Source organism: Burkholderia sp. AU39826 (genome assembly GCF_020419965.1).
Classification (GTDB): Bacteria; Pseudomonadota; Gammaproteobacteria; order Burkholderiales; family Burkholderiaceae; genus Burkholderia; species Burkholderia semiarida.
The window spans coordinates 284,183-341,853 of sequence record NZ_JAIZQG010000003.1; the positions used below are offsets into that span (position 1 = coordinate 284,183).

The window sequence follows — 57,671 nt, forward strand, 5'->3', positions numbered from 1 at the left end:
CCTGAGCTTCGCGGTGAATGCGAAGGGCGTGTTCTTCGGGATGAAGCACCAGATCCGCCAGATGCTCGCGCAGCGCGAAGGCGTGATCCTGAACGTCGCGTCGATGGCCGGCCTCGGTGGCGCGCCGAAGCTGGCCGCGTATGCGGCGTCGAAACATGCGGTGGTCGGGCTCACGAAGACGGCCGCGCTCGAATACGCGCGCCACGGCATCCGCGTGAACGCGGTGTGCCCGTTCTACAGCACGACGCCGATGGTCACCGACAGCGATATCGGCGAGCGCCACGATTTCCTCGCGCAGGGCTCGCCGATGAAGCGGCTCGGCCGGCCCGACGAAATCGTCGCGACGATGCTGACGCTGTGCGCGAAGGAAAACACTTATCTGACCGGGCAGGCCGTCGCCGTCGACGGCGGCGTCTCGGCCTTCTGAACCGGACGAACGGAAACACGCAATCTCGAGGAGTCGATCATGGACTTTGGCTACACCCCGAAAGTGGAAGTGCTGCGCGAACGCGTGCGGGCATTCATGGACGCGCACATCGTGCCGCGCATCCGTCAGTGGAACGACGAAGTGCATGCGGGCCAGTATCCCGTGTCGTTCATGGAGGAACTGAAGGAACGCGCGAAAGCGGAAGGGTTGTGGAACCTCTTCCTGCCGCATTTGAAGGACGACGAGCCCGGCACGGGCCTGACGAACCTTGAATACGCGCCGCTCGCCGAGATCATGGGGCGCGTGAGCTGGGCGTCGGAAGTGTTCAACTGCAACGCGCCGGATACCGGCAACATGGAGCTGCTGCACATGTTCGCGACGCCCGAGCAACGCGAACAGTGGCTGCTGCCGCTGCTGCGCGGGGAAATCCGTTCGGCGTTCGCGATGACGGAGCCCGACGTCGCGTCGTCGGATGCGACCAACATCACGACGCGCATCGAGCGCGTGGGCGACGAATACGTGATCAACGGCCGCAAGTGGTTCATCACGAACGCCGCGCATCCAAACTGCAAGATCTTCATCGTGATGGGCAAGACCGATCCCGACGCGGAATCGCACCAGCAGCAGAGCATGATCCTCGTGCCGCGCGACACGCCGGGCGTGACGGTCGTGCGCAACATCACGGTGGTCAATCACTACGCGCCCGAGGGGCACTGCGAGATCACGTTCGACAACGTCCGCGTGCCGGCGCGCAACCTGCTCGGCGAGGAAGGCAGCGGCTTCGCGCTCGCGCAGGCGCGCCTCGGGCCGGGCCGCATTCACCACTGCATGCGTTCGATCGGCGCGGCCGAGCTGGCGCTGGAGCTGATGGTCGACCGCGCGCAGTCGCGCGTCGCGTTCGGCAAGCCGCTGAACCGGCACGGCACCGTCGGCGAATGGATCGCGCGCTCGCGCATCGAGATCGACCAGGCGCGCCTGCTGGTGCTGAAGGCCGCGTGGATGATCGACAAGGTCGGCGCGAAGGCGGCGCGCAAGGAAATCTCGATGATCAAGGCGCTCGTGCCGACCGTCTACACGGACGTGTGCGACCGCGCGATGCAGGTATTCGGCGCGGCGGGCCTGAGCCCCGATACGCCGCTTGCCGACCTGTGGACCTGGGGCCGCGCGCTGCGCTTCGCCGACGGCCCGGACGAGGTGCACCTGCAGGCGATCGCGCGGATGGAGATCAAGGACGGCGAACCCGGTGCGACCGCGCCGTACCTGACGCCGCCGCCGCGCGGGTGAGCGGCGCGCCGCGCGGGCCGGCGACGTGGGCGAAAGGGAGGCGCACACCGTATTAATATGCCGGCAAGGAGATTCGGCGATGCGTCTTTCGAAGATTGATCTGAACCTGTTCGTCGTATTCGAGGCGATCTACAACAAGCGCAACCTGACGCGCGCGGCCGAGGTGCTGAACCTCACGCAGCCGGCCGTCAGCAACGCGCTGGCGCGACTGCGCAAGACGCTGAACGATCCGCTGTTCGTCAGCACGCCGGCCGGGATGATGCCGACGCCGATGGCCGAGAACATCGTCGGCCGCGTGCGCGAGGCGCTGCAACTGCTCGATTCGAGCGCGCACGAAGGCGACGTGTTCGATCCGGCTACTTCGGCGCGCGTGTTCCGGCTCAGCATGAGCGACCTGACCGAAGCGCTGCTGCTGCCGGCGCTCGGCGAACTGCTGCAGGCGCATGCGCCCGGCATGCACGTGCGCAGCTATACGCTGGACCGCCGCGAAGTCGCGACCGCGCTCGCGAACGGCTCCGTCGACATCGCGATCGACGCGCCGCTGATCGGCGATCCGCATCTGCACCAGGCGCTGCTCGTGCAGGACCGCTACGCGTGCATGATCCGCGACGATCATCCGTTCAAGGGCGACACGCTGACCATGGACGACTACCTGTCGATGGGACACATCCACGTGTCGAGCCGCCGCAAGGGCAGCGGGCACGTCGACGCGGAGCTGACGCGGCTCGGGCTGCGCCGCAACATCCAGATGCGCGTGCAGCACTACATGGTCGCGCCGCTGATCGCGATGCGCGGCGATCTCGCGTTGACCGCGCCGTTGCGGCTCTTGCAACGCTATCCGGCGCGGATTCTCGAGCTGCCGTTCGAGATGCCGGGGCTCGACTACTTCTGCTACTGGCATCGCAGCGCCGATCAGGATCAGGGGAGCCGGTGGCTGCGCGAGCAGTTGATGACGCTGATGGGCGGGATGGGCGATGGGCGGTGACGCGTGGCGCGTGCGTGTCGCGCGTTCGCCGATACCTCAGTGCCGCTCAATACGAATCGTCGTCGAAGCGCGACGATGCCGGCCGGCGCTTCATGTCCTTCAACCAGTCCCGGACCTGTTCCGGATCCTCGAACTCGCGCAGCGCGACGCTCAGGTCCTGGTTGCTCCGCTGCATGCCGGCAATGTCGCGCGCGAGCATGCGCAGCACGGTATCGGGCGCGACCTTGGTGGACGACGCGATGCCGTAGGTCCGCCGGAAGTCGTTCTCGACGTGCACGATCTCCTGGTCGAGCTCGCGCAGTTGTTCCTCGAGGATACCGTTGTAGCGCGTGAGTCGCGCTTCGCCGAGGCCGTCGATCGCGCGCCGGTCGATCTGTTCGATCTCCAGCTGCAGCTCGAGCAGTTGCAGCAGGTTGCCCTTCTCGTACGCGCGGTTGACCCGCTGCATCAGCACGGTCTTGCGTTGCTGCTCCTGCGGATCGGTTTCGCGATCGGGATGCAGCGCGCTCGCGAGCTTGCGATAGATCTCGCGGATCGACTTGCTCGACTCGGCCCGCTCGGCTTCGATCCGGGCCTGCGCGGCCGATTGCTTCGGTGCTTTCTTGCGCTTCGCGCGCTGGGCCTCGCGGGCCGCGTGAGCGGCCATGTCGCGCTCGAACTGCGCGTCGAGTTCGGCCTGCATGCGTTCCGCGAGTTCGTCGGGCGACAGCGCGTCGAGATCGTCCAGCGATTGCGGTTCGGCTTCCCGTGCCGGTTTCGCCGGCTCGGGATCGGCCGCGGCGGCGCCGACGTTTCCGGACGCGGCATGCCGGTTATAGATGATCTTCAGCGCCGGGTCGTCGCTCACGTTCAGCAAATCATTCGCCATGTCGGCGATCAACTCGGACAGCATGCGCTGCTCGGCCTTGCTCAGGCCCTTCTGCAGAAACGCGTCGTCGAACAGATGAATCAGCCGGGTGCGCAGCGCCGTCGCTTCCTGTTCGAGCGGCAACAGCCCGTCGACGAACTTCTTCTGGAATGCCGGCATCACGGCTTCCCACGCGCCGAGCCGCTCGCGCCGTTTTTCGATCTGCTTGACGAGCGTATTGAACGTGTTCTGGGCTTTCGACAGGCTGGCTGTCTCGTGGCCGGGCGCGATGGCGACCGCGGCGCCGCGACGTGCGGTCATGATGATGTCCTCCGGCCGCGGCGGGACGCGCGGCAGGCCGGTATTTTAGCCGGATGCCTGCGGGGCGGCGCGCAATGGGCACTTCCCGGCGGGCCGCCGCGGCGTTCTCGTGTTCGGGCCGGATCGTGGGCCGTCAATCGCCGAACAACTGCCCCTGCCCGGAGATCACGCGTTCGAAATCGTCGCGCAGGAACGGCAGGATCGCATCGGCGACGGGCTGAAGCTGGCGGCTCAGGTAGAACGCATAGTCGATCGGCGAGCGCATCGTCTCGAGCGGCTCGGGGCCGGCCGTCGTCATCACGTAGCTGATCCAGCCGCCGCGCTGATACTGCAGCGGCCGGCCCTGCGCATGATTGAACTCGTCGGCGATGCGCGCCGCGCGCACGTGCGGCGGCACGTTGCGCTCGTATTCGCGCAGCGGCCGGCGCACGCGCTTGCGGTAGACGAGCTGGTCGTCGAATTCGCCGGCCAGCGTGCGCCGCACGTAGTCGCGAATGAAATCCTGATACGGCTCGCGCCTGAACACGCGCCGGTACAGCTCGCGCTGGAATTGCTGCGCAAGCGGCGTCCAGTCGGTGCGCACCGTTTCGAGCCCCTTGAACACGAGATCCTCGCCGCCGCCGGCGGTCGCCGCGAGCCCCGCATAGCGCTTCTTGCTGCCTTCTTCCGCGCCGCGCACGGTGGGCATCAGGAAGCGGCGGTAATGCCGCTCGTATTGCAGTTCCAGCGCGCTGTCGAGCCCGAACTGCTCGCGCAGGTGGGTATGCCACCAGCGATTCACGTGCTCGACCAGCGCGCGGCCCTTGGCGCCGGCTTCGTCGTCATCGTGCGCGCGGCCGAGCCACACGAACGTCGAATCGGTATCGCCGTAAATCACTTCGTATCCCTGAGATTCGATCAGTTTGCGCGTGCGATGCATGATCTCGTGGCCGCGCATCGTGATCGACGACGCGAGCCGCGGGTCGAAGAAGCGGCAACCCGTCGAGCCGAGTACGCCGTAAAACGAATTCATGATGATCTTCAGCGCCTGCGACAGCGGCGCGTTGCGCTGCCGCTTCGCGTCGTCGCGCCCTTCCCACACGCGGCGCACGATGTCGGGCAGGCAGTGCGCGGTGCGCGAGAAACGCGCCCCGAGAAAACCGGGCACCGATGCGTCGTCGCCGGGATGCGCGAGCCCTTCGATCAGGCCGACGGGATCGATCAGGAACGTGCGGATGATCGACGGATAGAGGCTCTTGTAGTCGAGCACGAGCACCGAGTCGTACAGCCCGGGCCGCGAATCCATCACGAAGCCGCCGGGGCTGTTTTGCCCCGTCACGTCGCCGAGGTTCGGCGCGACATAGCCGAGCCGGTGCATGCGCGGCAGGTACAGGTGCGTGAACGCCGCGACCGAGCCGCCGGTGCGATCGGCAGCCAGCCCCGTGACGCTCGCGCGTTCCAGCGCGAAGGACAGCAGGTCGGCCTTGTCGAAGATGCGCGTGACGAGCTCGCAATCCTTCAGGTTGTAGCGCGCGAGCGCGGGCTTGTCGTGATCGAAGCGGCGCTGGATCTCGTCCATCCGCTGGTACGGGTTGTCGATCGACTTGCCTTCGCCGAGCAGCGCCTGCGACACGTATTCGAGGCTGAACGACGGGAAGGTCCACGTCGCGGATTTCAGCATGTCGATGCCGTCGAGGATCAGCCGGCCGGCCGCGCCCGCGAAGAAGTGGTCGGGCTGCTGGCCGTGCGCGCGCCAGTCGAGCACGCTGCCGCCGCGCCCGAGCTTCAGCGGGATGCCGTACTGCTCGGAATGGGCATGCAGGATGCGCAGGTCGAACTGCACGAGGTTCCAGCCGATCACCGCATCGGGATCGTGCTCGTCGAACCAGTCGTTCAGCCGCGCAAGCATCGCGGGCCGGCTGTCGCAGTAGTCGAGGTCGAAGTCGAGGGGGCCTGCGTCGCTGCTTGCATCGCCGTTCGGCGGGCCGAGCATGTAGACCTGGCGCTGCCCGCAGCCTTCGAGCGCGATCGAGTACAGCTCGCCGTGGATGCTGGTCTCGATGTCGAGCGACACGCAGCGCAGCGTGGGGCGGTAACCGGTCGCGGGCTTCAGCTCGCCGCCGGTCAGCGTGCCGTCGCGGCCGGGCTGGCCGCGAAACGCCACGCACGCGGTGATGAAGCGCTCCATCGCGTAGCGGTCGGGCGGCTGCACGTCGGCTTCGTACACATCGACGCCGGCGGCGGCCAGACGCTTCTGGAGCCCCGACAGATGGCGGTAGCGCTTGCAATAGAGGCCGACGACCGGGCGCTGCCGGAAATCGCGCAGCGCGAGCGGACGCAGCTCGGCGTCGCGCTCGCCGGCCAGCGTGCGCTCGGCGAGCGCCTGCTGCTCGGCCGGGATGAACGCGACGGCTTCCTGCGGGCGCAACCGCACGCGGCGCGGGCCGTGTCCGGTTGCCAGCCAGAACTCGATCTCGATGCCGGATGCGGTGTCCCGCCAATGGCGGGTAAGGATGAAGCCCTGCTCGAACGCCGTCAAAACGCTTGTCCGTCGTGGATGCCCAGGCGGCGGATTTTAGCGCTTGGGCGGCGGATATGCAGACGTCACCGCGGACAAAAAAGGGGCGGAGCGACGTCGAATTATTGACTGATGTGTCCATAACGCCTATTCTGCCGCCATGGTGAGACCACGTGAATTCGATCGGGACGAGGCGCTGGAGCGCGCGCTGCGCGTGTTCTGGGAAAAGGGCTACGCCGCGACGTCCACTGACGACCTGCTGTGCGCAATGCAAATCGGCAGGCAGAGCCTCTATAACGCGTTCGGCGACAAGCGCAAGCTGTACGTCGAAGCGCTTGAACGCTATCAGTCGGAGAGCGTGTCGGGCCACATCGCGCGCCTGACGGCGCCGGCATCCGCGCTCGCGGGCATCGAGGCGTTGCTGCTCGGCGTGATCGCCGTCAACCCGGCCGAACGTGTGCTCGGTTGCATGGGGGTCAATGCGATCTGCGAATTCGGCGCGGCCGATCCCGAACTGGTCGGCTTGCGTGAGAAGGCCGGTGCGATGCTGCATCGGCAGGTCGTCGCCCGCATCCGTGAAGGGCAGGATGCGGGCGAGATCGCCCCTGCGCTCGATGCGCGCGAGGCCGCGAACTTTGTCCTGACGACGATGTACGGGATCCAGCTCGGTGCGCGCGCCGGCGCGAAGCCGCAGGCGTTGCGCGCCACCGCCGGCTTTGCGGCCGACCGGCTCAGGGCGCACTGATATCGATGCAGGCAGGGCAACGCGCCGGCATGAGAGCCGGCGCTTTTTTGTGGGAAGTTATTGACTGATCAGTCCATTAAGGAGCGAAGCATGACAGGCAATTCCGAGGGTATGCACAAGGCGGCGATCGTGTTTGGCGGCTCGCGTGGGATCGGCGCGGCCATCGCGCGGCGGCTTGCGGCCGACGGCGCGAATGTCGCGTTCACCTATGTCTCGGCGCCGGAGCGCGCGCACGAGACCGCGGCCGCGATCGAGGCGCGCGGGCGAGCCGCGCTGGCGATCCGTGCCGACAGCGCGGATGCGGACGCAATCCGGCAGGCCGTCGCACAAGCAGTCGAACGTTTCGGGCGGCTCGACGTCGTCGTGGTCAACGCGGGCATCCTGAAGCTGGGAGACGTGGCCGACGTGAGCGTCGACGATCTCGACCGGATGCTCGCGGTCAACGTGAGAGGCGTATTCCTGGCCATCCAGGCCGGCGCTGCGCATCTCGCGCGCGGCGGCCGCATCGTCACGATCGGCAGCAATACGGCCGTGCGCAGCGGACATCCGGGTTCGAGCGTCTATTCGATGACGAAGGCCGCGGTGGCCGTGATGGTCAAGGGCATCGCCGTCGATCTCGCACCGCGCGGCATTACGGTCAACAACGTGCAGCCGGGGCCTGTCGAGACCGACATGACGGCCGATCATCTCGACCAGATCCGTCCGTTGATTCCGCTGCAGCGTGCCGGCAGCGGGGACGAGATCGCATCGCTGGTGGCGTGGCTCGCCGGTGCGGAATCGGGCTACATGACGGGTTCGAGCCTGACGATCGACGGCGGGATGGCGCTGTAGCTCGAAGAAGCACGCGAAACCGTTGCGCGACGCGCCGTTCGGTGCGCATTGAATTGGCCGGTTCGAGCGCGAACCGGCCGCGCTCAAACATGCCCCTCATGCTCGATCGCCCCGCCATTCCCGACTGGCGCCGCGACCCTCACCGGCACGCCTGCCGCCCGCGCCGCCCGCCTCGCCCACATCGCCGTCAGAATCGGCACGAGAATCGCCGTCACGAGGCATGCGGTCGCGACGATCGCCGTCGCCGCCGGCACCATCGGCTTGAACTTCGGAATCATCTCGCCGATGATCGCCGGGTTCGCGACCGCGGCGCCGGCCGTCGACGACGCGGCCAGCCCGGCCGTCCCGTTACCGCCGCCGATCACCTTGTCCGCCAGCATCAACGGTACACCCGTCACGACGATCACCGCGAGCCCGAGCGCGATGCCCGGCAGCCCGCTCTTCGCGATCACGTTCAGGTCGATGCCGTTGCCGAGCGCGAAACCGAAAAACGGGATCAGCGGATGCACGCAGCGCCCGAACAATTCGCGCAACGCCACATCGAGGTTGCCGAGCGTGAAGCCGATCAGGAACGGCAGCACCGCGCCGACGAAGAGCCGCGTCTCGAACACCGCGACCCCCGCCGCGCCGAGAATCAGCATGCTGACGAGCGGCCCCGATTCGATCGACATCAGCACGAACGCACCAGCCTCTTCCTTGCTGCCGTACTGCTGCATCACGGCCGCGTAGAGGCCGCCGTTGGTCATGTCCATCGAGGTCGTGATCGCGAGCAGCGACAGGCCCGCGAACAGCCCGGTGCGGATGCCGTCGTCGGGGATGAACCGCGCGGCGATCACCGTCGCGAGCCACGCGACCACGATCTTCGTCGCGAGCAGCGTGCCCGATTTGCGCAGCACGACGCCCGCTGCGCGCAGGTTGATCGTCGCGCCCATGCAGAAGAACCATACGGCGAGGATCGGCACCGTGCCGGCGATCAGGCCGTTGGTGAACGAGCCGAAGTACTTGCCGGCGTTCGGCGCGAACGTATGCACGCACGCGCCGAGCAGCATCGGGACCAGCATGAGCCCGCCCGGAATGCGGTCGATAGCCTGTTTCAGCTTCACGTCTCCTCCGTGGACGTCGATGCGTCCCGTTGTCGAATGATGTCTGTTGACTGACTATAGGACATGTTTCGGCATGGTGGTCCGTTTTTGTGAATGTCGACGGCGGTCGTATCATCCGGAAGCGACGACGGTCGCGCGGGATCGAGCGTGTGCCGGCCGCGAACCGGCAAACCGAAAAAACGAGACGGCGCAAAGAACGAATGAAACAGATGAAAATGACGATGCGCATGGGCATCGCGATGCTGGTGCTCGGCGCGGGCCTGGGCGCGAACGGCGCGCACGCAACGAGCACGGTGGACTGCGGGAAGCTCGATGCGGCCACGAGCGGCCCGGACGACAACTTCCGGCCACCGGCGTCCGGCACGGTCGTCGGTACGGGGCGCGCGTATTTCCATTCGGCGCCCGACGCGCGGTGCGTCACGAAGCGGACTTTCATCGTCCCCGGCGATTCGGTGACGGTCTACAAGTCGTACGGGCGCTGGTACGACATCATGTACGTGAACGGCAAGACCGGCGACGACTTCGAAGGATGGGTCGAGCAGGACCGTGTGCGCCTCGGCGGTCAGTACGGCGCGCAGTAGCCGCCGGCCGCGGCGGCGCTACGCGGTCGCCCATGCGAAATCGCGCTCGAGGTTTTCGGCGCGCAGCGGCCGCTGATACAGGTACCCCTGCGCGTACTGGATCCCGACCGCATGCAGCGCGCGATGTTGGGCCTCGGTCTCCACGCCTTCCGCGATGATCTTCAGGCCGTAGTGATGCGCGACGGCCGCGATTCCCTCGATCAGCCTCGCGCTGCCGCCGTCCAGTTGCGACACGAACTGTCGATCGATCTTCACGTAGTCGAACGGAAAGCGCGACAGCATGTCGAGATTGCTGTGATGCGTGCCGAAATCGTCGATCGCGAACTTCGCGCCTTTCGACCGCAGCGCCTGGAAGATCTCGGTGGTGCGCGCGTTCTTCTCGAGCAGGATGCGCTCGGTGACTTCGAGCACCAGCGTGAAGCCGGGCGGCAGCGCGCGAATCGCGTCCTCGACGACGGCCACGAACCGCGCGCGCTCGAGATCCTGCGGCGCGACGTTCACGGCGATGCGCAGCGGCGCGGCTGGCGTCAGCGCGGTCAGTTCGGATACGGCCGTGCGCAGCACGAATTCGGTGATCTTCGGCAACATGGGGCTCGATTCCACCTGCGGGATGAACGCGGCGGGGCTGATGGCCCCCCACTTCGGATGCTGCCAGCGCAACAGCGCCTCGACGCCGACCGTCCTGCGCGTCTGCACGTCGACGATCGGCTGGTACACCACATGGAACTCGTTGCGCCTGAGTGCGTGGCGCACGGCTTTCAGCAGCAGCCGCCGCGGCGCCATCGCGAGCAGGTAGGCGGCCATCACGAGGCTGTCGGCCAGCAGCACGATCGTCGCGCAGATCAGCCGGTAGTGGCGCTGGACCTGTGACGCGTAGCGCGCCGATGCGACGACCGACACCGTGAACGGCCAGCGCCGCGAGGCCATCGTGCTGCCGCCTGCGGGGCCTGCATCCGTTTCCGGCGCGAACGCACCGTGCTGATCGAGACGCCCCGAGCCCGCGATCGACAGCGTGGCCGTTTCCGCTTCGTTGCCGGCGCCGCGCGCGAGCGCGTCGGCCACGTAGTCGCCTTCGATCAGGTACAGGACGCCCGCGCCGCGCGCGGTGGCGCGGAACGCGGACAGCACCGGAACGCCATGCTGGAACGGCGTCTGACGCAGCAGCGTGACGATCGTCGATCCCGGTTCGGATTCGCGCGCGTACGCGGCGAGCGGCAGGTCGATCGAGCCGAGCGCCGACGAGCATGTGACGCGACCGTCGCTCACCAGTGCGACGGCACGCAGATAGCGCAGGCGAGTGCTCACTTCGGCAAGTGACCGGAACACCGTCGCGCACGGCCGTCCGACGAGCGCGGTCAACTCGTCCGCGTGTCGGAGGCGCACGCCGTCCAGAATGCGATCCACGGAAGCCACGATGTCGTTTGCCACGACACGCTCGTGCGCGGTGACGGCATCGCGCGCATAGCGGTCGGCCAGCATGATCGCCAGCACCGGCACGAGCACGCAGATGATCACGGCGGCGAAAAAGACGCCACGCGGCCACGCGCCGCTGCGCTGGAAAAGGGGCTTCGAGCCGGGCGTGAGCGCCCACAGTCGTGCGATTGCCTTTGGTGTTGTACGCATGGCGTGGCAAGTCGAACTGGTCGATGCGCGAACGGCGCGCATGCCGCATGCCTGATGCCGGTCATGCGGCTCGCGCGCCGGTTTCGGGACGCCGATCGACTCGGCCGTCGCGACGGCATCGGCTGAGCCTGTCGCGATCGGCCCTTCATCTGGCAGCATTCCTCAATAACATGCGCGCATCAAGCATGTATATCGACGCAGCGTACCGAAAAAAGCCCCGGCCGCACAGTGTGCGCGGCCGGGACCAAAGACACCGTCTCTTGGCACGAGGATGGTGCGCGGCCAGTATAAGGGGCGGCGCGCCATTACGAAATGTTATTGTCTAAAAATTGGCGCGGTTTTGTGATTGTGTCTCAAAAAGAAACATTTCAACGTGGCGCCGTGGCCGGCACCCTGCTGCCCGAGCGTCAAACCGGAGCGTTGTGATGGAAGAAAATGCCGCACCCACGGTCGTCGTGACCGATGGCGCCGCCGTGGCGGACGGCGGTTCGCTGTGGATCCGGATTTCTGTGGACGGAGAGCCCCGCGACTATTCGCTCGATCGCGCACTCGCGTCGCGCGGTACGCCGAGCTACGACAGCATCCGCGGCGCGCACGGCGTGCTGTCGAACGACGAACGACGCGAATTGCGGCGGTTGCTGGCGCGCATCGCCGACCCAGCGATGTGGCGCGGCATCGTCGGCACGTTCATCGAGGTGCTGGAGCGGCCCGACGAGCCATGAACGAGGCGGGGCCGGCCGGGATTCAGAAATCGTTGCGCATCTTGTGGAGCAGGCCGCTCGGCGACTGATGCGTGTCAACGGCGGTGAGAACGTCGGTCAGGAACCACGGCAGGTTCAGCTGCGTGTCGGAATCGCCGACGCAGACGCGGATCGGCGGCGCGCTGGAGGGGGAATGGGCGCCTTGCGCGGCATCCCGCGACGGCACGCAATTCTTCGCGTATGCGTGAGCCGCAACCGGAGCCGGCGCGACGGCTCCGGAGGGCGTACCGGCGATGGCCGGCGCGCTGATGGCGGTAAACAGGGTCAGGGCAGCGGCAAGGGCGACGCGTTTCATGGGGATTCTCCGGCGATGCTCGTTCGACCGTGCGAGCCGATGCGAGTTCGTCCCGACAGGATCGCTCAGCCTCCCGCGCCGGCCGCCGGCTGCGTCCCGCGTGGACGTCATTCCACGCAGGTATATTGTCGCCGTGCATCGACCGGCAGGCGATATCGCGCGGCTTCGTTTGCACGTTACCGTGCGTGTGCACTGCCGGCCATCTGGATCGCGCAGCCCGCGGTGAAGCATCCACAGCAAATCCAAGAACCAGAGAACATTCCGAGCCCGCCCATGCCCACGAGCGATACCGAAGTCGTTTTTCAAATAACCGCGGATGATCTCGTCCACGCATATCGTCTGAATCTTTGGCGCAGGTACAACGGGAAAGCCCTGCTCAAGTCGTTTGCGACTCTTGCGATCGTGTACGTCGTGCTGCTGGTCGGCGGTGTCCGGGTAGCAAGCGGACATTTTCCGGAATGGCGCCATGTCTGGATGGCCGCGGGAATCGCGGCTGTCGTGGCGATCGGCGTGCCCGTTCTGAATCACCTGATCATGCCGCGCGCAGGCCGCAAGATTTACGATCAGCAAAGGGCGCTTCATCAGCGTTACACGGTCATTTTCGAAGGCGACCGCTTCGTTGTCGAAACGCCGACTTCGCGCGACGAAATTCGCTATGCGGATCTCATTCACTGGAGCGAGGATCGTCAGATGATCCTGCTTTATCAGTCGTCGGTGATGTTCCGCGTGGTACCGAAGCGCGTGCTGGACGATGGACAACTGGCATTCCTGCACCAGGCGCTGCTTCAGAACGGCGTGCGCAAGGTCTAGCGGGACGCGGCGTGTGTAGCGAAGTCCGGACGGTCCGCGCCGTCCGGGTTTCAACGTGCGGTTCCGGCCCGAAGTCCCCGCGCATCACGTCACTGATAGCCGTAACACTGCTTCAGCCCCGCGTAGTCGTAGAAGTGGCTGCCCGGCGCGATCTTCGCGCCGTCGCACGCGGCCTGGAAATCCGTCTCGCGCTCGTTGTACAGCATCTTCACGATGAGCCGCGACCCGTTGCGATAGACGTCCCACTGCATGTTCGCGGCCATCGGCGATACCTGATCGCCGCGCCACGGGTTGTTCGCATACGTGTACGTCTGCGACTGAGGCGTCGGCACGAACACGTTCTTCAGGTTCATGATCGACGCGAACGGAATCACGACCTCCGCATGCGTGAAGCGCAGCTTCGCGGCGTGCGTCAGGTCGCCGCGCGCGATCGCGTCGACCTCGGCGAAGAAATCGTCCTGCAGTCCCTTCGCCATCCGGTACGTCACGGGGTTTGCTTCCTGGATGCCGGGGCCCTTCTGGTAGTAGTCCTCGGCATCCTGCAGGTACGCGAGATACTGCGCCTGCTCGGCGCCGATGTACTTCTCCATCGTGACGCCGCCGGTTTCAGCGGTCATGGCAGGCGCAACCTGCAGCAGGTTGTACAGCACGTTCACTGCGTCGACGGCCGTCGCGATCTTCGTCTTGCCGTCGCCCTTCAGCGTGTTGGTGAACTTGCCGTCCGTCGACGTGAACGCATAGGTGCCGGTATTCGCGAACGTGTAGCCGTCGGAGCCGAGCTTCGCGATGAAGGCGGCCGACACGAGCGCGGACAGCACCGTTTGCGCGACGTCGGCCGCTTGCGGCGCGGCCTTGATCGCCTTCAGCTTCGCGGCCACCGTCGCGTCGTTTGCATAGGCCTGGTACGCCTGGCTCGCCTGATAGGTCGCGTAGTACGGATCGCTCGCGTCGGTCACGAGATCGGTGGCCGGTTTCAACGCGTGGAAATACAGCAGGAAGCGATTGGTGCCGGCCGGCTGCGCGACCGGCGCGCTCGCCGGATAGCCGGACGGCGCGGCCGGCAGCGTGATGGCCGACGCCAGTGCCGGCTGCGCGGCAACGAGCGCCGCCGAGAAATACGTCGAACTGTCGACCGCGCGATCCTGGCCCGAGTTGACGACCACCACCTGCCGGTTGCCGGCGGCGAACAGCGCAGGCAGCCGCTGCGCGAGACGCGCGGCGAGTTGCTGATGTTCGCGGATGCCGGCTTGCGTGAGGTTGCCGTACCCGGGTGTCGAGATGCCCTGCACGCCGTAGCCGAGCAGCGCATTGGCCTTCATCATCGCGTATGTGTCGGCCTTGAGCTGCGCGCCGAGCGCGGTCAGCGCGCCGTCGGCCTCGGCCTTGAGCAGCATCGCGTAGATCGCGCCGTCGTACTTGAAGCCCGACAGCCCGCGCGAGCCGTGACGGGCGACGAGTTCGGTATAGACGGGCGCGTAGCCGGCCGGCGGCGCTTCGTACGTCGCGGCGTCCTGTTGCGGACGGTACGGCGTCTTCGTCTGGTAGTAGGTCGCGGGTGCCGGGGCCGGCGTGGGCTGCGGCTGCGGGGCCGGCACGGTGCCGTTGTTGTCGGCCGACGTGGCGGGCGCTGTCGAGTCATTCCCGCCGCAAGCGGCGAGCAACAGGCAGGCAATCGTGAGGGCGGCGGCGGTGCGGGTCGGGCGTGTCATCGTGGCGGGCAACGGATCGGACGATGCGCATGCGCGTCGTCCGTTTCCGGGGATGTGATCGAACCCCGAAGTGTTGCAAGCGACTTTGACAGCAGAATGTCAGGATGCGGGCGGGCAAGCGCCCGATTGCCGCCGGACCGGCGATGACGGCCGGCCGCGGCCGGCCCGTGTGCCGGCGCTCAGTGCAGCCCGGCCGATGCGATCGAGCGCACCGTATCGGTGATGCTCATGCAGCGCGACAGCCCGAAATGCTCGGCCTCGCGGCGTTCCGGCTCGCTGCTCGCGATCCCGACCGCGCGCTCCGGCGGCACGCCGAGCGCTTGCAGCGCGACATCGAACGGATGCTGATTCGATCCGGACTCCTGTCGATTGGCGTCCGTGACGACGACCGAGAAACGGTCGAGGTTCGCGCGGCCGAACTGGCCTTCGAACATGTCGCTGAGCCGCGCGGCCGGCAGCGTCGTGACGAGACCGAGTCGATAGCCTTCTTCCGATGCCCGGTCGAGCCACTGGATGATCGCGTCGCGCTGGTTGCGCGATTCGCGCGAATCCGGTGTTGCTTCGATCTGCGCGAATGCTGCGTCGAGACGGGTGACGATGGCTTCGATGACCACGGTGATTCCTTTTCAGAAACGTGATGATCCGTTCGCCGACGGGAATGCCTCACACCTTAGCGTCGATCCGGAAAACGCGACCAATTAATATTTTTAGCCGACTCATACGATTCGACTAATGAATGGGGCGGCCAGCCAGAGCGGGCGCGGGATGCGTGTCGCGCGGCAAGTCCCGCCGGAATGGCATCGTATGGGTGGCCTTCAACACGATGCACCAGCGTGGCGCACATTGCGGACGAATTACGCATATGCATCGGGAAAAACGGCATATCGAGCGATGGCCACGCGATATGCCGTGTTGCGGTGCCGTGTGTGAGTCGTTGCTCAGTGCAACTTGATCGATGGCTGGTGACGGCTTTGCAGCCAGTGGCTCAGCGACTGGAACAGCGCGCGCTTCATGCCCACCACGTTGAACAGGTGCTTGCGATACAGGAACTTGTACAGCCCGATCGCCGCCAGCCCGTCGACGATCAGCGAGCGCGAGCGCACGCCGATGCCCGCCTGGTACACGGCGCCCGCGTGCCCGAGCGACACGACGGTGCCCGCATCGCGGAACGTGAAGCCGGCTACCGGCTTGCCGGCGACGCGGCGCGCGAATGCATTGACCAGATACACGGCCTGCTGGTGCGCGACCTGCGCGCGCGGCGGCAGGAACCCGCCCGCACCGGTCGACGGGCACGCGGCGCAGTCGCCGAACGCGTACACGTGCGGATCGTCGGGCGTCTGCAGCGTGTCGGTCACGATCACCTGGTTCGACCGGTTGAGCGCGATGTCGCCGATGTCCCGCAGCATCGCGGGCCCGGCGACGCCGGCCGCCCAGATCGTGATGTCGCTCGCGAGGCGTTCGCCGGTGGCGGTCGTCACGGCATCCGCGCCGACTTCCGCCACGCGCGTATCGGTCAGTACGTCGACGTTCAGCGCGCGAAGCTGCACGTGCATCTTGCCGGACAACCGTTCGTCGAGCGCCGGCAGGATGCGCGGGCCGCCTTCGATCAGCCGGATGTGCACGTCCCGCGCGGACACCAGCGCCTTGAAGCGGTACGTCGTCAGTTGCTGGATCGCGTGCCGCAGCGCGGCGGCCAGCTCGACGCCGGTCGCGCCCGCGCCGATCACGTTGATGCAGATCGGCGCCGCGCGCCGCGCGGGCTGCTGCTCGGCCAGATGGTTCGCCTTCGTGCACGCAGCGAGGAACTTGCGGCGGAAATCCTCGGCCTGGTCGAGGTTTTCGAGCGGCAGCGCATGACGCTCGGCGCCCGGCACGTTGAAGAAGTTCGTCACGCTGCCGACCGCCAGTACGAGATCGTCATAGTCGAGCGTCCGCTGCGGCAGGATTTCCGTGCCGTCCGCATCCTGCACGGCCGCGATCGTCGCCGTGCGTGCCGCGCGGTCGACCCGTTGCAGCGCGCCCTGCACGAAGCGAAAGCCGTGGCGCTTCGCCTGCGCCGCGTATTCGATCGTGTGGGAAGCCGGATCGCGATGGCCCGACGCGGCTTCATGCAACAGCGGCTTCCAGAAGTGCGTCGGATAGCGGTCGACGAGCACGACTTCGGCTTGCCCGCGGCGTCCGACCGTATCGCCGAGACGCGTGGCGAGCTGCAGGCCGCCGGCGCCGCCGCCGACGATCACGATGCGCGGCAGGCGCGGTGCGTGGTCCGTTGCAAGGTTGGGCGTGGTGTTGTCCATGGTGGGCTCCCGCTGAATGACGATTCGCATGACATTGCTCAAGAACCGACGATATAGTTTCGTACCCAGTCGAACAATTTAATGTTTATAAGCGACTCATATGTATTCACTTATAGGAAAGACCGCGACGTTCCGGCAGTTGAAGGCGCTGGACATGATCGCGCGGCTTGGCAGCGTGTCGCGCGCGGCCGAGGAGCTGAACCTGACGCAGCCGGCCGTGTCGCTGCAGGTTCGCCTGCTCGAGGAGGCCGTGGGCGCCGCGTTGCTGCAGCGGGTGGGGCGCGGCGTGCAATTGACCGCGGCCGGCGAGATCGTGGCGCGCTACGCGCGCGAGATCCTGCATCTGTGGAGCGAGGCCGGCGACGAAGTGGCCGCGCTGACGGGCGATCTCGGCGGCACGCTGCGGATCGGCGCGATCACGACGGCCGAATACCTGATCCCGCCGCTGCTCGTCAAATTCACCGCGACGCGCCCGCACGTGAAGACGTATTTCAAGGTCGGCAACCGCGACGACATCATCCGCATGCTCGCGACGCATGAAATCGATCTGGCGGTGATGGGCAGCGCGCCGAAGGAGCTGCGTACGCACGCGGTCGAATTCGCGAAGCATCCGATGGTGTTCGTCGCGGCGCCCGGCCATCCGCTGATGCAGCGCAAGCGCGTCGCGCTGAAGGATCTCGAATCCGCGCACCTGCTCGTGCGCGAACGCGGCGCGGGCACGCGCTCGACCGTCGAGAGCCTGTTCAAGAACGCGGGCTACCGCTTTCATGTGGGCTCCGAACTGTCGAGCAACGAGGCGATCAAGCAGATGGCCGAAGCGGGGCTCGGCGTCGCATTCCTGTCGTTGCACGCGTGCGCGCTCGAATTGCGCACGGGCCTGCTCGGGCAACTGCCGTTTCCCGGCAACCCGATCGAGCGCGAATGGTATGTGGTGACGCTCGCCGACCGGCGGATCTCGCAGGTGACGGGGCTGTTCCGCGACTTCCTGATCAAGCAGGGCGCGCCGGTGATCGACGGGGCGTCGGCCGCGCCGCACGAGCGGCGGCGCAAGTAGGCGGGGTGTCGACCGGCCGGTCAGACGAGCGCGAAGTCGTCGTTGCTGTCGGGAGTCGACGCGAGCAGCCGTTCGAGTCGGTACCAGCCGACGACACGCAGGCACCACGCGGCGATGGCGGTGCGGCGGTGGCGGGAGCCGGGGGCGGATGAAGCGCGAGCGGGGGAAGGCGAGGGCGCGATGAACGCCGCGCGTAGCGGGCAGTCATGGGGCATGACGGGGCTCCGTAGGTGTCGGATGAGGCCATCGTAGGCTTCGCGGCGCCTGCCGGCGCGCACGCAAGGATCGTCCCGAGCAGAAACGGATGATCTTTTTTCTGCTCGACTCGGCGGCAGCCACGCAGGGCCGGCGCGCCGGCCCGAAACGCGTCACAATGCGCGTTCGGCACCTGATCTGGTGGAGGCCATCAATGAGCGATCCGATTCTTGCCGCGCCGGCGGACAACGGCGTTCCCGTCAGCCTGCGCTCCAGCCGCGGGCGGGGCTGGCGCGGCTTCGGCGCGTCGCTGCTGCAAATCCGTGCCGGCACGTACCGGATTCCGGCGGCCGAGCATCACCGGATCGGCGTGCATATCGGCGCGCCGGTGCGCGCCGACTGCGTGTGCGACGGCGAGCGCGTGTCGCGCATCCAGGCGCACGGCGACGTCGACGTGATTCCGGCCGGCTTGCCCGGCCAGTGGACCGACAGCGCCGACTGCCGGATCCTGCACATCGCGCTCGGCGATACGTTCGTGCGGCGCACGGTCGAACAGCTCGAACTGAAGCCGTCGCACGCGCAGATCCGCCGGCGGCTGCAGGTGCGCGACCCTCGGCTGCAGCACATCGCGTGGGCGATGGCCGCCGAACTCGAAGCGGAAGACGCATCGGATCCGCTGTACGCGGAAAGCCTGTGCACCGCGCTCGTCGCGCGGCTGGTCGACGGCCAGCCGGCGTTTCGCGAACGTCGGCGCACGCTGGCGCCAAAGGCGGCGGCGCGCGTGATCGACTATGTCGAGTCGAATCTCGACCGACGCATGACGCTGGCCGAGCTCGCGGCGCTCGTGTCGATCAGCGTGCCGCATTTCAAGGTGCTGTTCCGCGAAACGCTGGGGATGCCCGTGCACCAGTACGTCGTGCGGCGCCGGGTGGAGCGCGCGAAGGCGCTGCTGCTCGAAGGCCGGCTCGGCATCAGCCAGATCGCGCTGGAGGCCGGCTTTGCGCATCAGAGCCACATGGCGAGCTGGATGAACCGCGTGCTCGGTGCGACGCCGACGGAGATTGCGCGGTCGGGTATGCGGGGTGGGTTGCGGCTGGCTTATGACGGGGAGGAGGGGGCGCCTGGCATGACGGAGCGATGACTTCGCACCGGATATGAGTTGCCGCGTCGGATCCCGGAGTGACCCTCCAACAGGCTGTTGGACGATTGCCGCGTGCGCCCCCGTCCGGGGGCAGACCGTACGATTCGAAGCGACAAGGGAAGCCGCGAACGACTCGCATTGCAGCCGCAACCCGATCCATCATCGTTTCCTGCGCTGTTCATCTCTTCCTGCGCGCCTTCCCGGCCGCGCGTACCGACAATCACAGCACTTTCATCCCCCAGGAGCGAACCGTGTTCGTGATCTTCGGAGCATCCGGCAACGTCGGCCTGTCGACCGTGACGACCTTGCGCAACGCAGGCCATTCCGTGCGCGCGGTGCTGCGCGACGCACGCCATCGTGAACGTTTCGCGCAGCTCGGCTGCGATGTCGCGATCGCGGACCTGACCGACGCGAATGCGATCGCCGCGGCGATCGACGGCGCGCGGGCCGTGCAGATACTGTGCCCGGTGCCGACGGCCGACGCCGATCCGGCCGCGACGATGACGCAGACGATCGATGCGGCGGCCGCCGCGCTCGCCGCGAACCCGCCGCCTTCACTGCTCGCGTTGTCGGACTACGGCGCGGAGCTCGAAGGCAATACGGGTATCACGCGCCTGTTCCATGACTTCGAGGAACGGTTGAAGACGATCCCCACGCAGTTGACGCTGTTGCGGTCGGCCGAGCATCTGCAGAACTGGGCGCGCGTGCTGCCGGTCGCGCTCGGCACCGGCGTGCTGCCGAGCTTCCACCATCCGGTCGGCAAGGTGTTTCCGACGGTCTGGGCGCCCGATGTCGGCGTCGTTGCGGCGCGGCTGCTGCGCGATGCGCCGGAGGGCGGGCGCGGGCCGCGCATCGTCAGCGTCGAAGGGCCGCGGCGCGTGAGCGTGGCCGCGATCGCGGATACGTTGGGCGCGGCGGCGGGCCGCGCGATCGTCGCGCACGAACTGCCGCGCGACACGTGGAGCGCGACGCTGCTGCGCGCCGGGCTCAGCGAACGCCATGCACAGCTGATCGTCGATCTGTACGACGTGCATAACGCGGGGCGGATCGATGTCGAGGCCGATGTGTCCGAGCGGGCCTACGGCACGACGACGCTGGCCGATGCGCTCGCGCAACTGGTGCGCCAGCCGGCGCGGTAAGGGAAGTGGCCGCGCAGGGTGCACATCATGCAGGCTGCCGCACCCTGTTCAACACCACATACGCCGCCGACCCGATCACGATCCCCCAGAACGCGGACCCGAGCCCGAGCCACGTCATCCCCGACGCGGTCGCGAGGAACGTGATCACGGACGCTTCGCGGTGGTTTTCGTCCTCGAAGATGCCGTGTACGTTCGCGCTGATCGCGCCGATCAACGCGAGCCCGGCCAGAATCGCGACGAACGCCTTCGGCAGCGCGAAGAACAGCGTGACGATCGTCCCCGCGAAGAGTCCGCCGATCAGATAGATCACGCCGTTCGCGATGCCCGCGATATAGCGCCGGTCCGGATCTTCGTGCGCGTCCTTGCCGGTGCACAGCGCCGCGGTGATCGCCGCGAGCACGATCGTGACTCCACCAAAGCATGCGACGACCAGCGACATCACGCTGGTCGCCGTGATGATCGGCCGTGCGCTCGTGTGATAGCCCGACACACGGAGGATCGTCATCCCCGGCAGGAACTGGCCGGTGAGGCTGACGACGACGAGCGGCAGCGCGAGGCTGAGCGTCGTGCCGAGCGTCCATTCGGGGGCGATGAAGATCGGCCGCGCGAGGCTCGGCGACACGTTGCCGAGATGCGTCATCCCGAGCAGCGTCGCGAGTGCGGCGCCGGCGAGCAGCACGAGCACGATGCTGTAGCGCGGCAGCAGGCGCCTGAAGATCACGTAGGCCGCGATCATCCCGAAACCGAGCAGCGGCTGCGCGGTCGCCGCGGAGAACGCATGCATGCCGAACGGCAGCAGGATGCCGGCCATCATGCCGCAGGCGATGCCGCGCGGGATGTGGCGCACGAGCCGGTCGAAATAGCCGGTGATGCCGATGACGAGGATGATCAGCGCGGCCGTGATGTACGCGCCGACGGCCTGGTTGAGCGTCAGTTGCGGAAACAGGCCGACGAGCAGCGCGGTGCCGGGCGCCGACCATGCGGTGACGACCGGCACCTTCAGCCGCCAGCTCGCGAACAGGCCCGATGCGCCGGCGCCGATCGAGATCGCCCAGACCCATGACGACACCATGTCGTTGGACGCATGCGCGGCCTGCGACGCCTGGAAGAAGATCGCGAGCGGGCCCGCGTACGAAATCAGGACCGCGAGAAAGCCCGCGGTGATCGCGGAAACGGACCAGTCGTTGCCGATTGCGCGGATCGCGCCGGGTGGGGAGTTCGGTTGCATCGTCGTCGGGGAAATGCGGCGCGCGGCCGTGCGGCGGAGCCGGGCGAATGGTCGTCGGAAGCGCCGGATGAGCGGCCATTCTGGGCATTACCGACGCAATTGGCAATTCACGGGCGGCGAACCGCGCTGTCGGCTTTTCGTAAGGATGGGTGCCGAACCGCGCGGGCCGACATCACGTACTGATCTGCAGCACCCTGTCGACCACCGCCACCTTGATCCCGCTGCCCGTCGACAGCGATGCCGTGCCCTCGTCGAACGGATGCACGGGCGAATCGGTCGGCGTCCACGCATGGCGCGCGAGCAGCGCGCGATACCCGCCGCGGATCACGAAGCCGCCGCATTTCTCCGCATACGCGTCGCGCCGCATCCGGTACGCACGCGGCAGGTCGTACCACGGCAGCTTCGGCAGGTCGTGATGGACGAGATGATAGTTGTTGTTCAGGTACAGCAGCCGCATCGCGAAGCCGGCTTCGTTGATCGTGATGCGCGCCTTCGGATGCGGCGCGGCGCGATGCTCGTACAGCGAGCGGATCATCGCGAGCGACAGCGCGGGCCACGTGACGGCCAGCAGGTAGTACCACCACGGCACGCCGATCGCCCAGTGCAGCCACGCGAGCAGCGCGGCCACGCAGGCGACGTGAGCCAACCACATCGGCAGATAGCGGAAGTCGCCGCGCCGGAACGCGGCGAACGCATCGCGCAGCGTCGTGGCGATGGCGAGCGGCGGCCCGACGACGAGGCGTCCGAGGAAAGTCTTGCGCGCGACCGTCAGCGCCCGGCGCCAGCGCGGCAGCCGCGCCCAGCGTTCACGCGTCACGTAGTTCGTTTCGGGATCGACGCCCGGCACGGTCAGGTCCTCGTCGCGATGATGCTCGAGATGCGTGTCGCGATACAGCGTGTACGGATACCAGATCGTCAGAGGCGGATAGCCGAGCAACTTGTTCACCAGGGCGGAACGTGTCGGATGGCCATGCAGCAGCTCGTGCTGCAGCGACAGGTGCCACGCGCCGAGCAGGATCAGCGGCGGCGTCGCGGCGGCGCGCGACAGGTGCCCGTCGCGCACGAGCAGCAGCACGGCGAGCCAGCCGCCGTAGATCACGACGACGAGCAGCCAGGTCGGCCACTCGGTGCGGGCGGTGAAACGGGCGTGGAGCGCGGCGATCGCGCGCGCGTGGTCGACGTCGAAGTATTCGGCCATGGCGTTGAGGCGGATGGATCGGGCAGTGCGGGGAACGAGCGATGGAACCGGGGCGCTCGGCCCGGTGCGCTGGTGTCTCGCGGATCACGGTCGGCCGGCCCGGCATCGCACGGCGGCGGCGCCGGCAGGCCTTCGAACGGTACCGGGGCGGCGCGGCCTCGCCAACCAATCGATTCGCATTTGCTTATCGTGTCGCGGCCCATAAGCTTCCTGACCGCCGCCGATGCGTAGAATGCCCGCATGAACGCCTGGATTGCAGTCCTGCCGATGTACAACGTGACGCCGCGCCACGCCGCCCTGTGGCGCGCGCTGCTGCGTGACGCGCTCGATGCGTTCGCGAACGCGGGCGGGCCTGCCGACGTCGCGCTGCCCGACGCGCCCGATGACCTGCAGGCACTGTGGCGGCGCGACGATCTGCTGCTGTCGCAGACCTGCGGCTACCCGTACCGGATGCTCGGCTTGCGCGACGTCGTGCGATTGATTGCGACCCCCGTTTTCGATGCGGACGGCTGCGACGGGGCGCGCTACCGCAGCGTGCTGGTCGTGTCGGCGCGCGTGCATGCGGGCGGTGCGACGACGCTCGCCGCATGCCGCGGGTTGCGGGCGGCCTTCAACGGCGAGGATTCGCACAGCGGGATGAATGCATTCCGGCACGCGGTCGCGCCGCATGCGCACGACGGGCGGTTCTTCGGCTCGGTCACGCCGTTCGGTTCGCACCTGAACGTGCTGCGAGCGCTGGCGTCGGGAGAAGCCGATTGCGCGGCGATCGACTGCGTGACGTTCGCGTATGTGCGCGACGCGCTGCCCGGGCTGCTGGAGGATATTCGCGTGATCGGCACGACCGCACCCGCGCCGGGATTGCCGTTCGTCGCATCGCGGGCGCTGGTGGATACGCAGGTCGGCGCGTTGCGGGATGCGCTCGATCGCGCGGTGGCCGCCGATGCGGAGCGGGCGCGTGTGCTGCGGCTGAGGGGATTCGACCGGCTGTCGCCGGCAGACTACGACACGATTGCGCGGTTCGAGCGGGAAGCCGCCGCGCACGGCTATCCCGAACTCGGGTGACGTACGGGGCGGCGCGCGGCGGTGCTGCGACCGCCCGCGCCGCGGCCCGCTTACTCGTCGTCCATCAGCCGGACCTTGACCCGCTTGCCCTTGATCTTCCCCGCATTGAGCTTGCGCAGCGCGTCGCGCGCGACGCCGCGCTCGATCGCGACATAGGTCGAGAACTCGGTCACGTTGATCTTGCCGATCTGCTTGCCGTCGAACCCGGCGTCGCCGGTCAGCGCGCCGAGCACGTCGCCCGGACGGATCTTGTCCTTGCGCCCGCCGAGGATCTGCAGCGTTTCCATCGGCGGCAGCAGCACGCTGTCGTCCGCCGGCTTCAGTTCGGCGAGCGGATGCCATTCGACCTCGCGCTTCTGCGCCTGTTCGATCGCGCCGACGCGGCCCATCTCGTCCATGCTCGCGAGGCTCAGCGCCCAGCCGTCCTGATCCGCGCGACCCGTGCGGCCGATGCGGTGCACGTGCACTTCGGGGTCGGGCGTCACGTCGACGTTGATCACCGCTTCGAGCTGCGCGATGTCGAGCCCGCGCGCGGCGACGTCGGTCGCGACCAGCACCGAGCAGCTGCGGTTCGCGAACTGGATCAGCACCTGATCGCGCTCGCGCTGGTCGAGCTCGCCGTGCAGCGCGAGCGCGTGGAAGCCCTGCGCGTGCAGCACGTCGAGCAGGTCGCGGCACTGCTGCTTGGTGTTGCAGAACGCGATCGTGCTCACCGGCCGGTAGTGATTCAGCAGCTGGCCGACCGCATGCAGCCGCTCGTCCTCGGTCACTTCATAGAAGCGCTGGCGGATCTTGCTGTCGTCGTGGCGTTCCGCGAGCTTGATTTCCTTCGGATTGCGCAGGAACTGCTGGCTCAGCTTCGCGATGCCGTCCGGATAGGTCGCGGAGAACAGCAGCGTCTGGCGCGTCGTCGGGCACATGCGCGCGACCTTCGCGATGTCGTCGAAGAAGCCCATGTCGAGCATCCGGTCGGCTTCGTCGAGCACCAGCGTGTTCAGCGCATCGAGCTTCAGGTTGCCGCGATCGAGGTGATCCATGATGCGGCCCGGCGTGCCGACGACGATATGCGCGCCGTGCTCGAGGCTCTGCGCCTGCGGACGCATCGGCGTGCCGCCGCACAGCGTCAGCACCTTCACGTTCTCCTCGGCGCGCGCGAGGCGGCGCACTTCCTGCGCGACCTGGTCGGCGAGCTCGCGGGTCGGGCACAGGATCATCGCCTGCACGTCGAAGCGGCGCGCGTCGAGGCGCGCGAGCAGCGCGAGCGAGAACGCGGCGGTCTTGCCGCTGCCCGTCTTCGCCTGTGCGATCAGGTCCTGGCCGGCCAGCGCGATCGGCAGGCTCGCGGCCTGGATCGGCGTCATGTCGACATAGCCGAGCTGCGCGAGATTCGCGAGCGTGGCGGGCGTCAGCGGCAGCGCGCTGAACGGCGTGGCGGTCGGTTGGGTCAAGACAGGTCTCCGAGGTAGGGGCGGCCTTCCATCTGCTCGTAGACGACGTTGCCTTCGTCGTCCTCGAAGCGTTCGAGATAGTTGCGGGCGCCGCACAGCGGGCAGCGGAACAGCAGCCCCTGGCCTTCGTCCTTGATGACGACGTCGGACTGCTCCCACTGCGTGCCGCAGCTCTGGTTTCGGCAGGTAAACACGGTCTTTCTCCAGCTGAATTCGGTTGATGGCGCGCCCGGCCGGGCGCGGCCACGGCGGGCGGCGCCCGCGCGGCTCGGGCGCGGGCCGCACCGGCGGTCGCTCGGGTTGTGTCGATGCGGGTGATGGATCGGGCGGCGACGGGGTCGCGCGTGCCGCAATTCTAGCGGAAGCCGGTGCCTGCGCCCGGCGCGCGCCAGGAAAAACGGCCGCCCCGGAGAGGGCGGCCGTGTCGGGCGGCGTAATGCGTGCCGCGGGTGCCGCGCAGGCTCTGCGCGGGTTATGCGCGGCGTCGCGCGCGTTACAGCGCCATGTCGGCCGATGCCTTCGCCGGGCGGGCCGGCGCGGTGCCGGTCGCCTGCGACGGCACGCCGAGGTCGATCTTCGGCGGCGGCGACAGCTGCAGCACGTCGCTCGTGTAGGTCCATTCCTCGACGACCTTCGCCGGGCTGTCGTTCAGCTTCGTGCCGTAGCTCGGCACGATCTGGCGGATCTTCTGCTGCCACTCGGGCGTCGCGACCTTGTCCTTGAACACTTTCTTCAGCAGGTTCAGCATGATCGGCGCGGCGGTCGACGCGCCCGGCGACGCGCCGAGCAGGCCCGCGATGCTGCCGTCCTGCGACGCGACGATCTCGGTGCCGAGCTTCAGCACGCCGCCCTTGACCGGGTCGCGCTTGATGATCTGCACGCGCTGGCCGGCCTGCCACAGGCGCCAGTCTTCCTTCTTCGCGTTCGGGAAGTACTCCTTCAGCGCGTTGAAGCGATCGTCGTCGGACAGCATCAGCTGGCCGGCGAGGTACTGCACCAGCGGGAATTCGTCGACGCCCACGCGCATCATCGGCGCGACGTTGTGCAGGTTGGTGCTCTTCGCGAGGTCGAAGTACGAGCCGTTCTTCAGGAACTTGGTCGAGAACGTCGCGAACGGCCCGAACAGGATGATCTTCTTGCCGTCGATGATCCGCGTGTCGAGGTGCGGCACCGACATCGGCGGCGAGCCGACCGACGCCTTGCCGTAGGCCTTCGCGAGGTGCTGCTTCACGACCTCGGGGTTGTCGGTCACGAGGAACGAGCCGCCGACCGGGAACGCGCCGTAGTCCTTCGCTTCGGGGATGCCCGACGCCTGCAGCAGGTGCAGCGCACCGCCGCCCGCGCCGATGAACACGAACTTCGCGTCGACCGATTGCGGCGGCTCATCCGAGTGCAGCTTGACCCACGACACGTGCCACGTGCCGTCGGCGTTGCGCGAGATCTCGCGCACTTCGCTCGACAGCGACAGCGTGAAGTTCGGCTGCGTCTTCAGGTAGCCGACGAACTGGCGCGTGATCTCGCCGAAGTTCACGTCGGTGCCGATCGGCGTCCACGTCGCCGCGACCTTCTGGTTGCGGTCGCGGCCTTCCATCATCAGCGGCACCCACTGCTTGATCTGGTCGTAGTCTTCCGAATACTGCATCCCGCGGAACAGCGGGCTCGCCTGCAGCGCTTCGTAGCGCTTCTTCAGGAAGCGGACGTTGTCGTCGCCCCACACGAAGCTCATGTGCGGCGTCGAGTTGATGAACGCGCGCGGGTTCTTCAGCACGCCCTGCTTCACCTGCCACGCCCAGAACTGGCGCGAGATCTGGAACGACTCGTTGATCTCGATCGCCTTCGAGATGTCGATCTTGCCGTTCGCCTTCTCCGGCGTGTAGTTCAGCTCGGCGAGCGCCGAGTGGCCGGTGCCGGCGTTGTTCCAGCCGTTCGAGCTTTCCAGCGCGACGCCGTCGAGGCGCTCGACCATCGTCATCGACCAGTCCGGCTGGAGTTCGTGCAGCCAGACGCCGAGCGTCGAGCTCATGATGCCGCCGCCCACCAGCAGGACGTCGACCTTCTTCGTGTCGGCGGCGTGCGCGGACGATGTCGCGACGCACAGCGCGAGCGCCGACAGTATTACCCGTAACGTTTTGATCACAGCAGATCCCTTTTTCAACTTGAATGCATCGGTTTGCCATGCCGCCCGGCGCGCGGTTCCGTGGCGCGGAAACACGGATCCGGAGATCCGGACCACGAATCCGGAATTCCGGATCGGCGCCGCGCGCCGTTGCATTTGCGCACGAAAGCCATTCGGAAGGACACCTTCGGATCGGCTTCCCGCGAGCAGGCAAGCGCCTGCGTCGCGACGGTGCGCCACGCGCCGGGGCCCTGACGGCAAGCCCGAGCGGACGGCGCTTCAGACTGCGTTGAAAGAGGCCGCGCGCGACGTGTTTTGCGGGGGCGGGGTGGCAAGGGGCGCGTAATATAACCGAACTCGGACACTGTGTCGCAGACGCCGAATATCCTTGTTTTCGTGGGGTTTTTTGTGCGTCCGGGTTTCCGGAATGACGGTGGGCGACGCGGGAAAATCGAGGAGGATCGGCGGGGTCGAATGCGTGCGACGGGTATGCCATGCACCAGGCCGGAACGTCATCGGATCGCGGCGTTGCACCGCGACCCGTTTACTCGCATCACATCACATCATTTCATTTCGCTCCGCCGTTCCGGCAGTACTGTTCACAAGCCTCGACTGGATCGACGACATGCCGACCCGCTTCGTCGGCACGCGCTCGACGAACCCGCGACGGCGCCGGTCGCAATGCCGGCCAGAGTCTATCGCGGCATGACGGGGGAAACGAGCTTCACGCCGCCGGGCGACCGGAAGCACGGCGCGATGTCGGTGTTCACTTAAAGAGTGGCAGGAAGGCGTTGCTCGACATCGTCAGGATGTAACGTCGCGGGCGGCGCGCTGCCTTACGACACGCGCATGCGCGCGCCGTCCGCGCGGCGCTCCGCGTCGTGCACGATGTGCAGCTCGCGCGTGCGGATCGGCAGCGCGCAATCCGCATCGGCGAGCGTCTTGCGGACCTGGCGGGCCAGGCGCCAGCGCATCGCCCAGAACTTGTCGGTGTGCGTCCACACGCGCATGTTCGCGACGGCCGTGCTGTCGTCGAAGCGCATCACCATCACGTCCGGCGCGGGATCCTGCAGCACGTCGGGGTCGGCCGCGGCCAGCGCGTGCAGCGCATCGAGCGCGCGATCGATATCGTCATGCACGGACACTTCCACTTCGAGATCGAGGCGGCGCGTCGGGTTGCGCGTGTAGTTGCGGATCGAGCTGCCCCACAGCGCGCTGTTCGGCACGTACTCGCAGATGCCGTCCGGCTTCGTGAGGCGCGTCATGAAGAGCCCGACCTCTTCGACGGTGCCCGCGACGCCCGTGCCGCCGTCGATGTAGTCGCCGACCTTGAACGGCCGCAGCAGCAGAAGCATGATGCCGGCCGCGATGTTCTGCATCGTGCCCTGCAGCGCGAGCCCGATCGCCAGGCCGGCCGCGCCGAGCACCGCGACGATGCTCGCGGTTTCGATGCCGAGCTGCGACAGCGCGCCGACGATCGCGACGATGCGGATGCCCCACACGGCGACGTCGCACAGGATCGGCCGCAACGTGTCGTCGACGCGCTCCTTGTTCGAGAGCAGCCGGTTCAGCCAGTTGCCGACGCGTTTGGACAGCCACCAGCCGGCGACGAGCAGCGCCAGGCCGGCGGCCAGCTTGATGGAGAGCGTGGACAATGCATTCCACAGGAACGTCCAGCGTTCCGGATGAAGATGTTCGAGAAACATGACGGGATTCCGGTGTTGAAGACAGATCGTTCGGCGCGTGGCTGTGCTCACCCGCCGGCAGCGTTCGACTGTACACGGCGCCGGGTGGTTCGCGCGAATGAAGGGGTCGAATACGGGCCGCGGCGAAATTGCGATTTCGTCCGTGTACGAAGCGTATGCCCATCCAAATAGGACATGGCCTATTTGGTCATTTTGCGTGCGCCGATACACTCGCTTCCAGGTTGCCGGATCGTGACGGTCGTTCTTCCGCGATACCCGGCTTTTCCCGATTTTTCATCGATAGCGAGTGACGACGTCATGCGGTTGAACCTGCGTTTCCGTCTCGCACGCGAACAAGGTCAATCCGCCCGGCGCGGTGTCCCGTGTTTCCCGATTAGCCGTGCGCTGTTGCGCGGTGCCGTCGTGACGGCCTGCATGGCGGGTACGCACGGCATGGTGGCACAGGCGACTCACACCGCGGCGCCCGTTGCGCCCGTGACGGCTGCAACGCCCGACCTTGTCGACGTGCCTTTTTTCAATCCCGCCCGGACGACGTGGGGCGGCTTGCGCGCATCGGCGGCGGTGCCGCTCGACGTCGCGTACGCCGCGCATGCGTCGGGCCTGTCGGCGGGCGCCGATCGCGACGATCTCGCCGTTCGATTCGGCGCGTGCGTGGCTTACCGCGTGCTGTGCGATTCGGCGCGCGACGCGGTCGAACGCGGCTATGCGTCGCGGTTCGATTACGGTCTGGCGTCGGCGTTGCCCGCGATGGACGCGCAGCCGGCGGCCGAGCGGGGCACCGTCGATCTGGCATCGGCCGAGCCGTTCACGCTCGCGGAGCCGGATCGCGGCACGCGCGCCGGTGCGATCGTCGGCAACCTGCGCGCGTCGCTGGCGCGCGCCGATCTGCCGGCCGGCGTCGCCGCGCAGATCACCCGCATGCTGGCCGGGCGCATCGATCCGAAGCAGCGTGCCGCGGCCGGCGATACCTTCCGCGTCGCCTTCGAACGCGACGACAGCGCCGGGCGGCCTGGCCGCATGCGCGTGACGGCGCTCGACGTCCGTTTTCGCGGCCAGCGCGTCGCGGGCGTGTGGTTCGCGCCGAAGGCGGGTGCGCCGGGCGCCTATTACGACTTCGACGGCATGCCGCTCGCCGGCGCGCGGTTTGCGATGCCGGTCAATGCGAAGCGCATCAGCTCGCGCTTCGGCACACGCGTGCATCCGGTCACCGGCGTGCGCCATGTGCATTCGGGCGTCGATCTGGCTGCGCCGGCTGGCCGTGCCGTTCATGCGTCGGAGCGCGGCGTCGTGACGTTCATCGGCACCGAGCCGCGCGGCTACGGCAAATACGTGGTGATTCGGCATGACGGCGGCTACGCGTCGTACTACGCGCACCTGTCGGCGTTCGAGCCGACGCTGCGAACCGGCGCGCGCGTCACGCGCGGTCAACGCGTCGGCGCGGTCGGCAGTACGGGCACGGCGACCGGCCCGCATCTGCACTTCGAGGTGCGCCGGCATGCCCGCCTCGTCGATCCGATCGAACTCGTGCATGCAGCCAAGGCGGCGAGGCTGAAGGGCGCGCAGCGTGTGGCGTTCAACCGCGTGGCGCGTGATGCGCGCACGCAGCTCGCTTCGGCCACGTTCGCGCAACCGGTCGCGATGTCGAAGGCTGGCGCGCCGCAGGCGGGGTGATCGGGGCGGGGCTCGCCGTCGTCCAACCGATGGAGCGCGGCAGCGTGTATGCGACGGTGAGCTCCCTGACGAACCATGGCGGCGAGCCCCCGCACACGATTACCGGCAATGCGGGTGTGCGGCGGGCGGACTATATGGTATCGGAGGAAGGGGCATTTGATCGTTCTTGCGGCTCGGCCCCGCGCTCGCGGATGGCCGAGCACACCGGCAAATCGCCACGCCGGGCGGCGTGGCGACGCTCGTCGGGCTGACGCGACTCAACCCAGCGGCCAGTTCAGGATCGCGATGCCGTCGTTGTAGTCGCCGTCGCCGCCATCTTCCGATCCGACCAGCCCGAAGTAGGTCTTCTTGAAGATGTCGACCTGACGCGAGCCGATCTTCGACGGTTTGCCGTTCGCCGTCACGACCACCCGCACTTTCCCCTTGCCCGAGTTCACGATCTGCGTGTTCAGGTTCGCGTCCTGCGTGCCGGCGCCCTGGAACGTCGCGGCCGGTTTCGGGTTGTCGTCGACGAAGACCTCGATCGTCTGCGGGGACGACGAATTGACCAGCGCGGTCACGCCGAACGCGATGTTCGGCGGCAGGTTGAAGACGCCGTCGCGTTCGCCGCCGCCGCTCGGCACGGGCTCCGGCTGCACGGGTTGCGGCGTCGCCTTCGAGAAGTAATTGACCACCGCGCCGACGCCGAACTTCGCCGCGGCGCCGGGCAGCACGCCCGGCGCGCCGGCCCACGTCACCGTGCACGCGACGACCTGGCCTGCCGCATCGGTTTTCACCTTGTTCTGCCAACTGCCGACGTCGAAGCTGTACGGGATCGTCGCGATATCGACGAACACGTCGTATTGCGGCAGTTTCTCGACGAGCTGCGCGGTCATGAACTGGCGCATCCGGTCGAGCACGGCCTGATCGCCGTTGGCCTGCACGGCGGTGGCGTCGTTGCCCGCGAGTTGCAGCAGTGCGTACAGGTCGTCGTGGGTAAAGGGTTGTGACATGTCGTCCTCGTCTCGATGGAAGGTCTCGCATCGCGCGGCCCGGTGAACGGATTTCACCGGGCCGCGCGCGGAGCAAAGCGTGGGACTGCAAATGACTGCCCGAACGATGCGCGATGCGTGGTCGTGCCTGTCGCCATTGCGATCGTTCGTGACGGCCGCCGATCAACCCAGCGGCCAGTTCAGGAACACGATGCCGTCGTTGTAATCGTCGTCGGCGCCGTCTTCCGATCCGACGATCCCGAAGTACGACTTCTTGAAAATGTCGACCTGTCGCGAGCCGAGCCGCGACGGCCTGCCGTTCGCCATCACGATCACGCGCACGCGTCCGTTGCCGGAATCGAGCACCTTCGTGCCGAGGTTCTGGTCCTGGACGCCGGCGCCCTTGAACGTCGCGGCGGGTTTCGGGTTGTCGTCGATGTAGATGTCGATCGTCTGGTCGTTCGCCGCGTTGGTGAGCGCGGTGACGCCGAACTTGATGTTCGGCGGCAGGTTGAACGTGCCGTCGCGCTCGCCGCCGCCGCCGATGTTGCCGGATCCGCCGCTACCGGTTTCGGCGCCCTGATTGCCGCTGCCTTGCGACGACGAGGGCGCGGCCGTTTCCCCGATTGCGGACAGGCTCGCGTACGAATCGATATGCATCGCGCTGCCGCGCACGCTTTTCCACTGGCCCTTTACAAACGTGACGCCGCTGCCGACGTCGATCGTCGCGACGAGCGTGAACGGCATGCGGCCGGTCGCCTCCGGCACCTTCGACGAATAGGTGAAGCAGCCGTCCGCGACGATGCCCTTGTTCGTCGCGATCGCGAAATAGATGCCGGGGAAGTTGTTGCCGGTCGCGTAAGGCGTCGGCACGTTGAGGATGACCTGCAGTTTTCCGTCGCGAATCTCGGCCTTCGCGATGTCGATGTAGAGGCCCGGGATGTCGACGTAAGTCTCCGACGTCACGACGGGCGCGCTGACGATCGAAGCCGAAAGGATCGGCATGGAAGTCTCCGGTGATGAGGTGGTTCTGGATCGGGCGGGAGGGTCACGCTGAACGCGGCGCGAACCCTCCGGCCGCCATGGAAGCGGCCGGCGGCGATCGGTGGTCGATCGCGTGTCAGGTCAGCCGATCGGCCACTGGAGCACGACGATGCCGTCGTTGTAGTCGCTGTCGTGGCCGTCTTCCGACACGACGATCCCGAAGTTGACCGTGAACGGCGAGCCGTCCGACTTCTTGCCGTTGATCGGCGCGAGGCGTGCGTCGGTCGCCGACTTCTTGCCGTTCACCGACACTTCGAAACGGATCTTGCCGTTGCCCGAATTCAGCGTGGCTTCACGCGGGCCGTCGCGCGTCGTCAGCTTGTGATACGCGGCGGGTTCCTGGCTGTCGCCGATAAACAGCTTGATGTGCTGTTGCTCGGCCGCATTCGCGAAGAAAATCGCGCGGAAATCGGTATTCGGCGGAATCGAAAACTCGCCGGCGCGATTGGATGACGTTTGAGAGTCGGCCATGCTTGCCTCCTGAGAAGTATTGGATAAGGCGTGCGCCTTGTCACGCAAACGTTTGCCGTTTGAAACGCGACTTACCAAGCATGGCGAAAAATAAATAAAAAAATATTCGGATGAGAATGGTTATTGTTCAGTAAATCGGAAAGCAGCGATAATCGATTTAATGGAATGTGCTTAATGAAGCGGATTTCGATATATTCGATAAACTATATCGATGTGCGTATCGATTTCCTGAATGATGCGCGAGCGCGCAGGCGGGGCGGGAGAGGCAAGGCGCAATCGGGCTTCGGAGCAGACGCTCGGCGTTCGCATATGGCAGCGTTTCGTTTCAACATCGGTATCTCTGTCGTGGCCGCGCCCACCGGCCACCGTCGAACGCCCACACCGAAGCGCGATTGCAAGGGAGGAGTGTGCGGCGACTGGCGAAGAGGATGGACCGACTCACTCCGAACATGAATAGGACTTCACCGGTGCCGCACCCGTGAAGCATAGCGACGGAGGATGCCGCCGCCTATCGGACTGGGCTGATTCTGCGCCAACGCGTCGTATCGCGGAACGGAGCGGGATGAAAGCGCGCCCGGTTGACAGCCGTGACCGCCCTGTGATTTGATGCCGGTCATGCACGCCGCCCAGTTCCTCTTCCCGCTACGACTACTAGCCCGCTTCTCCGGGCTGGGTCTGCGGCTGCGCGCTTTCCATCTGCTTCTTTCCTGAAGCGCCAGATTTTCCCCGCATCACCGACCTGGCCCCGGTTGTCGACCGGCGCCTGAGTTCGTCTTTCCTTCGTCATCTCTCCGCTTCGTCCCGGTCGCTCAACCGTCAAGGCCGTCGTCTGCCGTACCGCTTTGCCGTTGTGCCGCTTTGTTACCGCTTTCTTGCCGTTTTCACCGCTGCGCGCGCAGCCGGCTCCTGAGGCCGATGGCCGCCGCGCCGCGCTTCACCGACAAACAGACCGAGGACCGACATCATGATGCTGAAGAACCCCGCGACGAAATACCGACCGTTTACGCCCGTCAACCTGCCCGACCGCACGTGGCCGTCGCGCACGATCACGCAGGCGCCGATCTGGATGAGCACCGACCTGCGCGACGGCAACCAGGCGCTGTTCGAGCCGATGGACGGCGCGCGCAAGATGCGGATGTTCAAGACGCTGGTCGCGATCGGCTTCAAGGAGATCGAGGTCGCGTTCCCGTCCGCGTCGGAAACCGATTTCAACTTCGTTCGCGAACTGATCGAAGGCGGCCACATTCCCGACGACGTGACGATCGAAGTGCTGACGCAGGCGCGCGACGACCTGATCGAGCGCACCTTCGCATCGCTGCGCGGCGCGAAGCGCGCGATCGTGCACCTGTACAACGCGACCGCGCCGGAATTCCGCAAGATCGTGTTCGGCCTCGATCGCGACGGCGTGAAGCAGCTCGCGGTGGACGCGGCGCGCACGATCAAGCGGTGCGCCGATGCGGCGACCGACACGCAATTCACGCTGCAGTACAGCCCGGAAACGTTTACGGCGACCGAACTCGATTTCGCGAAGGAAGTCTGCGACGCGGTGTTCGACGTATGGCAGCCGACGCCCGAGCGTAAGTCGATCGTGAACCTGCCGGCCACGGTGGAAATCGGGACGCCGAATTACTATGCGGACCAGATCGAATGGATGCACCGGAATCTCGCGCGCCGCGATTCGCTGATCCTGTCCGTGCACCCGCACAACGATCGCGGCACCGCGGTCGCGGCGGCCGAGCTCGCGGTGATGGCGGGCGCCGACCGGATCGAGGGCTGCCTGTTCGGCAACGGCGAACGCACGGGCAACGTCGATCTCGTGACGCTCGCGCTGAACCTGTACACGCAGGGCGTCGACCCGGGCCTCGATTTCTCGCAGATCAACGACGTCGCGCGCACGGCCGAGGAATGCACGCAGTTGCCGATCCACCCGCGCCATCCGTACGTCGGCGATCTCGTGTTCACCGCGTTCTCCGGTTCGCACCAGGACGCGATCAAGAAGGGCTTCGCGGTACAGCGCGCCGACGCCGTCTGGGAAATGCCGTACCTGCCGATCGATCCGAGCGACCTCGGCCGAACGTACGATTCGATCATTCGCGTGAACAGCCAGTCGGGCAAGGGCGGTATCGCGTACCTGCTCGAACAGGGCTACGGGGTCGCGCTGCCGCGCCGCATGCAGGTCGATTTCAGCGCGGCCGTGCAGCGCCTGACCGACGACAGCGGGCACGAGGTGACGAGCGCGCAGATCTGGTCGCTGTTCCAGCAGGAATACGTCGAAAGCGATACGCCGCTGCGCTATGTCGGCCATGAGCTGACCGAACGCGACGGCCGCGAGTCGATCGTACTGACTGCCGACGTGCACGGCGAGCGCCGTGTGCTGCGCGGCGAGGGCAACGGCCCGCTCGACGCGCTGATGCATGCGCTGCGCACGCCGCTGCGGATCCAGCATTACGAGGAACGCGCGCTGTCGCAGGGCGCCGATGCGAAGGCAATCGCGATCGCCGAGCTGGCCGGCACGGGCGTGCGCGGCAGCGCGTTCGGTGTCGGCGTCGACGCGAACCTGACGACCGCGTCGATTCGTGCGGTGATCAGCGGCGTGAACCGCGCGTATGCGCGTGCGGATGAGGTTGCGCGGGCAACGTTCTTCGACGCGGAGCGCGCGGTGACGGCCGTGGCGTAACCGCGGCAGGGGCGGTCGCGCCGGGGTGCTCCGGGGCGGCCGCGTCGTCGACAGGGTCGCTGCATGACCTGCCGAGTGCATCCCGCAGCGCGTGCTTCATGAACTCCGCCCGCGCGCGCGGCAGCGCGCCGACTTCGATCACCGCTCGATGCTCGCATCTGGCAGCGTTTCGGCGCATGCGTCACGATCGGCATGCGAATCGTGACGTGGTCGCGCCCACCGGCCACCATCGAATGCTCAACGCCCCCACGCGAAGTAATGGGAACCGGCGACCGCCAGCACCGCGCCGATCAGCGCCGCATACGGCGCGAGATTCAGCCACACGCTGCGCGTCGGCACTTCGAGCTCCATGTCGCGCTGCATCTGCGCGGGGAACCGGCCGCGGTCCTGCCAGTAGTGGCGATACAGGAACACCGGCACGATCAGCAACATCGCGATCAACCCGTTGCGCAGCGTGCCTTCGCCTTGCAGATCGGCGCCCGCGCCCGCATAAACGAGGTTCGCATAGCCGCAGATCGAGCCCGCGACGAGCAGCCACGTCGGGCAGCGGAACGGCCGATCCCAGTTGCCGCGATCCATCCGGTGGATCCAGCCAGACTGAAGATTCAGGAATACGAACAGAATGTAGCAGACGTTCGAGATCGACAGCACCGTCATGTAGTCCGACATCATCAGCAACACGAGGTTGAAGCCGAGGTCGGTCCACATCGCGCGCGTGGGCGAGCCGTGCTCGTTCACGTGCGACAGGTACTTCGGCAACCAGCCGTCGACCGACGCCTGGTACAGCGTGCGCGACGAACCCATCATCGACGTCATCACGATCAGCAGGATCGACAGCATCAGCATCACGACGACCGCATTCGCGACCCACGCGCCGCCGCCGACGATCTTCGCCATCGCGGCCGCGACGCCGGTGCCGTCGCCGATCGCCGGATCGAGCATCGCCTGCGTGCCGAGCGCGCCCTGGAACGCCATCGGAACGAGCGTCATCACGACGAGACACAGCGCGCCCGACCAGAAGATCGCCTTCGCGGTATCGCGCCGCGGATCGCGGAATTCACGCGTGTAGCAAACGGCCGTCTCGAAACCGTACGACGCGACGCGGCCGAAAGGTATCGCGGGACTGCGAATAAGAGAATGGGCCTGCAGTGAATGTGGTGTCGAGCATGATCGAGATACCAACGCTGCGCTGAACATTCTCCGATGCGGACGTGCATCGCCAGGCGTGCGAATGTTCTGCCTTTAGGCGGAGGAGGACGTCAATATTCGTATTGGCCCGATGCGTTCCAATCAGACCTGTCTGATTCAAGCGTCATTCATGCGGCAGCTCGCGAAGCGGGCGAATCGTGCGGATCGAATGTGCGACACAAACGTGCGCCGATGTAGGACCAGGCTGATTGTGTCGTCGTCGGCGCCTGCCGACAATGTGCCGGTCGAACGGTTGCATGGTGATTCGTTCGATACCTCGTATCCGAAGCCTGGCTTCGTTGGACGCGCTGCCCGGTCACCGGGCAGCGTATTTTTCTCCGCGCGCGGCCGTAGCCGACGATGCCCTCGGCGCCCGCACAGCCGGACGGACACACGTGAATGCCTTGCGGCGACCGGTGGGCTCGGTCGCATCTGCACCATTTGGGTCGCAGGTTGGGAGAACGCTGCCTCATGCGAGCGCAGGGCATTCATTTCTGTCTTTCCGTTCGTCGATCGTCGCGGCGTGGCCGGCGACGGCGACGCTGCAAAGTCCCGCGCGACCGGGCGGACCGGTTCGCGCGTCAGGTCCGGCCGTGGCGCGATCGCTCGTGCGCGGCCGGTCGGGCGCCGACGCGATCGGTTGCCCGCGGTGAAGCTGCCGCACCCTCCCGGCCGCCATCGCGCGGCATGTCCCTCCATCGATGAAGGAATCGTCATGAAGAAGCATCGCATTTCCATTGTTTCCACACTGATCGCACTCGCGTGCGCCTGCGGCGCCCCCGTCGCGCGCGCCGCAGGCACCAAAACCGAAACGCCGCTGCCGCCGGGCGTCGAGGCGGTCGTCAACGACACGCCCATCGCGCGCAGCGATGTGGACGGCATGATCGAAGCGACCGGGCAGGCTGTCACGCCCGAATTGCGCGCACAGGCCAAGCACGAGCTGATCGCCCGGCATCTGGTCGAGCAGGCGGCGGAAAAAGCCAACTACGGCAGCCGCCCGGAAGTGAATCGCGTCGTGATGCGCGCCCGTACGGTCGCGGCGGCGGATCTCTACCTGCGTGACAACGTGCACCCGCAAGCGGTGACCGATGCGCAGGTGAAGGCGCGTTACGACGATATCGTCGCGAATGCCGCGCAGTTCGAATATCGCGCGGACGTGATCGCCGTGGCCGATCCGGTCAAAGTGAATGCGCTGGTCGCGGAGCTGAAGCAGGGCGCCGCGTTCGACGCGGTGGCGAAGAAGTACAACACGACGCCGAACGGCGGCGTCGCGCAGTGGGTCGAGTTGCGCACGCCGCTGGCCGAAGGGAAGACGGGCGGTTTGCCGTTGCCGCTGGCGCAGGCGATTACGTCGCTGCAGCCGGGTGCGGTTGCCGGGCCGATCCGGGTCGGTAACGCGTTCGCGATCGTGAAACTCGACGAGAAGCGCCCGACGGTCGTGCCGACCTTCGATGCCGCGAAGAACGTTCTGCGTCAGCAATTGGAAGCGCAGGCTCGGCAGCGTGCGATGACGGCGCTGGTGGACAAGCTCGCGGAGCAGGCGACGATTCAGCAGTAAGCGGGTGTATCAGAAAGACGGCGGATCGGGTGATCCGTCGGGTTGGCCGCCGCCGTCGACCACGGCAGCGGCTTTTTTGCTTTTGTGGTTGGCTCGTGCGACTACGGTGAGCGTTTGTACAGAATCAGCCCTGTCCGATTGGTTGTAACGATCGTTCACGTTAAATTGAACGAGTGTGGCGCCGGAGCCGCTTCGGCGGCGGCCGCCGGGCCCGGCCGTCGTCATGCTATGTGTTTGATAGCACCTACTCCCAACGCTGCCTCATGCGAGCGCCGAGGCGCTTCCGGCTGCCACACATTTCTTCGAGCCTGCCTCGCAGGCCGTCAGACCGAAACCGTGATCCCCGCCGGCCCCGATTTCCCCGCCGGCCGCACCACGATCTCTACATGCTGGCCGAACGACGCCAGCGTCAGCATCAGTTGATCGAGCGTGACGTTCCGGAGCCGCTCGCGCTGCTCGGGCGTCACCACCGGCCGTGCCATTTCGGCCAGGGCCGCGGCCTCTTCCTCGGTCAGGCCGCGCGACGCCATCAAGGCGTTGAGCTTCAGTACGAGTTCGGACTTGGCGGCCAGTTCGCCGACGTCGTAATAGTCGAAATCGTCCGGCACGTCGCTGGTGTTTCGATTCGAGGCGTCGTAGCGCATTACGCGTCCTCCGTCATCGTCGAAAGTTGCTGCCGTCCCGTTCCGCCATCGACATCGGGGCATCCGTCTTGCCCGCCATGATCGCGATCCGCATCGTCGATCGGCGTGATCACCAGCCGCTTGTGCGACACCTCGACGTGCAGACGCTGCCCGGGATCGAAGCCGGCCGCCTCGATCCATCGGCCGGACAGCTTCGTCCACAGATACACGACGGGCGGCGCCATGTCGGCCAGCCTGAGGTGCGGAACGACGCGGCCTGATTGAAACGACGATCGAGGGGAGGCAAAACAATCGCGGAAAGACATCGGTGCGTTATGATTCGCGCCAGCCATGGTCAACTCCTATGTTGAGTTGGTTGTGGTCAGCGGCTCGCAGGTGTTCGTGCATCTGCGGGCCGCGCTCGTTTACGCAGCGGATCTCGATCGCCGCTCCGGCACATGCTTGGCATGCCGAAGTAGCCAGGGATTCCTCGCGAAAACGTGCAACCACTGTAGCGGAGATCGACAGCGGGAAGTTCACGGTCGTACGAATTTATTCGTATTGGCCATCCGGCCAGTGTCGCGAACGCTTGCCCGGCAACGGTTCCAACGCAATCGCGCCGGCTGGCCGCATCGTTACTTCGTCACGGATATGTCAAAAAACGTGTCGGCGGACGATTTCGGCTCGCCTGCCGCACGCCGAACGAGGGCCTCGCTCGCGTCTCGTCGATACCGCTCGAACTCGCGCGCGAACGCCGCGGCGTCGCCTGCCAACGCCAGCGCTTCCATCGACGCGCAGATGCCCGATATCTCGTGCTCGCCGATCATCGCGAACGCACCGCGCATGCTGTGGATCTCGGTCCGGGCGGCCTTCAGGTCGCCGTCCTGCAGCGCGCGAGCGATCGCGGCATTCGAGCGGTGCGCGGTGTCCGACAGCACCTTGTGCAGATCCTGCGGCAGCGGCCCGTGCCTGCGCGACGGCGGCGGCGAATGCGGCGGCAGCGACGCGCCGGTGTGTTTCGTGATCGCCAGCTCGAGCGATTTCAGCGACGTCGGCTTCGCGACGATCTCGTCGATCCCGGCTTCTCGTGCAAGACGCAATTCGTCGGGCTCTGCATGCGCGGTCACCGCGAGAATCGGTCGTGCGCGGCCCCGCTCGCGCAGCACGCGCGCAAACGCATAGCCGTCGAGCCCCGGCATGTTGAGGTCGGTCATCACGAGCGCATAGTCGTGCTGGTCGACGAGATCGAGCGCTTCCGCGACGCTCGATGCGACATCGGCCGGATAGCCTAGAACATCGAGCTGATCGTGGATCAGCGAACGGTTTACCGGATTGTCGTCGACGAACAGCACGCGTGCGTTCGGCGCATCCGAACCCGCATCGGGCCGTGCCGCGCCCGGCCGGTGATCGAGCGGCAGCGGCAGCGTGACGACGAACGTCGAGCCGACGTCCGGCACGCTGTCGACCGAGATCCCGCCGCCCATCGATTCGACGAGCTTGTGACTCAGCGCCAAGCCGATGCCGGTGCCGCCGAAGCGCCGCGCGATCGACCGGTCGGCCTGCGCGAACGGCTCGAAGATGCGCGCGAGCTGGTCGGCCGTCATCCCGATCCCCGAATCGCTGACGCGGATCGTCACGGGCGTCGCGTCGACCGCCGATGCGGACACCGACAGCGCGACCGTCCCGCGATCCGTGAACTTGATCGCGTTGCTGACGAGGTTCACGACGATTTGCCGCACGCGCATCGGATCGCCGACGTACGCATGCGACACGGCCGGGTCGATCTCCACGCGCAGCGCGACGCCCTTCGCGGCGGCCATCGGTTCGAACAGGTCGGCGAGGTCGCGCATCAGTTCGTCGATGCGGAAGCTGGTGGCTTCGAGCGTCATCCGGTCGGCTTCGATCTTCGTCATGTCCAGCACGTTGTTCAGCATGTCGAGCAGCATCCGCGCGGCCGACGTCACTGCGTGCAGCCGGCGCTTCTGTCGGCTCGGGTCGGGCGCCTTGTCGAGCAGTTCGAGATTGCCGAGCATCGCGTTCAGCGGCGTGCGGATCTCGTGCGTGATCGTCGCGAGGAACGTCGACTTCGCGCGGTTCGCGCTGCCGAGCGCGCGCTCGGCGTCGGCGCGCGTCGTGATGTCGGAGAAGCTGCACAGCAACGTATCGCGACCCTTGTAGCGCGCGCGGACGAAGTTGACGAGCAGGTCGCGCATGCGGCCGTCGCCGAGCGTCACCGGCAACTCGACGTCGAGCTGAAACGCGTCGCCGTCCTGGCGCTCGCGATAGCGCGCCAGCAGGCGTTCATGCAGCGGCGGCGAGCCGGCCTCCTTCTCGTAGAGCTCCATCATCCGGTTGCGCAGCAGCACCTGGCGCGAGCCGAGCGAAATCAGGCCGATGCCGAACGGCGCGGTCGAGATGATCGCGCGGCACATCTGCTCGCTCTCGAACACGCGGCGCGAGCGGCGGAACAGCGGCGCGAACAGTTTCAGGTCGAACGCGACGACGAGCGCCCACAGGACGGCGAGCATCAGCGCCGTCGTGCCGGCCTCGCGCAGCATCGCCGGCCAGATCGCGTGCGCGATCATCCGCCACGAATAGGCGTAGACGATCGCGAAGCCCGTATCGGAGATCCGGTCGCTGACCGTGAAGATGCCGTCCCGGTAGTTCGCGGCGAGCCGGTCGAAGCCGTGCCGCCAGTCGCCGTCGGCAAGCGCCTGACGCATCAGCGCGGGGCCGTCGGTCGACGCGTTCGTCCGGTCCGCGCTCAGCAGGATGCGGCCGCTGTCATCGACCAGCATCGCGACCGTGTCGTCGGGCGCGTGATTCATCCGGTCGGCGATCACGTCCACGTCGAGATCGCTGACGAAGGTCATCACGTGATCGGGGCCGTCGAACACCGGCTCGACGAGGCGAAACACCGTCTTGCCCGTGAGCGGATCGACCGCGGGCGGCTGCCACGCGATGTGGCGCGTGTCGCGCCAGTGGCGCGCGATCGCCGGATTGCGCCAGTCGGCGACGTCGAAGGCGAGGCGGTCGATCAACCCGTGTGTGTCGTGCACGCCCATGCGTGCGAGCAGGTCGGGATACGGCGTGTTCGGCGGCGGCGTGATCGCGATCACGCGATGGTCGGGGCTGTATGCATAGCCGGTGACGGGCCGGCCGGTCTGGCGCTCGGCGGCCGCGATCGAGATCGTCTGGCGTTCCATCAACTGCACGTAGCGATCGAATTCGCCGTTGGCGGTCGCATCGGACGTCGCCGCGACGAACACTTCGGTGGCGCCGCGCATCGGCGACAGCAATACGTGCCCGTCGCGCCGGAGCGTATCGGACGAGGTGCGCGCGTGCGGCGGATGGCCGTTCCATAGCAATTCCGCATTGATGACCGCGCGGCGCATCGACGCCTGCTTCGCGTCGATTTCGAGCTGAACGAGCGCCTTGTGCGTCGTGAGCAGCTCGCGCCGTTTCGAGATGTAATCGCGCACCGATCCGGTGAGCAGGATGCTCGCCGTGAACAGCATCACGAGCGACAGGAGCACGGCGCCGCCATACAGCGTGAAGCGCTGGTAGCGATGCAGCAGGCCCAGATCGTGCGGCTCGCCGCCGATCGAAGCGAACGGCGCGCCGGCATCCGCCTGGGACGCGAAGAGATGTCGAATGGGCATGGAGCGAATACCGTGAATCGATGCGCAAATCAGGAGCCGCGAGCGGTTCGCGCGGTGCCGGCCGCGCGCAAGCCGGGACGTGGGGCGATATCCGTAAGCCGTGTGGTGAGGCAGGCGAATCGCGCTGCCGGCTCGGGGAACGAGCGAATTATCGGGATAGTGGGATCGCCCGTATGTAGGGCAATCCGAAACAGTCGACGGCAATGACTAAGACCAGTCCTATTTGTTCGAGACCTTGCGCGATGCGTATATAAATCCTGCTGCGTGCGCGTGTCAATTCAAATCGAAAATCGATCAATAGAACGTAGTAACCATGGCCGTTTGGCACAGGCGATTGTCAAGCAACGTCAGGCTAGGACCGGTCCTACAAAATAAGTCATCGCACGTCCGGCCGTCTGATTAACCAAATGACAGCCGATCAATACATTGGCATCTGTGGACGAGGTTCGTCCTTCCCCCTTCTTCTACAGAGGCTATCAACGTGAACACGACTTATCGGACCGTCTGGAACGCGACGACGGGCACCTGGGCGGCAGCGCCCGAAACGGCGCGGATGCGCACGAAATCCAAATCGGGCTCGGCGATGAAGTCGTCGGTGTCGGCGGCGGTCGCGGTCATGGCCGGGGTGGGTGGTGGAACGATGTCGGTCGATGCGATGGCGCAGGTCGCGGCGAACGGCGGTGGGTCGTTGACGCTTTGTGCACCTGGAACCGGTGCGACCGGAACGACGTTCGGCGGCGGCAATATCGCGGGCACACGGACCACTGCGGCATGCGGTACTGCGTCCCAGGACTTCAGGCTCAGCGAAGGCCACGCGCGGGCGTTCCAACTGTACAACCACAGTAACGTCAATGGCGGCGGCATTGGGCAGGCAAGTGCCGCGACTGAAGCCGGCATCAGCGGTACGTTGGACGGGCACCTCTTCCTGCTCGGCGGCTCCGGCGTGCACCTCAGGGGGCCGGTGGATTTCGACAGCAACGCCAGCATGACGAACCATCGCATCACGAACCTGGCAAACGGTACGGCTGGGACGGATGCCGTTAACCTGAATCAGCTGAACGCGGCGATCGCAGTCGCGAGCGATGACCCCTACGTCAAGGTCAACAGCACGGGAACCGCGGCAGCGGCAAACGGGGCGGATTCGATCGCGATCGGTGCGGGGAGCAACGTTCGCAACGGGTCGTCCAACAGCATCGCGCTTGGCAATGGCGCGACGGTGAACTCAAGCAACCGGTACATCCCGGTCAACGGCATTGCGATCGGTAACAACGCGCGCGTCGTCGATGGCGACATCCCGGGTGCGACAGGCGCGATTGCATTGGGCGACTCCGCGACGGCGGCCGGTATCGGCGCGATCACGATCGGCACAAACAGCCGGAACACCAATTCCTATACGACCGCGTTGGGTGCGAATACGCTCGTGACGGGAGGCGGATCGACGGCGCTGGGCGCCAACGCGACCGCAACGGGCGGGAACTCGCTCGCACTGGGGGGCAGTGCTACCTCGAGCGTTTCGAATGGTGTCGCGTTGGGTGCGGGCAGCGTGGCGACGCGCGCGAACGGCGTATCCGTCGGCTCGGCGGCGCAGCAGCGCCAGATCGTGAACGTGGCCGCCGGCACGCAGGGCACGGATGCGGTGAACGTGACTCAGCTCAATACGGCGATCGCGGCAACGAACAACCCGCGCATCGTCGTTGGCGGTGCGACCGACGCGACCGTATCGGGCCGGGCCGGCAACATCGCGATCGGCAGCGGGGCCAATTCGGCGGCGTCCGCGCTCACCTCCGCGTCGATCGCGGTGGGCGATGGCGCGAGTTCGACCAGTGCCGGCACCGTCGCGGTCGGCAGCAACTCGAACGCATCGGGCTGGGAGACGGTCGCGCTGGGTCTGCGGGCCTCTGCAACCGGGGCGATGTCCGTGGTCGTTGGCGGCGACGCGTCGGCGACGGCGGACAATGCGGTCGCGCTTGGTACGAGTTCGGTTGCGGATCGCGCCAACAGCGTATCCATCGGTTCGGCGAGGCAGCAGCGTCAGATCGTCAACGTCGCGGCAGGTACGCAAGACACCGACGCCGTGAACCTTGGCCAGTTGAATGCGGCTATTGCCGCAGCCGGCGGCGGTGGCGGTGGCGGCGCGACGGACAACCCGTACGTGCGGATCAACAGCACCGGAGCCGGGGCGGCGGCGACGGGCAGCAACGCAATCGGGATCGGGATGGGCGCGTCGGCCGGTGGGCCGAACGCCATCGCGATGGGAAATGGCGCGCGTACCAACAGCAGTGGTTTGGCCTTCACGCCGACCGGCGCCATCGCGATCGGCAATAACGCCGCCGCCGATGCCGGCGCTCTCAATGGCGCCATTTCTTCCAGTTCGGTCGCCGTGGGCAGCAACACGGCTGCTTATGCAGCCGGGTCTGTGGCTATCGGCGATGCCGCCAGGGCATCGGTTTCGCCGACGACTGGCGCTGCCGGCGACGATGCGAACTTCGGTGTGTCGATCGGCCAAGGTGCCGTGTCGAGCAATGCAGGTACCGCGATCGGCTACGTGAGCCGTGCGATGGGCAACTACGGGACGGCGCTGGGCGAGCGGGCCAACGTGGATGTGAATTCGGCCTACGGCCTTGCTGCCGGTGCCGAGGCATCGGTGGTGGGGAGCACTGCCGGTGGCACGACTCGCACGGCCAACAACAGTGTCGCGCTCGGCCGCGGCGCCCGCGTCGCGGCGACCAGCAGCGCTAACGCGGACGACAGCGTGGCCATCGGTTCCCGAGCCGGTGTCACCGCATCGAATGCCGTGGCGCTTGGCGCCGGTTCCGTCGCCGATACGGCTGACACGGTGTCGGTCGGCAATGCTTCCGCGCAGCGCCGCATCGTCAATCTGGCCGCTGGTACGGCAGACACCGACGCGGTGAACGTGTCGCAACTGAAGGGCTCGGGCCTGATCGGCGACGATGGCCAGTCGATCGCGGCGGTGACGTACGACCGCCACGCGGACGGCACGCCGAATTACGGCTCGGTGATGCTGGGCAACGGCACGGGTCCGACGCAATTGAAGAACGTCGCGGACGCGACGGACGATCACGACGCGTTGAACCTCGGTCAGCTGAAGGGCACGGGCCTGGTCGGCGACGACGGTTCGGGCAACCTGACGTCGCTGGCGGTGACGTACGACGACGCGACGAAGGCTGGCGTCACGCTGGGCAACGCTGGTACGCCGGTGGCGATCCATAACGTGGCGGCGGGCGATCTGTCGGCAACCAGCACGGACGCAGTGAATGGTTCGCAACTGTTCGCGACGAACACGCGCGTTGGTTCGCTGGAAGATTCGCTGAAGGACGGCGGCGTGATCGACCCGACGACGGGCGAATCGCTGGCAGTCGTGTACGACAGCGCGACGAAGAACCACGTGACGCTGGGCGGCGCGGGCGCGGCCGCTCCGGTGACGCTGTCGAACGTCGCGGCGGGTGTCGCGGCGACCGACGCGGTCAACGTGCAGCAATTGCAGCAGACCGTGGCGACCGGCAACCCGTATATCGGCGGGCGCGGCACGGGCGTCGCCGCGCAGGCGACCGGCATCAACGCGGTGGCGCTGGGCCTCGGTTCGGTGGCGAACGAAATCAACACGATTTCCGTCGGTAACGATACGACCGGCCTGCAACGACGCATCACGAACGTGCAGAACGGCCAGGCCGACAGCGACGCGGCGACCGTCGGCCAGGTGAACGACCTGATCGGCGTCACGACGACCACCACGCAGGCGGCGATCGACGGCGTCGACACGAAGACGCAACTGGCGATCCAGGACGTGAACAACCGACTGGATTCGATCGCGACGACCGCGGGCACGGATCCGTATGTCCAGGTCGATGGCGCGGGCGATGGCAGCGACAACGCATCGGTGGGTGCGGGCACGTTCGGCGTGGCGATCGGCGCGGAAGCCAGCGCGACCGGCACGACGGCGATCGCGATCGGGCCGCAGGCGGTGTCGTCGGGCACGGGTTCGGTGGCGCTGGGCGCGGGCGCGTCGGCGACGGCCAACGGCGCGGTCGCGTTCGGCAGCGGCCGCGCGACGGGCACCAGCGCACTGGCGCTGGGCAACGGCACGGTGGCGGGCGGCAACAACGCGGTGGCCGCGGGCTTCAACGCGCAAGCCGCGGGCCTCAACGCGCTTGCGCTCGGCAACACGTCGCGGGCCAACGCGGCGGACTCCATGGCATTCGGCACGGCCGCGCAGGTCGATCCGCTCGCGACGAACGCGATCGCGATCGGCCGTCAGGCCAGCGTGACCAGCGCCGCGCAGAACGCGGTCGCATTGGGCTCGAACTCGGTCGCGGACCGTCTGAACTCGGTTTCGGTTGGCTCGACGGGCCAGCAGCGCCAGATCATCTACGTCGCACGCGGCACGGCCGATACCGACGCCGTCAACGTCAGCCAGTTGAAGGACGCGATGTCCGCATTCGGCGGCAACGCGGGAGTCGGCGCGGACGGCTCGATCACGAATCCGACCTACACCGTCGGCGGTACGACCTATCGCAACGTCGGCGATGCGCTCGATGCGCTCGCCCAGCTCGGCGGTGGCGCGGACCCGCTGGCCGTGACCTATGGCACGAATCCCGACGGTTCGCCGAATTTCGAAGTCGTCGCGCTGAAGGGTGCGAACGGCACGAAGCTGTCGAACGTGGCGGCGGGCGACGTGAACGCGACGAGCACGGACGCGATCAACGGTTCGCAGCTTTACGCGACGAACCAGGACATCGGCGACCTGCGCGACTCGCTGAAGGACGGCGGCGTGATCGATCCGGTGACGGGCGAATCGCTGGCGGTGGTGTACGACGGCGCGGCGAAGGACACGGTCACGCTGAAGGGCACGGACGGCACGACGCTGACGAACGTGAAGGCCGGCGTTGCCGACATGGACGCGGTGAACGTGAGCCAGTTGAAGGGTTCGGGCCTGATCGGCGACGACGGCAAGGCGATCGCCGCGGTGACGTACGACCGCCACGCGGACGGCACGCCGAACTACGGTTCGGTGACGCTGGGCGACGGCGTGACGCCGACGAAGCTGTCGAACGTGGCGGACGCGACGGGCGACCACGACGCACTGAACCTCGGCCAGTTGAAGGACACGGGCCTGGTCGGTGACGACGGTTCGGGCAACCTGACGTCGCTGGCGGTGACGTATGACGACGCGACGAAGGCCGGCGTTACGCTGGGCAATGCCGGTACGCCGGTGGCGATCCACAACGTGGCGGCGGGCGACGTGTCGGCGACGAGCACGGACGCGATCAACGGTTCGCAGCTTTACGCGACGAACCAGGACATCGGCGACCTGCGCGACTCGCTGAAGGACGGCGGTGTGATCGACCCGACGACGGGCGAATCGCTGGCGGTGGTGTACGACAGCGCATCGAAGGACAAGGTGACGCTGGGCGGCGCGGCCGCGACGGCGCCGGTGACGCTGACGAACGTGGCAGCCGGCAAGGGCGACACCGACGCGGTGAACGTGGGTCAGTTGAAGGACACGGGCCTGGTCGGCGACGACGGCTCGGGCAATCTGACGTCGCTGGTTGTGACGTACGACGACGCAGCGAAGAACGCGATCACGCTGGGCAACGCTGGTACGCCGGTGGCGATCCACAACGTGGCGGCGGGCGACCTGTCGGCGACGAGCACGGACGCGGTGAACGGTTCGCAACTGTTCGCGACGAACACGCGCGTCGGTTCGCTGGAAGATTCGCTGAAGGACGGCGGCGTGATCGACCCGACGACGGGCGAATCGCTGGCAGTCGTGTACGACAGCGCGGCGAAGAACCACGTGACGCTGGGCGGCGCGGGTGCGGCCAACCCGGTGGTGCTGTCGAACGTCGCGAAGGGTGTCGCGGGCACCGACGCGGTGAACGTCGACCAGTTGACCGATGCGATCAAGGATCTGGGCACTGGCACGGACCCGCTCGCGGTGTCGTACGACACGATCGCGAAGGATCGCGTGACGCTGGGCGGCACGGCCGCGACGGCACCTGTGACGCTGACGAACGTGGCGGCGGGCGGCGTCAACGCGACGAGCACGGACGCGATCAACGGTTCGCAACTGCACGGCACGGCGCAAAGCGTGGCAGACGCGCTGGGCGGTGGTTCGACCGTGGGCGCTGACGGCAAGGTGACGGCGCCGACGTATTCGCTGGCTGATCCGGCGGGCGGCGCGACGCCGGTGGACTATCACAACGTCGGCGACGCACTCGCGAACCTGGATGGCCGCACGAGCACGAACACGGGCGACATCGCGGATATTCGCGACCGGCTTGGCAATTCGGGCTTGTTCGATCCGACGACGGGCGAATCGTTGGCGGTGGTGTACGACAGCGCGGCGAAGGACAAGGTGACGCTGGGCGGCGCGACTGCGACGGCGCCGGTGACACTGACGAACGTGGCAGCCGGCAAGGGCGACACCGACGCGGTGAACGTGAGCCAGTTGAAGGACACGGGCCTGGTCGGCGACGACGGCTCGGGCAACCTCACGTCGCTCGCAGTGACGTACGACGACGCAGCGAAGAACGCGATCACGCTGGGCAACGCCGGTACGCCGGTGGCGATCCACAACGTGGCGGCGGGTGATCTGTCGACAACGAGCACGGACGCGGTGAATGGTTCGCAACTGTTTGCGACGAACACGCGTGTCGGTTCGCTGGAGGACTCGCTGAAGGACGGCGGCGTGATCGACCCGACGACTGGCGAATCGCTGGCCGTGGTGTACGACAGCGCATCGAAGGACAAAGTGACGCTGGGCGGCGCGACTGCGACGGCGCCGGTGACGCTGACGAACGTGGCGGCCGGCAAGGGCGACACCGACGCCGTGAACGTGGGCCAGTTGAAGGACACGGGTCTGGTCGGTGACGACGGCTCGGGCAACCTGACGTCGCTGGCTGTGACGTACGACGATGCAGCGAAGAACGCGATCACGCTGGGCAACGCCGGTACGCCGGTGGCGATCCACAACGTGGCGGCGGGTGATCTGTCAGCAACCAGCACGGACGCGGTGAACGGTTCGCAACTGTTTGCGACGAACCAGGACATCGGCGACCTGCGCGACTCGCTGAAGGACGGCGGCGTGATCGACCCGACGACGGGCGAATCGCTGGCGGTGGTGTACGACAGCACGGCGAAGAACCAGGTCACGCTGGGCGGCGCGGGCGCGACCACGCCTGTGCAGTTGAAGAACGTGGCAGCCGGCACGGACGACACCGATGCAGTGAACGTGGCTCAGTTGAAGGATGCGGGCCTCGTCGCACCGGTCGACCCGACCGATCCGAGCACGGGTCTGACGTCGCTGGCGGTGACGTACGGCACGAACGCGGACGGTTCGGCGAACTTCGACGAAGTGAAGCTGAAGGGCACGAACGGCACGACGCTGACGAACGTGGCGGCCGGCGCGGTGAGCGCGACCAGCATGGACGCGATCAACGGCTCGCAGCTGCACGGCACGGCGCAAAGCGTGGCGGACGCACTGGGCGGTGGTTCGACCGTGGGCGCCGACGGCAAGGTGACGGCGCCGACGTATTCGCTGGCCGATCCGGCGGGCGGCACGACGCCGGTCGACTATCACAACGTCGGCGACGCACTGGCGAACCTGGATGGCCGTACGAGCACGAACACGGGCGATATCTCGGACCTGAAGGATCGTCTGTCGGATAGCGGCCTGGTGGATGCGAACGGCAACACGCTGGCGGCGGTGACATACGACCAGAAGGGGGACGGCACGCCGAACTACGGCTCGGTGACGCTGGGTGGCGCGAATGCGACGGGCCCGGTGGCGCTGCACAACGTGGCGGCGGGCGACGTGTCGGCGACGAGCACGGACGCGGTGAATGGTTCGCAACTGTTTGCAACGAACCAGGACATCGGCGACCTGCGCGACTCGCTGAAGGACGGCGGCGTGATCGACCCGACTACCGGCGAATCGCTGGCAGTCGTGTACGACAGCGCATCGAAGGACAAGGTGACGCTGGGCGGTGCGGGCGCGACCACGCCTGTGCAACTGAAGAACGTGGCAGCCGGCAAGGACAACACCGACGCGGTGAACGTGGGCCAGTTGAAGGACTCGGGCCTGGTGGGCGACGACGGCCGGGGCAACCTGACGTCGCTGGCTGTGACGTATGACGACGGAGCGAAGACCGCCATCACGCTGGGCAACGCCGGTATGCCGGTGGCGATCCACAACGTGGCGGCGGGCGATCTGTCTGCAACGAGCACGGACGCGGTGAACGGTTCGCAGCTTTACGCGACGAACACCCGTGTCGGCTCGCTGGAAGACTCGCTGAAGAACGGCGGCGTGATCGATCCGACGACGGGCGAATCGCTGGCGGTGGTGTACGACAGCACGGCGAAGAACCAGGTCACGCTGGGCGGCGCGGGCGCAACGATACCGGTGCAGCTGAAGAACGTGGCAGCCGGCACGGACGACACCGATGCGGTGAACGTGGCGCAGTTGAAGGACGCGGGCCTGGTCGCACCGGTCGACCCGACCAACCCGGGCACGGGCCTGACGTCGCTGGCGGTGACGTACGGCACGAACGCGGACGGTTCGGCGAACTTCGGCGAAGTGAAGCTGAAGGGTACGGACGGCACGACGCTGACGAACGTGGCGGCCGGCGCGGTGAACGCGACCAGCATGGACGCGATCAACGGCTCGCAACTGCACGGCACCGCGCAAAGCGTCGCCGACACGATCGGCGGCGGTACGACGGTCGACGCGGACGGCAAGCTCGCGAACACGGCGATCGAAGTGAACGGTCAGAAGTACTCGACCGTCGAGCAGGCCGTTCAGGCCGCGGCAGCGTACGGCGCGACCGATTCGCTCGCGGTGCGTTACGACCTGAATCGCGACGGGTCGCCGAACTACGGTTCGGTGACGCTGGGCGGGACGGGCGCGGCGCCGGTCACGCTGACGAACGTCGCGGATGGCGCAAGCCGGTACGACGCGGTGAACTACGGGCAACTGAGCGCATTGCGTGACCAGTTCGGCGATCTCGACGGCCGTGTCGGCGCGCTCGAGCTGAACCCGGGCAACGGTGGCGGCAGTGGCGGCGGGTCGGGCGACAACCGGTACTTCGCCGGCACCGACACCGATCCGGCGGCGTCGAACCCGGCCAATGCAGGCACGGGCACGGGCAACACCGCGGCGGGTTCGGGCGCGACGATCGGCAGCGGCGCGAACAACGCCACGGTCATCGGCTCGAATGCGAAGAGCTCGGCCGACGGCGCGACGGCGATCGGCAGCGGCGCGAACGCATCCGGCGGCCAGGCGATGGCGATCGGCGACGGCGCGAACGCGTCGGGTTCGAACTCGGTGGCGCTGGGCGCGGGCTCGGTGGCGGCGGAAGCCAACACCGTGTCGTTCGGCAACGGCACCGACGACGGCAACCGCCGGATCGTCAACATCGCGGACGGCATGAACGCGTCCGATGCGGCGACGAAGGGTCAGCTCGACCGCGCGGTCGGCGGTCTGCAAGGGCAGATCAACGACGTGTCGAAGAACGCGTACTCGGGTATCGCGGCCGCCACGGCGCTGACGATGATTCCGGGCGTCGATCCGGGCAAGACGTTGTCGTTCGGTGTCGGCGGCGCGACCTACAAGGGCTATCAGGCCGTGGCGTTCGGCGGCGAAGCCCGCATCACGCAGAACCTGAAGATGAAGGCCGGCGTTGGTCTCTCGAGCGGTGGCAACACCGTCGGCGTGGGTGCGTCGTACCAGTGGTAATGCGCGGGGCGGGGCGCAAGCCCCGCCCGTGCCGACATCCGCAGTACCGCTTTCCTTTAATCCGATTTCTCCCGTCCGCCTTCGGGCGGACGTTTTCATCATGAAAATTTCCACCTTGTTGTTGCGCGCCGCATCGATCGGCGCGATCGCGATGGCCGTCGGTGCGTGCACGACGCAATCGGGCCTCACCTACGACATTCGCGCGGTATCGATCCCGGGCAAGCCGGACAACGTGTTCCGCGTGAGCTGCGACGGCCTGCTGGGCAGCGTCAATTCCTGCGCGCGCGCAGCGGAAGAATTCTGTCAGGGCAAGGGCTTCATGCCGCTCGAGATGATCGACCGCGTGTACAGCCGCTCGCCGATGAAGGATCCGCGCGAAATCACGTTCATGTGCGGCAAGCCGCAGCCGGCGCCCGTCGCGGCGCCGGCCGCGCAGCCGCAACCGCAGCCGGCCCCCGCGCCGCAGCCGGTTCCGCAGCGCCAGGTGCTGCTGCAAGGCGACGCGAACTTCGCGCTCGACAGCGCCGTGCTGTCGCCGCAGGCGCGCAACCAGCTCGACCGCTTCATCGACGTCAACCGCGGCATCGAATTCCGCCGCGTGACCGTCACGGGCTTCACCGATTCGACGGGCGGCGAGACGCACAACCTCGCGCTGTCGGCCTCGCGGGCGCGCAACGTGATGAACTACCTGAGCAGCAACGGCCTGAAGGCGCAGTCGTTCGTGTCGGAAGGCGCCGGCGCCGCCGATCCGGTCGCGACCAATGCAACGGCCGAAGGCCGCGCGCAGAACCGTCGCGTCGAGATCCGGATCGAGGCGCGATGACGCGACACGCGACGCGCCGGGCGGCGAGCATCGCTGATGCATCCGCCTGCTCGGCCCCGGCCCGGCAAAGCGCCGAAGCCGCCCGCTCGTCACGAGCCGGCGGCTTTTTTGTGCGACCGCACATCCCGGCGCCGGGCCGCCGGCCCGATCCATGGATGACACCCCGGTTTCATGCGAAGATAGCGCCCAATTACGATCCACGACGCGCGCGAGCGCCGTCGCCGCGCCGGTGCATGGCGGTTTCCGCCACGACGTCAGGCCGCGCAAATCTGGACGACTATGGGAAGCTATCTGATACGCGTGGTACTGGCCGACGACCATCCGGCGATGCTCGCCGGCGTCGAGCACGGGCTGTCGTCGGTGCCGACGATCCAGCTGACCGGCAAGGCCGGCAGCTCGACCGAACTGATCCGCCTGCTCGATGCCGGCGCGTGCGATGTCGTGGTGTCCGATTACGCGATGCCGGGCGGCGCGCACGGCGACGGCATCACGCTGTTCTCCTACCTGCAACGCAACTACCCGGCCGCGAAGCTGGTCGTGCTGACCATGCTCGACAACCCGGCGGTGATCGGCGCGCTGACGCGCCTCGGCATTACCTGCATCGTCAGCAAATCCGATACGGTCGATCACCTGATTCCCGCGATTCACGCGGCCGCGACGGGCGGCACCTACTACTCGCCGTCGGTCGAGAAGGTCGTGCGCACGCTCACGTCGCATTCGAGCGCACGGGCCGTCGACCAGAAGCGCGAATTGAGCGCGCGCGAGATCGAGGTCGTGCGTCTCTATGCGTCGGGCATGACGGTGAACGAGATCGCGGAGAAGCTGAGCCGCAGCAAGAAAACCATCAGCACGCAGAAGGCGCGCGCGATGGAAAAGATCGGCGTCGACAAGGACATCGACCTGCTGCGCTACGCGATCGAGAACGGAATCGTCGCCGCCGCCGGCACCGAAGGGCGCGGTGGGGAAGGGGAAGGCGCGCCGGGGGCCGATCCGGCCTGACGCGTGTGGTCACGCGCCGTATCGAGGCGGCGCGCAGCGGCCCATCCGCGCGGTGAAGCCACGCGGGCGCGGATCACGGCACCGGTGCCCCGCGAGCGCCTATGCATTCATCTCCGGGTTGCGGGTAGATCAGTCGGTTTCGCCGGCCGCCTGCGCCGACGCATACCCGTAATCGGTCACGAGCCCGCACGCGATCGCGTAGCGAACCAGATCGACGTCGCGCTCGATGCCGAGCTTCTGCATCGCCGAACTCTTCTGCGTGCTGATAGTCTTCTTGCTGCGATTCAGCTTCTCGGCGATCTCGTTGACCGACAGTCCCGACGCAAACAACCGGATCACCTCGACTTCGCGCACCGACAGCGCCGGCGCCCTGCCGGTCACGCTGCCCGCGTTGCGCAAGATCTTGTCCATCGACGGCGACAGATACCGGCCGTTCGTATAGGCCGCGTGGATCGCCATCGTCAGGTGGTTCGGCATGTCCGACTTGCTGACGATGCACGCGATGCCGAGATTCATCAGCGCACGCAGCGCGACCGCGTTTTCCATCATCGTCATCACGACGATCTTCAGGCCGGGATGGCGCTTCAGGATCGCCGTGAACAGCGCGAGCCCGTCGCCGTAATCGCTGCCGGGCATCGCGTAGTCGGACACGAGCACGTCGCACGGATGGCTCGCGAGCGCTTCCATCAGTTCCGTCGAGTCGTGCGCGGTCGCGACGACCGTGACGGTGTTCGTCGCCGACAGTTCGTAGCGCGCGCCGATGACGATCGCCGGATGATCGTCGGCGATCACGATGCGGATGGGGAAGGTATTGTTCATGAATTTCTCACGCGTCGCGCGGCGCCGATTGGCGCGCGGTCGGCGTTGTTGAGCAGGTTGGAGCCGGCGTGGGAGCGCCGTCGCGGGCGGCGAAACGGCTGGCCGGACGCGACGCCGTCGCGCCGACGGCCGGTGGCAACTCGGAGGAATCGCCACTGGCCGTCGGCCGAAAAGCGGGGGGATCGCTCCCCCCGCTTCGGGTCGACGCTCCGCTTGCGCGGAGCCGTCCGGTCAGAACTCGTAGCCGACTTGCGCACGGACGCCCACGTCGCCGACCGAGGTGACCGACGTCGCGCCGTTCACCAGCCAGTTGCCGTTGCGCGAACGGTAGGTCGCGCCGGCCGCGATGGCCGAGCCGCTCTTGAAGTTCGCGGCGCCGACCGCGACGACCGTCTTGCCCGGCTGCGACGGCGTCATGTTCGGCATCGCCATCGCGGCCGCGATACCGGCGTAGGCGTTCTTCGCGACGTCGTTGATCGCGCGGTTCGTGTCGTTGAAGCGCTGGTCAACCGATTCCATCGCGCGGTCGAGCTGGCCCTTCGTCGCCGCGTCGGATGCGTTGATGCCGTCGGCGATGTTGACGAGCCGGCGGTTGCCTTCGGCGGTGCCGTCGCCGAACGAGACCGTGTTCGCTTCCGTCGCCACCGAACCCTGGCCGATCGCGACGGAGTTGCTGCCGGTGGCCGATGCGCCCTGGCCGAGCGCCGTGCTGCCATCGCCCGATGCGACCGAGCCTTGGCCGACGGCTGTGCTGTCCTTGCCCGAGGCGACCGAACCCTGACCAACAGCCGAGCTGTTCTCGCCCGAGGCGACCGAGCCGTTGCCGATGGCCGAGCTGTTCTTGCCCGACGCATTCGAACCTTCGCCGACGACGGTCGAACCTTCGCCCGTGCCCGGGCCGCCGGCGCCCGGCCCGCCCGTGCCGGGGTCGCCCGGGTTGGTTTCGAGTTCGCCGACACGGCTGGACAGATCGTCGAAGCGGCCCGACAGATCGCCGTACTGCTTCGCGAACTGCTCTTGCAGCGCGTAGAGCTGGCCGCCGTTGACGGCTTCCATGCTGGTCGCGCTGATTTGGCCCGCCGCGACCTGCCGCAGCACCGTGCCGTCCGTGCCGGCGAAGGTCACGGAATCGAACGAGAGGCCGCTGTCGTACGTGACCGCGCCGACTTCCTTGCCCGTGTAGTCGATCAACCCGGTTGCACGAAGCTGCGAGACGGTCACGACATCGTCGTCGTTCACGCCGTTCGCGACGCCGGACAGCACGCGCGGGCCACCGCTGCCGGCGAAGTTGACGACCGAGCCGGCGCCGCCCGCGCCGACCGTGATCATTCCGCTCGTCGCGTCCTGCCGAACGAGGCCGACCGTGCCGCTGCCGAGCTGATCTGCGAGCTTCTTGATGCCGCCTTCGTTGTCGGTGACACGCCCGTCGAGGTTGGTGACGGCGTCGCCGACCGAGTTGACGATCTTCGTGCCGCCGCTGCCGTCGCCGACCGTGAAGCTCGGTGCGGAGATCGAGCCGTCGGCATTGACGGTCGAGCCGCCGCCGATCGCCGATGCGACGCTGTCGGCTACGCCGTGCAATTGCGAACCGTTCACGGCTTCGCTGCTGGCGGCCGATACGTCGCCTGCCGCAATGCCCGTCAGCTTGCGGTTGCCAGCGGTGCCGGCGAAGTTCACCGCTGCGCCGTCGGTGTTCGCGCCGACGGTGATGTCGTCGCCCGGGTTGGCTTGCTGGACGAGGCCGACCGTACCGCTGCCGATTTCGTCGGCGAGCTTCTTGATGTCACCTTCGTTAGTCGTCGTGCGGCCGTCGAGGTTGGTGACGACGTCGCCGACTGAGTTGACGACCTTCGTGCCACCGCTGCCGTCGCCAACGGTGAAGGACGGTGCGGAGATCGAGCCGTCGGCATTGACGGTCGAGCCGCCGCCGATGGCCGATGCGACGCTGTCGGCAACGCCATGCAACTGCGAACCGTTGACGGCGTCGGTGCTGGCCGTCGAAACATCG

Annotated in this window: 41 protein-coding genes and 2 pseudogenes (2 of these 43 running past the window's edge); 19 read left to right on the forward strand and 24 right to left on the reverse strand. The window is 67.1% G+C overall.

Annotated elements, in window-relative coordinates:
- From LGM42_RS10310 to LGM42_RS10320, 3 genes are all read left to right on the forward strand, one after another.
- Window positions 1–427, forward strand: the 3' portion of a protein-coding gene (locus LGM42_RS10310) for an SDR family NAD(P)-dependent oxidoreductase (RefSeq protein WP_226232152.1). The gene continues 332 nt to the left of window position 1, outside the view; only the last 427 of its 759 coding nucleotides appear in the window; its start codon lies off the left edge, out of view; its stop codon occupies window positions 425–427.
- A gap of 39 nt (window positions 428–466) precedes the next feature.
- On the forward strand, window positions 467–1,711 hold the full coding sequence (locus LGM42_RS10315; protein WP_226232153.1) for an acyl-CoA dehydrogenase family protein: 1,245 nt from the start codon (window positions 467–469) through the stop codon (window positions 1,709–1,711).
- Window positions 1,712–1,790: 79 nt separating this feature from the next.
- A complete protein-coding gene (locus LGM42_RS10320; protein ID WP_226232154.1) occupies window positions 1,791–2,696 on the forward strand; it encodes a LysR family transcriptional regulator in 906 nt (301 codons plus the stop codon).
- 46 nt (window positions 2,697–2,742) lie between these two features.
- Here the strand turns inward: LGM42_RS10320 and LGM42_RS10325 are convergent, their stop codons facing one another.
- Together LGM42_RS10325 and LGM42_RS10330 are read right to left on the reverse strand one after the other, a co-directional pair.
- Complete coding sequence (locus tag LGM42_RS10325; RefSeq protein ID WP_226232155.1) at window positions 2,743–3,864, reverse strand: J domain-containing protein; 1,122 nt, start codon at window positions 3,862–3,864, stop codon at window positions 2,743–2,745.
- A gap of 133 nt (window positions 3,865–3,997) precedes the next feature.
- Window positions 3,998–6,382: a DNA polymerase II gene (locus LGM42_RS10330; RefSeq protein ID WP_226232156.1), complete on the reverse strand. Its 2,385-nt coding sequence runs from the start codon at window positions 6,380–6,382 to the stop codon at window positions 3,998–4,000.
- A 139-nt stretch (window positions 6,383–6,521) separates the two neighbouring features.
- On the opposite strand from LGM42_RS10330, the gene LGM42_RS10335 reads away from it, so the two are divergent.
- The gene (locus LGM42_RS10335) at window positions 6,522–7,106 is read left to right on the forward strand and encodes a TetR/AcrR family transcriptional regulator (RefSeq protein ID WP_226232157.1); all 585 of its coding nucleotides are present in this window, start codon (window positions 6,522–6,524) and stop codon (window positions 7,104–7,106) included.
- Window positions 7,107–7,196: 90 nt separating this feature from the next.
- A complete protein-coding gene (locus LGM42_RS10340; protein ID WP_181035496.1) occupies window positions 7,197–7,937 on the forward strand; it encodes a 3-oxoacyl-ACP reductase family protein in 741 nt (246 codons plus the stop codon).
- Window positions 7,938–8,020: 83 nt separating this feature from the next.
- Here the strand turns inward: LGM42_RS10340 and kdgT are convergent, their stop codons facing one another.
- On the reverse strand, window positions 8,021–9,040 hold the full coding sequence (gene kdgT, locus LGM42_RS10345; RefSeq protein ID WP_226232158.1) for a 2-keto-3-deoxygluconate transporter: 1,020 nt from the start codon (window positions 9,038–9,040) through the stop codon (window positions 8,021–8,023).
- Window positions 9,041–9,249: 209 nt separating this feature from the next.
- Between kdgT and LGM42_RS10350 the strand changes: the two genes are divergently transcribed.
- Entirely contained in the window at window positions 9,250–9,621 is a 372-nt protein-coding gene (locus tag LGM42_RS10350; protein WP_060314767.1) for a hypothetical protein, read from the forward strand.
- Window positions 9,622–9,639: 18 nt separating this feature from the next.
- Here LGM42_RS10350 and LGM42_RS10355 read toward each other — a convergent pair whose 3' ends face one another.
- Entirely contained in the window at window positions 9,640–11,244 is a 1,605-nt protein-coding gene (locus tag LGM42_RS10355; RefSeq protein ID WP_226232159.1) for an EAL domain-containing protein, read from the reverse strand.
- 425 nt (window positions 11,245–11,669) lie between these two features.
- On the opposite strand from LGM42_RS10355, the gene LGM42_RS10360 reads away from it, so the two are divergent.
- Window positions 11,670–11,966, forward strand: coding sequence for a hypothetical protein (locus LGM42_RS10360; protein WP_226232160.1), 297 nt, complete (start codon window positions 11,670–11,672; stop codon window positions 11,964–11,966).
- Window positions 11,967–11,988: 22 nt separating this feature from the next.
- On the opposite strand, the gene LGM42_RS10365 is transcribed toward LGM42_RS10360, so the two are convergent.
- The gene (locus LGM42_RS10365) at window positions 11,989–12,300 is read right to left on the reverse strand and encodes a hypothetical protein (RefSeq protein WP_226232161.1); all 312 of its coding nucleotides are present in this window, start codon (window positions 12,298–12,300) and stop codon (window positions 11,989–11,991) included.
- Between the two features lie 273 nt (window positions 12,301–12,573).
- On the opposite strand from LGM42_RS10365, the gene LGM42_RS10370 reads away from it, so the two are divergent.
- Complete coding sequence (locus LGM42_RS10370) at window positions 12,574–13,110, forward strand: YcxB family protein (protein WP_060314711.1); 537 nt, start codon at window positions 12,574–12,576, stop codon at window positions 13,108–13,110.
- An 89-nt stretch (window positions 13,111–13,199) separates the two neighbouring features.
- Here LGM42_RS10370 and LGM42_RS10375 read toward each other — a convergent pair whose 3' ends face one another.
- The 3 genes from LGM42_RS10375 to LGM42_RS10385 all read right to left on the reverse strand — a co-directional run bounded on the left by LGM42_RS10375 (window position 13,200) and on the right by LGM42_RS10385 (window position 17,116).
- Complete coding sequence (locus LGM42_RS10375; RefSeq protein ID WP_060314715.1) at window positions 13,200–14,819, reverse strand: histidine-type phosphatase; 1,620 nt, start codon at window positions 14,817–14,819, stop codon at window positions 13,200–13,202.
- Window positions 14,820–14,998: 179 nt separating this feature from the next.
- Window positions 14,999–15,433, reverse strand: coding sequence for a phosphatase (locus LGM42_RS10380; RefSeq protein WP_059574740.1), 435 nt, complete (start codon window positions 15,431–15,433; stop codon window positions 14,999–15,001).
- 324 nt (window positions 15,434–15,757) lie between these two features.
- On the reverse strand, window positions 15,758–17,116 hold the full coding sequence (locus tag LGM42_RS10385) for an NAD(P)/FAD-dependent oxidoreductase (protein WP_060314718.1): 1,359 nt from the start codon (window positions 17,114–17,116) through the stop codon (window positions 15,758–15,760).
- A gap of 100 nt (window positions 17,117–17,216) precedes the next feature.
- Here LGM42_RS10385 and LGM42_RS10390 point away from each other — a divergent pair, with 100 nt between their 5' ends.
- A complete protein-coding gene (locus LGM42_RS10390) occupies window positions 17,217–18,170 on the forward strand; it encodes a LysR family transcriptional regulator (protein WP_059574736.1) in 954 nt (317 codons plus the stop codon).
- A 20-nt stretch (window positions 18,171–18,190) separates the two neighbouring features.
- Here LGM42_RS10390 and LGM42_RS10395 read toward each other — a convergent pair whose 3' ends face one another.
- On the reverse strand, window positions 18,191–18,385 hold the full coding sequence (locus LGM42_RS10395) for a hypothetical protein (RefSeq protein ID WP_226232162.1): 195 nt from the start codon (window positions 18,383–18,385) through the stop codon (window positions 18,191–18,193).
- A 194-nt stretch (window positions 18,386–18,579) separates the two neighbouring features.
- Between LGM42_RS10395 and LGM42_RS10400 the strand changes: the two genes are divergently transcribed.
- On the forward strand, window positions 18,580–19,506 hold the full coding sequence (locus LGM42_RS10400) for an AraC family transcriptional regulator (protein ID WP_060314723.1): 927 nt from the start codon (window positions 18,580–18,582) through the stop codon (window positions 19,504–19,506).
- Window positions 19,507–19,757: 251 nt separating this feature from the next.
- Window positions 19,758–20,645 (forward strand): NAD(P)H-binding protein, encoded by an 888-nt coding sequence (locus LGM42_RS10405; RefSeq protein WP_060314724.1) that lies wholly within the window; start codon window positions 19,758–19,760, stop codon window positions 20,643–20,645.
- 25 nt (window positions 20,646–20,670) lie between these two features.
- On the opposite strand, the gene LGM42_RS10410 is transcribed toward LGM42_RS10405, so the two are convergent.
- Complete coding sequence (locus LGM42_RS10410; protein WP_060314726.1) at window positions 20,671–21,873, reverse strand: benzoate/H(+) symporter BenE family transporter; 1,203 nt, start codon at window positions 21,871–21,873, stop codon at window positions 20,671–20,673.
- Window positions 21,874–22,045: 172 nt separating this feature from the next.
- On the reverse strand, window positions 22,046–23,071 hold the full coding sequence (locus tag LGM42_RS10415; RefSeq protein WP_226232163.1) for a fatty acid desaturase: 1,026 nt from the start codon (window positions 23,069–23,071) through the stop codon (window positions 22,046–22,048).
- 240 nt (window positions 23,072–23,311) lie between these two features.
- Here LGM42_RS10415 and LGM42_RS10420 point away from each other — a divergent pair, with 240 nt between their 5' ends.
- Window positions 23,312–24,133, forward strand: coding sequence for a phosphate/phosphite/phosphonate ABC transporter substrate-binding protein (locus LGM42_RS10420; RefSeq protein ID WP_226232164.1), 822 nt, complete (start codon window positions 23,312–23,314; stop codon window positions 24,131–24,133).
- A 50-nt stretch (window positions 24,134–24,183) separates the two neighbouring features.
- Here the strand turns inward: LGM42_RS10420 and dbpA are convergent, their stop codons facing one another.
- The 4 genes from dbpA to LGM42_RS10440 all read right to left on the reverse strand — a co-directional run bounded on the left by dbpA (window position 24,184) and on the right by LGM42_RS10440 (window position 29,403).
- On the reverse strand, window positions 24,184–25,581 hold the full coding sequence (gene dbpA, locus LGM42_RS10425) for an ATP-dependent RNA helicase DbpA (protein WP_060314736.1): 1,398 nt from the start codon (window positions 25,579–25,581) through the stop codon (window positions 24,184–24,186).
- A complete protein-coding gene (locus LGM42_RS10430; protein ID WP_006483193.1) occupies window positions 25,578–25,775 on the reverse strand; it encodes a hypothetical protein in 198 nt (65 codons plus the stop codon). The genes dbpA and LGM42_RS10430 overlap by 4 nt, the downstream gene beginning before the upstream one ends.
- A 299-nt stretch (window positions 25,776–26,074) precedes the next feature.
- Complete coding sequence (mqo, locus tag LGM42_RS10435) at window positions 26,075–27,718, reverse strand: malate dehydrogenase (quinone) (protein ID WP_319001446.1); 1,644 nt, start codon at window positions 27,716–27,718, stop codon at window positions 26,075–26,077.
- Window positions 27,719–28,533: 815 nt separating this feature from the next.
- Entirely contained in the window at window positions 28,534–29,403 is an 870-nt protein-coding gene (locus tag LGM42_RS10440) for a mechanosensitive ion channel family protein (protein WP_059645234.1), read from the reverse strand.
- A gap of 297 nt (window positions 29,404–29,700) precedes the next feature.
- Here LGM42_RS10440 and LGM42_RS10445 point away from each other — a divergent pair, with 297 nt between their 5' ends.
- Window positions 29,701–31,074, forward strand: a complete 1,374-nt coding sequence (locus tag LGM42_RS10445) for a M23 family metallopeptidase (protein ID WP_226232166.1) — start codon at window positions 29,701–29,703, stop codon at window positions 31,072–31,074.
- Between the two features lie 257 nt (window positions 31,075–31,331).
- On the opposite strand, the gene LGM42_RS10450 is transcribed toward LGM42_RS10445, so the two are convergent.
- From LGM42_RS10450 to LGM42_RS10460, 3 genes are all read right to left on the reverse strand, one after another.
- Window positions 31,332–32,066 carry a fucose-binding lectin II gene (locus LGM42_RS10450; protein WP_059574713.1) on the reverse strand — a complete coding sequence of 245 codons (735 nt, stop codon included), beginning with the start codon at window positions 32,064–32,066 and terminating at the stop codon, window positions 31,332–31,334.
- 162 nt (window positions 32,067–32,228) lie between these two features.
- Complete coding sequence (locus LGM42_RS10455; protein WP_226232167.1) at window positions 32,229–33,050, reverse strand: fucose-binding lectin II; 822 nt, start codon at window positions 33,048–33,050, stop codon at window positions 32,229–32,231.
- Window positions 33,051–33,170: 120 nt separating this feature from the next.
- Window positions 33,171–33,560 (reverse strand): fucose-binding lectin II, encoded by a 390-nt coding sequence (locus tag LGM42_RS10460; RefSeq protein ID WP_050017095.1) that lies wholly within the window; start codon window positions 33,558–33,560, stop codon window positions 33,171–33,173.
- 967 nt (window positions 33,561–34,527) lie between these two features.
- On the opposite strand from LGM42_RS10460, the gene leuA reads away from it, so the two are divergent.
- A complete protein-coding gene (gene leuA / locus LGM42_RS10465) occupies window positions 34,528–36,237 on the forward strand; it encodes a 2-isopropylmalate synthase (protein ID WP_226232231.1) in 1,710 nt (569 codons plus the stop codon).
- 237 nt (window positions 36,238–36,474) lie between these two features.
- On the opposite strand, the pseudogene LGM42_RS10470 reads toward leuA, so the two are convergent.
- A pseudogene (locus LGM42_RS10470) lies at window positions 36,475–37,335 on the reverse strand (APC family permease); the annotation flags it as partial.
- A 1-nt stretch (window position 37,336) separates the two neighbouring features.
- Here LGM42_RS10470 and LGM42_RS10475 point away from each other — a divergent pair.
- Both LGM42_RS10475 and LGM42_RS10480 read left to right on the forward strand, forming a co-directional pair.
- A pseudogene (locus tag LGM42_RS10475) lies at window positions 37,337–37,483 on the forward strand (zinc ribbon domain-containing protein); the annotation flags it as partial.
- A gap of 33 nt (window positions 37,484–37,516) precedes the next feature.
- Window positions 37,517–38,983: a peptidylprolyl isomerase gene (locus tag LGM42_RS10480; RefSeq protein ID WP_226232168.1), complete on the forward strand. Its 1,467-nt coding sequence runs from the start codon at window positions 37,517–37,519 to the stop codon at window positions 38,981–38,983.
- A 323-nt stretch (window positions 38,984–39,306) separates the two neighbouring features.
- Here the strand turns inward: LGM42_RS10480 and LGM42_RS10485 are convergent, their stop codons facing one another.
- The 3 genes from LGM42_RS10485 to LGM42_RS10495 all read right to left on the reverse strand — a co-directional run bounded on the left by LGM42_RS10485 (window position 39,307) and on the right by LGM42_RS10495 (window position 43,268).
- On the reverse strand, window positions 39,307–39,627 hold the full coding sequence (locus tag LGM42_RS10485) for an XRE family transcriptional regulator (protein WP_226232169.1): 321 nt from the start codon (window positions 39,625–39,627) through the stop codon (window positions 39,307–39,309).
- Window positions 39,627–39,959: a SymE family type I addiction module toxin gene (locus LGM42_RS10490; protein WP_226232170.1), complete on the reverse strand. Its 333-nt coding sequence runs from the start codon at window positions 39,957–39,959 to the stop codon at window positions 39,627–39,629. Before LGM42_RS10490 ends, LGM42_RS10485 begins: the two co-directional genes overlap by 1 nt.
- Before the next feature lie 282 nt (window positions 39,960–40,241).
- Window positions 40,242–43,268, reverse strand: coding sequence for an ATP-binding protein (locus LGM42_RS10495; RefSeq protein ID WP_226232171.1), 3,027 nt, complete (start codon window positions 43,266–43,268; stop codon window positions 40,242–40,244).
- Between the two features lie 481 nt (window positions 43,269–43,749).
- Between LGM42_RS10495 and LGM42_RS10510 the strand changes: the two genes are divergently transcribed.
- The 3 genes from LGM42_RS10510 (at window position 43,750) to LGM42_RS10525 (ending at window position 54,844) form a co-directional block, all read left to right on the forward strand.
- Window positions 43,750–53,022 (forward strand): YadA-like family protein, encoded by a 9,273-nt coding sequence (locus LGM42_RS10510; RefSeq protein ID WP_319001447.1) that lies wholly within the window; start codon window positions 43,750–43,752, stop codon window positions 53,020–53,022.
- A gap of 100 nt (window positions 53,023–53,122) precedes the next feature.
- Complete coding sequence (locus tag LGM42_RS10520; RefSeq protein ID WP_226232172.1) at window positions 53,123–53,845, forward strand: OmpA family protein; 723 nt, start codon at window positions 53,123–53,125, stop codon at window positions 53,843–53,845.
- 279 nt (window positions 53,846–54,124) lie between these two features.
- Complete coding sequence (locus LGM42_RS10525) at window positions 54,125–54,844, forward strand: response regulator transcription factor (RefSeq protein ID WP_226232173.1); 720 nt, start codon at window positions 54,125–54,127, stop codon at window positions 54,842–54,844.
- A gap of 129 nt (window positions 54,845–54,973) precedes the next feature.
- Here the strand turns inward: LGM42_RS10525 and LGM42_RS10530 are convergent, their stop codons facing one another.
- Window positions 54,974–55,663, reverse strand: coding sequence for a response regulator (locus LGM42_RS10530; protein ID WP_226232174.1), 690 nt, complete (start codon window positions 55,661–55,663; stop codon window positions 54,974–54,976).
- A 231-nt stretch (window positions 55,664–55,894) separates the two neighbouring features.
- Window positions 55,895–57,671: the 3' portion of an ESPR-type extended signal peptide-containing protein gene (locus LGM42_RS10535; RefSeq protein ID WP_226232175.1), read on the reverse strand. It continues 1,145 nt past the right edge of the window; 1,777 of the gene's 2,922 nt are visible here — the last part of the coding sequence; its start codon lies off the right edge, out of view; the stop codon is at window positions 55,895–55,897.

Excerpts from the sequence above, each read along its gene's own strand:
- LGM42_RS10480 (WP_226232168.1), top strand. The coding sequence starts at position 37,517 with ATGCGTTCCAATCAGACCTGTCTGATTCAAGCGTCATTCATGCGGCAG.
- LGM42_RS10490 (WP_226232170.1), bottom strand. The coding sequence starts at position 39,959 with ATGGCTGGCGCGAATCATAACGCACCGATGTCTTTCCGCGATTGTTTT.
- LGM42_RS10320 (WP_226232154.1), top strand. The coding sequence starts at position 1,791 with ATGCGTCTTTCGAAGATTGATCTGAACCTGTTCGTCGTATTCGAGGCG.
- LGM42_RS10420 (WP_226232164.1), top strand. The coding sequence starts at position 23,312 with ATGAACGCCTGGATTGCAGTCCTGCCGATGTACAACGTGACGCCGCGC.
- LGM42_RS10395 (WP_226232162.1), bottom strand. The coding sequence starts at position 18,385 with ATGCCCCATGACTGCCCGCTACGCGCGGCGTTCATCGCGCCCTCGCCT.
- LGM42_RS10370 (WP_060314711.1), top strand. The coding sequence starts at position 12,574 with ATGCCCACGAGCGATACCGAAGTCGTTTTTCAAATAACCGCGGATGAT.
- LGM42_RS10385 (WP_060314718.1), bottom strand. The coding sequence starts at position 17,116 with ATGGACAACACCACGCCCAACCTTGCAACGGACCACGCACCGCGCCTG.
- LGM42_RS10440 (WP_059645234.1), bottom strand. The coding sequence starts at position 29,403 with ATGTTTCTCGAACATCTTCATCCGGAACGCTGGACGTTCCTGTGGAAT.
- LGM42_RS10460 (WP_050017095.1), bottom strand. The coding sequence starts at position 33,560 with ATGGCCGACTCTCAAACGTCATCCAATCGCGCCGGCGAGTTTTCGATT.
- LGM42_RS10400 (WP_060314723.1), top strand. The coding sequence starts at position 18,580 with ATGAGCGATCCGATTCTTGCCGCGCCGGCGGACAACGGCGTTCCCGTC.
- LGM42_RS10315 (WP_226232153.1), top strand. The coding sequence starts at position 467 with ATGGACTTTGGCTACACCCCGAAAGTGGAAGTGCTGCGCGAACGCGTG.
- LGM42_RS10390 (WP_059574736.1), top strand. The coding sequence starts at position 17,217 with ATGTATTCACTTATAGGAAAGACCGCGACGTTCCGGCAGTTGAAGGCG.
- LGM42_RS10445 (WP_226232166.1), top strand. The coding sequence starts at position 29,701 with ATGCGGTTGAACCTGCGTTTCCGTCTCGCACGCGAACAAGGTCAATCC.
- LGM42_RS10375 (WP_060314715.1), bottom strand. The coding sequence starts at position 14,819 with ATGACACGCCCGACCCGCACCGCCGCCGCCCTCACGATTGCCTGCCTG.
- LGM42_RS10450 (WP_059574713.1), bottom strand. The coding sequence starts at position 32,066 with ATGTCACAACCCTTTACCCACGACGACCTGTACGCACTGCTGCAACTC.
- LGM42_RS10485 (WP_226232169.1), bottom strand. The coding sequence starts at position 39,627 with ATGCGCTACGACGCCTCGAATCGAAACACCAGCGACGTGCCGGACGAT.
- LGM42_RS10325 (WP_226232155.1), bottom strand. The coding sequence starts at position 3,864 with ATGACCGCACGTCGCGGCGCCGCGGTCGCCATCGCGCCCGGCCACGAG.
- LGM42_RS10455 (WP_226232167.1), bottom strand. The coding sequence starts at position 33,050 with ATGCCGATCCTTTCGGCTTCGATCGTCAGCGCGCCCGTCGTGACGTCG.
- LGM42_RS10530 (WP_226232174.1), bottom strand. The coding sequence starts at position 55,663 with ATGAACAATACCTTCCCCATCCGCATCGTGATCGCCGACGATCATCCG.
- LGM42_RS10415 (WP_226232163.1), bottom strand. The coding sequence starts at position 23,071 with ATGGCCGAATACTTCGACGTCGACCACGCGCGCGCGATCGCCGCGCTC.
- LGM42_RS10360 (WP_226232160.1), top strand. The coding sequence starts at position 11,670 with ATGGAAGAAAATGCCGCACCCACGGTCGTCGTGACCGATGGCGCCGCC.
- LGM42_RS10365 (WP_226232161.1), bottom strand. The coding sequence starts at position 12,300 with ATGAAACGCGTCGCCCTTGCCGCTGCCCTGACCCTGTTTACCGCCATC.
- LGM42_RS10335 (WP_226232157.1), top strand. The coding sequence starts at position 6,522 with ATGGTGAGACCACGTGAATTCGATCGGGACGAGGCGCTGGAGCGCGCG.
- LGM42_RS10525 (WP_226232173.1), top strand. The coding sequence starts at position 54,125 with ATGGGAAGCTATCTGATACGCGTGGTACTGGCCGACGACCATCCGGCG.
- leuA (WP_226232231.1), top strand. The coding sequence starts at position 34,528 with ATGCTGAAGAACCCCGCGACGAAATACCGACCGTTTACGCCCGTCAAC.
- LGM42_RS10520 (WP_226232172.1), top strand. The coding sequence starts at position 53,123 with ATGAAAATTTCCACCTTGTTGTTGCGCGCCGCATCGATCGGCGCGATC.
- LGM42_RS10495 (WP_226232171.1), bottom strand. The coding sequence starts at position 43,268 with ATGCCCATTCGACATCTCTTCGCGTCCCAGGCGGATGCCGGCGCGCCG.
- LGM42_RS10355 (WP_226232159.1), bottom strand. The coding sequence starts at position 11,244 with ATGCGTACAACACCAAAGGCAATCGCACGACTGTGGGCGCTCACGCCC.
- LGM42_RS10350 (WP_060314767.1), top strand. The coding sequence starts at position 9,250 with ATGAAAATGACGATGCGCATGGGCATCGCGATGCTGGTGCTCGGCGCG.
- LGM42_RS10410 (WP_060314726.1), bottom strand. The coding sequence starts at position 21,873 with ATGCAACCGAACTCCCCACCCGGCGCGATCCGCGCAATCGGCAACGAC.
- LGM42_RS10340 (WP_181035496.1), top strand. The coding sequence starts at position 7,197 with ATGACAGGCAATTCCGAGGGTATGCACAAGGCGGCGATCGTGTTTGGC.